Here is a 56,401-nt window from a genome sequence, read left to right on the forward strand (position 1 = left end):
TCAGCGCAGTTGCACCCGGGTGCGCGCGACCATCTTGGCGAGAGCGTCGATGGCCTGGTTCTTGGCCGACTCGAAGGTCTTGTCGCCCCGGTCGACGACGGCCGCGGTGAGCACCATCTGGCCCTGACGGGCCGTCACCCACACGTACTGGAACGGCGCGCCGCCACGTCCGCTAACCCACTGGGCGCGCGCGACGTGTACCTCGTCGATGCCCTCGACGGTCAGGTCGAAGACCTGGATGCCGGTCAGCTTCTCATCGCCGGCGAGCACCTGGTCCGGGCAGCGCCGCCCGTCGTCGATCCCGATCTTCATGTCGGTCCGAGCCGCCGCCGTGTCGGCGTACACCGTCGCGGAGGAGGTCGCGAGCGTCTTGCTGAGGTTGTCCACGCTCGGTTGGCCGTCCGGGATGTACACGTAGCGCGCCATCGTCGCGAGCGCGCCCGGGGTGGTGCCCTGGACCACCTGCTTGCAGTCGGTGCCGGTGACCACCCGGTCCAGCCCGGTGTACTCGTAGTCGCGTTCCTGCGGGACGTAGGTCGGGCCCCAGTCCTTGGGCACCAGTACCACCGCCGTGACCAGTGCCTGCGCCTGCGGGGTGGTGAGCGTGACGTCGGCACGCGTGGTCGCGGTCGGGCGCGGCGTGCCGGACACCGGCGGCGCGGAGGTGACCGGATCCGGCGAGGGCGGGGCCGGCGGCGGGGGCGGATCGGTGCGGTCCCCCTGGCTCGCGCTCACGCTGGGCGGGTCGCTCTTCAGGCCGAACGAACCCCCGTTGGACGAACCGCCCTGACACCCGACCACGAGCGCGCCGCTCACGATCAGGGCCGCCCCCACAGCCACCACGCGCATCATGGATCGCCCCCGCTTCCGAAACGTTCGCCTCGACAACCATTGAAGCCGGTGGCGACGCCTCGCGTGCGGGAACAGCGCTACTACGAGCGCTACTTCGACGCCACGGGCAGGCTCGCCACCGTCACCGCACGAACCCTGGCCGGGGTCTACGCGGGTTCCATGGGAATTCCATGTGAGTGCACGCACGAGGCGCCGCCCCACCCCGCGCACGCACTCCCTTCGACCGCTTCGTCCCACTGTGAACATCCACTACGAACACGGTCGGGTGAACGGCTCGGCCTTCGACGGGTGAACCGGATCCACGTTCATAGCATCAACGCTATGAGGCGAGGAGTAAGCGTATGACCGGCCGCAGTGACTGGCAGGAGATCCGCTCGCGGCGAATGGCGGAAGCCGGCGCCGAAGAGCCTTACGAGGCGACTCGGATCGCGTTCGAGCTCGGGCGCAGCGTTCGGGAGATGCGCGAGCGACACGGGCTCACGCAGGCTGTCCTCGCCGACGCCGCCGGGATGACCCAGTCGGCGGTGGCTCGCTTCGAGGCAGGTGGGACCGTGCCGACGATCCAGGTGTTGGAGCGGCTGGCGAGAGCGTTGGACGCCGAGCCGATCGTGCGCCTGGCGCCGCACACGGCGGCTTGAGCGAGCGGTGGGGGGACTGCTCCGGGTGAGTCCGTGCCGACTCGTGTCTTGTTCGCGGGCCGGGTGCTGTGCCATATATGTCTAGACCAATTTGCTCTCGGTGGAGAGAGGCGTCGTGGCGCGACGAATGGCATGGATCGGCTTGACCGGGTTGGCCGTTGCGCTCGTGGTGGCGGGGTGTTCCGAGGACGGGAAGGACACCTCGGCGCCGGCGGTGCCCGGCGAGGTCACCGCACTCGCGTCGAGTTCGGTGTCGGTGCACGTGATGTGGCGCGCGGATCCGGACGTCGCGGTGTTCGAGGTGTACCGCGGGGACGCGAAGGTGCTGGACGTGACCGGCGGGCGGCACATGGTCGACGTCGGCGGACTGACCCCCGGGACCGCGTACTCGTTCTCCGTGCGGGCGCGGGACCGGGCCGGGAACGTGTCGCCGGCGAGCGCGGTCGTGCCCGCCACGACCTTGTCCGTGGCCCAGGGCGAGCGCGTACCGCCGACCGCGCCGCGGAACGTGCGGGGACAGGCCCGGGGTGCCGGCGGTGCCACGCTGTCCTGGGAGGCGGCCACGGACGACGTGGGGGTGACCGCGTACGACGTGTGGCAGGCCGGTGTGCGGGTGCACAGCGTCGCGGGAGACCTGACCACGGCGGTGGTCAGCGGGCTCCGGCCGGGCACCGCGTACAGCTTCACGGTCACCGCGCGCGACGCCGCGGACAACAAGTCGCCGGAGAGCAACGCCGCGGCGGTACTCACCGAGCAGGGCACCGGCGACGGTCGCGACACCGCGCCGACCGGGCTGCGCGCGGTGCCTCGGGTCGCGGTGGACGGCACGTACGTCGACCTGAGCTGGACGCCACCGGACGTCGACGGGGCGGTCGCGAGCTACGAGGTGTACCTGGACGGGAAGTTCCTGACCACGGTGATGTGGGGAGTGGCGCCGCCGTCCGGGACGGCGCAGTACAGCCTCCCGCTGGGGGATCAGCCGGTGGCCGGGCGGGTGCTGAAGATCCGGGGCCAGTTGCCCGACGGCAAGTGGGGTGCCTTCTCCGCCGACCTGACCCTCACCGACGCGCCGGCCGGCGGCACGGGCACGGACCCGTCGGCGCCGTCGGCCGCGTCGACCGGCCCTTGAGCGCTTCGCCGCGGGTGGATACCCGGGAGCCGGTCCCCCGGCGGCCGGGATGCCGTCAGCGCGACCGCGACGCGCGGGTCGCGCGGGTGGACCTGGTGGAGCCCGTCGGGTTCTCCGGGATGGTCGGCATCGCCGAGCGCGGAGTGCGGGCCGCGCGACCGCTCGGCTTGGCGACCGGGCCGATCTCGCGGGTCAGCCACAGGCAGATCACGTTGACGACGTAGTTGAGCTCGGCCTTGTCGAGCTGCCGGCCCTGCGGGATGGCGTGCAGCTCCTCGAGGCAGCCTCGGCAGCACGTGCCCGTGGCGTGCTGGGCCACGAAGACCGGGTGACCCCGGTACGGCGTCTGGCGGCCCTCCTTGCTGGGCCGCGCGGGGCCCAGGCGGCGCGCGACCAGGTCGTACGCGTACCAGCGCACACCGGATTCGCCGAGCGTCTGGGCGACCGTACGCTCCCGGCCGGGCAGGTGGAACTTCGCGCGGGAGGGGAGCTTGCCGATCGCGTCCAGGCGGGCGTCGAGCGGCTCGGGCCTGGCGCCCTTGGAGGTCTTGGTTGTCATATCGCCTTCAACGGTAACCGGTCCCGGTCGGCCCGCGTACCTTCGGCCCGTCAGCCCAGTTGCTTGTGAAAGATCGTGGTGGAGCGCAGCACGCCCGAGGGGTCGGCGGCGTAGGCCGGGATGGCGCCCGACTCGATCCAGCCGGCGCGCTTGTACAGGCGCTCCGCGCCGCTGCCGGTCGGGGCGTCCAGGGTGAGCAGACTGCGTCCCGCGGCGGCGGCGAACCGTTCCGCGGTGGCCAGGAGTTCGCGGGCCAGCCCGTTGCCCCGGGCACGGCGGTGGACCAGCAGCCCGACGACCGCGGCGCGATGTCGGCTGTCGGGCATGCCGGCCAGGCGCAACCGGATGGTCCCGGTCACGCCCTCGTGGTCCGAGGTGATCCACACGATGGTGCGGTTGCTGCGTATCTCGGCCCCCTGGGCCGCCCACCACTCGGCGGCCGCGTCGATCGGCAGCGGAGCGAGGAAGCCGACCCCGGCCCCGTCCTCGACCGCGTCCACGAGCAGCGCGGCCAGACCGGGGGTGTACGTGACGAGATCGATCGCGGAAAGCCGGACGGGCGTTGTCATACAACCATTCTCCCGCGCCCGCTCCACCCCTCGAACCGCCCCGAAAAGCGATCGCCGCCGACTCCTTTGGGGGCAGACGGCGATCCGGTCCCGAGCGCGCGAGAGCCGAGGCCGGCGGGAACGGCGAACGGCGCGGGACCCGTGGTGGGTGTCCCGCGCCGCTCGGTGATGGGGCCTGGGGTCAGGCCAGGGCCGGCTCGCGTTCCGGGGTCGAGGACGGCGACGTCGGCTCCGCCGGTGTGAACTGGTTCTCCCGGGCTCGCTTGGGGAGGAGGAAGCCCAGGGCGAAGGCGACCGCGGTCAGGCCGAAGGCCAGCAGGGTCGTGCGCTTGACCGCGTCGATCGAGGAGCGGGTGTGCGTCTCGGCGCCCGCCTTCGCGACCGGCTCGGCGGAGGCCGGGGTGACCGGGACGGTGGTGCAGCTCGCCGGGAGCCGGTCCGGGTCGGTCGCGTTCTCCCGGGCGTCCACGCACGCCCGCAGCCCGGCCACGATCGCGTCCTGCGTACTCACCGGCACACCCGCCGCGGTCAGCTCCGTACGCAGCTTCGGTGCCGCGCTCTCGTCGAAGTTGTGCGTGGCCTGGGCGCCGATCACGCCGAAGAACACCGTGCCCAGGATCGCGATGCCCAGCGAGGCACCCAGCTGCTGGACGGACTCGAGCACGCCGGAGGCCGAACCGACCTCGTGGTCCTCGACCTCGCCCATGATGATGTCGAAGACCGGCACGAAGATCATCCCCATGCCGAGCCCGAACAGCCCGAGCGGCGCGAGCAGATCGCCGGTGCCGATGTCCGCCCCGGCGTCCGCGAAGACCAGGTACATCCAGGCGATGCCGGCCGCCATCACGGCCAGCCCGATGTGCAGGATGCGCCGGCCGAGCTTGCCCATCACCACGCCGCTGAAGCCGGAGCCGAGGAACGCGCCGAGCGCCCACACGCCCATCGTCAGGCTGGCCCGGGTCGGGCTGTAGCCCAGGCCCAGTTGGAGGAACAGGCCGATCGCCATCGAGATCCCGACGATCGCGCCGAAGAAGACCATCACGAACCCGACGCCCGAGGCGTACGAGCGACGCCGGAACACGCCCAGCCTGATCAGCGGCACCTTGCCGGCCGCCTCGCGGCGCAACTGGTACACCGCGAACGCGGCAAGCATCGGCAGCGACGCCGCGCACTCGACCAACGACCAGACCGGCCAACCCAGTTCGCGGCCCTGGACGAGCGGGTGCACGAGCATGAAGGTGCCGACACCGGCGAGCGCCATGCCCACCACGTCCAGCCGCCCGCCCGCCTCGCTCGGCGCCACGTCGGGCAACATCCGCCACCCCATCAGCAGCGCGAACGCGCCCAGCGGAACGTTGATCAGGAAGATCATCCGCCACCCGGTGCCGAACACGTCGCCGTCCACGAGCACACCCGCGACGATCGGCCCGAGCACCGTGGACAGTCCGATCGCCGGGCCGAACACCGCGAACGCCTTGCCGATCTCGGCCGGCGGGAACAGGTCCCGGATCAGGCCGAACGTCTGCGGGATCATCAGCGCGCCGAGCAGCCCCTGGAGCACCCGCGCGATGATCAACGTCTCCGGCGACCAGGCGATCGCGCAGGCCACCGAGAGCACCACGAAGCCGACCACGCCGACCATCAGCATGAACTTGCGGCCGTACATGTCGCCGAGCCGCGCGCCGGTGAGCAGGCCCACCGCGAGGGCGAGCGTGTAGCCGGCCGCGATCCACTGCAGGCTCGCGTAGCTCCCGCCCAGATCGCCGCGGATCGCGGGCGCCGCGACGCCCACCACGCTGGAGTCGAGCAGGTTCATCAAGGTGGCGGCCAGCACCGCCAGAAGACCGAGCCAGCGCTGCCGCGGGCCTACCGGGGACTGGGACGTCGGGGTCGCGAGGGTCTTCTCGCCGCTGTTTTCCACAACTCCGAGACTAGATTCGAAACAGGCAATGTTCGTTCCTGTTTGATCGACTGGGAGCCGGCAGACTTCGACGCATGCTGGAAACCTCCGCGCGACTCCTGCGCATGCTCTCGCTCATGCAGACGCGGCCCGACTGGACCGGCCCCGAACTCGCCGAACGGCTCGGCGTGAGCGGGCGGACGGTCCGCTACGACATCGAGCGGCTGCGTGGCCTGGGCTATCCGGTGCACGCGCGCCGCGGCGTGGTCGGCGGCTACCGCCTCGGCGCCGGCAAGGCGCTGCCGCCGCTCCTGCTGGACGACGAGGAGGCGGTGAGCATCGTGGTCGGACTGCGGATCGCCGCCGGCAGCGTGGTGGACGGCATGGACGAGGCGATGCTACGCGCCCTCGCCAAGCTCGACCAGGTGTTGCCGTCCCGGCTGCATCGCCGGGTCAAGGCGCTACAGAAGTACACCGTCCCGGTCCGCCAGACCGGTCCGGCCGTGGACATGGACGTGATGACCGTGTTGGCCGGCGCCTGCCGCGACCACGAGCAACTGCGCTTCCGGTACAGCTCGCACGACGGCAAGGAGACCTCGCGCGTGGTCGAGCCCTATCGGCTCGTGCACCGGATGGGCCGCTGGTACCTGGTCGCGTGGGACGTCAAGCGCGAGGACTGGCGCACCTTCCGGATGGACCGGATCACCCCGCGTCCGCCGCACGGCCCCCGCTTCACCCCGCGCGAACTGCCCGCCGACGGCGACGTGGCGGCCTTCGTGAACCAGGGCGTGCAGAGCGCGCGCGGGCAGTTCCGCGCCCGGGTGCTGGTGCGCGCCCCGATCGGCACGGTCGCCGAGAAGGTGCCGCCCGCCTTCGGCGCGTTCGCGGTGGTCGACGACGACACCTGCGTGTTCGAGACGAGCGCGTCCAGCATCGAGAACCTGGCCGTCTACATCAGCCTGCTCGACGCCGACTTCGAGATCGAGGACCCGCCGGAACTGGTCGCCTACATCCGCCGGTTGGCCCGACGCTACGGCGGCGCGACCCCGGTCGCCGACGCGGCGGCGGTCATCGCGGCGGAGACGACTGCGCAGGGGACGACCGCGGCGGAGCCGACAGGCCCCGCGGTCACCACCACCGCCGACATCCCCGGCCCCACACTTGCGCCCGCGCCCGCCGAGGACGCCCCCGCCGCTCCCCGCCAATGAACGACGGCGCCCCCGACCCCCTCGGCACGAGGGGGTCGGGGCGCCGGTCGAGCGGGAGCGTCAGACCGAGACCGGTTCGCGCTCCGCCGTCTTCTGGAGCGGAACGTGCGGCGTGGCCGGCTCGTCGGGCGCTTCCAGATCACGCGGGTTGTTGTACTTCTCCAGATCCAGCGTCTTCTCCCGAGCGGAGACCAGGATCGGCACCACGACCTGCCCGGCCACGTTGGTCGCGGTCCGGATCATGTCCAGGATCGGGTCGATCGCCAGCAGCAGCGCGACGCCCGCCAGCGGCAGGTTCACCGTGCTGAGCGTGAGGGTCAGCATGATGATCGCGCCGGTGAGACCGGCGGTGGCCGCCGAGCCGATCACCGAGACGAACGCGATCAGCAGGTATTCCTTGATGCCCAGGTTCACGCCGTAGACCTCGGCGACGAAGATCGCGGCGATCGCCGGGTAGATCGCGGCGCAACCGTCCATCTTCGTGGTGGCGCCGAACGGCACCGCGAACGAGGCGTAGTCCTTCGGGACACCGAGGCGCTCGGTGACCTTCTGGGTGACCGGCATGGTGCCGACCGACGAGCGCGAGACGAACGCGAGCTGGATGGCCGGCCACGCGCCCTTGAAGTAGTTCAGCGGGTTGACCTTGGCGACCAGCGCGAGCAGCAGCGGGTAGACCACGAACATCACCAGCGCGCAACCGATGTAGATGTCGGCGGTGAAGGTGCCCAGCGGCTTGATCAGGTCCCAGCCGTAGGTGGCGACCGAGGTGCCGATCAGACCGAGCGTGCCCAGCGGGGACAGCTTGATCACCCACCACAGCGCCTTCTGGATGATCTCCAGGACCAGTTCGGCGCCCTTGACCAGCGGTTCGGCCTTGGCGCCGACCGACAGGATCGCGGAGCCGAGCACGACCGCCAGGAAGACGATCTGCAGGACCTTGACCTCGGAGAAGGCGGTGACGATGTTGGTCGGCACGATGCCGGTGATGAAGTCGAGCCAGTCACCGTTGGTCTTCGGCGCCTTGCCCGGGTCGGCCGGCAGCTTGAAGCCGTCGCCGGGGTTGGTGACCAGGCCGATGGTGAGGCCGATCGCGACCGCGATCAGCGACGTGATCAGGAACCACAGCAGCGTGCGCGCGGCCAGCCGCGCGGCGTTGTTGACGTTCCGCAGGTTGACCACGCTGACCAGGATCGCGGTGAACACCAGCGGCGGTACGGCCAGCTTGAGCAACTGGACGAAGATCGTGCCGATCTGGTCGAGCGTCTGGGTCAGCCACGAGACGTTGTATTCCTTGGCGATGAAGCCGAAGGCCACACCGAGCACGAGGCCGGCGGCTATCTGGGCCCAGAAGGGAGTTCTCTTCAGGGTCTTGAGTGAATCGACAGCAGACAAGGCAGGGCTCCTGAACGGGCACCGTGGGGGACGGGGGTGGCGGTACGGAGCGGCCGTGAACCTGCGCATCAATAGGCACGCGTGTGCCCGCAGGAAGGACTACGAAGAAGCGATACTTCGCGCAGAACGGCCGCGGAGGGCCGGCGTGCGGGCGGTCGGGCCGACGAGCGTGGAGACGTCAGCCCGGCAGGGGCACGGCGGCAGTCAGCCGCGACACAGCGCGGTGGCGCAACGGCCCAGGTCGACGTGCCGACGGGACACGAGCGGGAAACCCACCGCCGCGTCCGTCAACTGCGTGTCGCCTGCACCAATCATGGAAGTGAGGATAGCGACACTAAACCGATAAACGCAAAGAATTACGGAACGGACACCGCCGGACACCCACGGACACGGCCGGCCACACCTCGCTTAAGAGGCTTCCTCGACCGGAAGGCGTCCCGTGCCGCACGGCTCCTGGACCAACAGGCCGACTAGGAGGCTTCCTTGGTCTTGGCGATCCGGGTGATCGGGGCCACCGCCTCGTCCTCGGCGCGGTTGTCGTCGGCGATGCGCTGCTTGGCCCGCTGCATGCGCTCGTACAGGGCCTCGGACATCGCGTCCCGCTCCGCGTTCAGGAACTTGTAGCTGATCACCGCCGACGCCGCGGCCGCGATGGCGATCGCGATGAACACGTTCCCCCGACCGTCCAGGTCGAAGAACCCGAACACGACCATGACCACGCCGAACAACGCGGCGAAGATGCCGAGCCGGTAGAGCGAGTAGCGCAGCGCGGGATTCGACATGGTCACCTTCGGTTCCCCTAGCCAGAGCGGTACGAGTGGCGGCGGGCGCGAGCCGGACCGTCCCCTCCAGTCAAGCATCCCGTATTCGAGACGCCGAGCCGGGCCCCGACTCGGAACCCGACCTGCCCTCTCACGGGCCGAGGCCGTTGACGCCGTCCAGGATCATGTACTCCCAGTAGCCTCCCGGCTCCGCCCACGCGAGCGGATCGACCGACGACAGCAGGTCGACGACGATCGGCTCCCACACGTCGTGGATGCCGATGCCGAACCGCTCGCCCTGCCGGCGCATCCGCCCGATCACCCACATGGTGAAGGCGAGCGTGGACAGATCGGTGTTGAGCGTGTCCATCGTCGGCTCGTCACCGCCGGTGTACCAGCGCCGGACCACGCCGGTACGGCCGTCCACGAGCAGGTCCCCGTCCTCGCTGACGTAGCCCAGGACGACCAGGTGCTCCGCGTCCGCAGGCGGCTCGGGCTCGTCGTCCCAGTCGGCCCGGCGCTCGGCGATCAACTCGGCCAGGGTCACCAGCGGCTTGTCGTCGCTGCGCATGTCCAGGTAGGCCCACGCGTCGATCAACCCGACGTCGAGCAGGAAGCGCCGGGTCGGCTCGTGCGTGATCGCGGCGGGCAACTGCCGCTCGTCGTAGCCGGAGAACTCGTTCTCGTACACCAGGTCCAACATCGCCGGCGTGATCCGCACGGCCAGGCCCTCACCCGGCACCGCCGCCCGGCGCAACTGCCACAGCGCGAAGGAGGTGTGCCAGAACGAGTGCCTCGGATCCAACTCGGGTTCGGTCTCGCCGAGCAGGTCGATCAGTTCCTCGCCGGTGCGCACCGGTCCGCGACCGGCCCGGATCGCCTCCACCAGGCCCGCGTTGCGCACCAGGGTGGACACGTCCATCGACATCGGCTTCGGATCGCCGAAGCACTGCTCGGCGAACACCCGACCGGTCGTGCCCTCGAGCAGCACCGCGTACGACGGCGTGTGCGGCGAGCCGTACGTGCCGAGCACGATCAGGTGGTCCCGGGTGCCGCCCGGTTCGAACCGGATCAGCGCGGCCTCGCGCGGCAGACCCACCTCGGCCAGGAAGCGCCGGGTGGGCGCGTGCGCGATCTCCGGCAGATCGCGCCGGACCACGTCGCCGAACCACTCCTCGACCTGCGCCCGGGTGAGCGGAATCCGCAGCGCGTCAGCCATCCGGCAGCCCTCCCGAGCCATCGTCGAACACGTTCGGGCACGACGGGCGGTCCGGGCCCGGGCCCGAGTCCGGGCGCACCGGCCGGCGCGACGTCAGAGCTTCATCGGCTGCGGCGTGTCGCGGCGGGCCGGGTCGGGGCCCTCGTACTCGCGCAGCGTCTCGTAACGGGTGTTGCGCTCGACCGGGCGGAAGCCCGCGTCCCGGATCAGGTCGAGCAGGTCGTCGCGGGTCATCTTGTTCGGCGTGCCGAAGTCGTCCGCGTCGTGGGTGATCTTGTACTCCACGACCGAGCCGTCCAGGTCGTCCGCGCCGTGGTTGAGCGCGAGTTGCGCGGTGGCCAGGCCGTGCATGACCCAGAAGCACTTCACGTGCGGGACGTTGTCGAACATCAGCCGGGAGACCGCGAACACCTTGAGCGCCTCGGCGCCGGTGGCCATGGTGGTCCGGGCCTGGAGCCGGTTGCGGACGATGCCGTCCTTGCTGTCGTGGAAGTCGTGCTGGTAGCGCAGCGGGATGAAGACCTGGAACCCGCCGGTCTCGTCCTGGAGTTCACGCAGTCGGATGACGTGGTCCACCCGGTGCCGCGGCTCCTCGATGTGGCCGTAGAGCATCGTGCTCGGGGTCTTCAGGCCCTTGGAGTGCGCGAGCCGGTGGATCCTCGACCAGTCCTCCCAGTGCGTGTCGTGGTCGACGATGTGCTGCCGGACCTCCCAGTCGAAGATCTCCGCGCCGCCGCCGGTGAGCGACTCCAGGCCCGCGTCCATCAGCTCGTCGAGGATGTCCGACGCGGACAGGCCGGAGATCTTCTCGAACCAGTGGATCTCGGTCGCGGTGAACGCCTTGAGCGCGACGTTCGGCAACACCTCCTTGAGCGCGCCGAGCGACCTCGGGTAGTAGCGCCACGGGAGGGTCGGGTGCAGGCCGTTGACGATGTGCAGTTCGGTGATGCCGTCCGGCTCCATCTCCTTCGCGAGCCGCACCGCCTCCTCGATCCGCATCGTGTACGCGTCCTTCTCGCCCGGCTTGCGCTGGAACGAGCAGTAGGCGCACGAGGCGTTGCACACGTTCGTCATGTTGAGGTGACGGTTGACGTTGAAGTGGACCTTGTCGCCGTTCTTCACCGTCCGCACGTGGTGCGCGAGCCCGCCGAGCCACGCCAGGTCGTCGCTCGCGTAGAGCGCGATGCCGTCCTCACGGCTCAAACGCTCCCCGGCGAAAACCTTGTCCTCGATCTCCTTGCGCAGGCCCGCGTCCATGTGTCGGCACTCCCTCTAGGTCTTCTCGTCCGCCGCTGCACGGCTGCTACGAGGTTACGCCCGGCGTGCCGGGCGCTCGCTCAGGCCATCACCTCGGCGTACAGCGCCGGGTCGACGTTGCCGCCGCTGACCACGGCGACGTGCTCGCGGCCGGCGGGCAGCGCGTCCTTGCGGAAGAGGTAGGCCGCGGTGGCCACCGCGCCCGAGGGCTCGGCGACCAGGCGCGCGCGCCGACCCAGGAAGCGCATCGCCTCGCGGATCTGCTCCTCGGTCACCGTGACGATGTCGTCCACGTACGCCTGGATGTGCGCGAACGGCAGGACGCCCACCGAGGTGGCGCGCAGGCCGTCGGCGATCGTGCGGTAGGTGTCGGTGGTGGACCACGTGGTGCGCACGCCGGTACGGAAGGACTCCGCCGCGTCGGCGGCCAGTTCGGGCTCGACGCCGATCACCTTGGTACGCGGGCTGGTCAGCTTGACCGCGGCGGCGATGCCGGAGATCAGCCCGCCGCCGCTGACCGGGACCAGCACGGTGTCCGCGGTGGGCAGGTCCTCGATGATCTCCAGGCCGGCGGTGCCCTGGCCGGCGATGATCCGCGCGTCGTCGTAGGGCGGCACGAACGCGTAGCCGTGCTCGGCGGACAGCTCGCCGGCCGCGGTGTCCCGCCGCTCGGGGGTGACGATGACCACCTCGGCGCCCAGCGCGCGGGTGGCCTCGATCTTGACGGTCGGTGTGGTGTCCGGCATCACGATCACCGCCCGGGCGCCGAACAGGCGGGCCGCGTAGGCCACCGCCTGCGCGTGGTTGCCGCTGGAGTGTGCGACGACCCCGCGCGAGCGCTCGGCCTCGGTCAGCCCCGCGATCGCGTTGTACGCGCCACGGATCTTGAAGGCGCCGATCGCCTGGAGACCCTCCGGCTTGAGCCAGAGGGGTCGGTCGGCGTCACCGTGCAGGGAGGGCAGCAACGGGGTGCGTACGGCCGTGCCCGCGATCCGCTTCCGTGCGGCCTCGAGGTCTTCGAGAGTCACCAGGTTCGTCATGTCCGCCACCCTACGAGCAGGCGTGGGCGCGCCCGCCGATCTTTTCCGGGCACGGCCGGCGCGGCCGCTCGGCGGGTCGGGCACGGCCGTGCGGGGTTCGGTACGGCTATTCCGTGGGTTCGGGAAGTTCGGCCGCGCGGTACTCCCACTTGGTCGAGAGCACCACGGTGGTGCGGGTGCGGGCCACCCCGCGGGTGCCGGAGAGGCGGCGGACCACGTTCTCCAGTCCCTCCATGTCCGAGACCCGGACCTTGAGCATGAACGAGTCGTCTCCGGCGATGAACCAACAGTCCTCGATCTCGTCGAGGTCGCGCAGCCGGCGGCTCACGTCGTCGTGATCGGCCGCGTCGGAGAGCTGGATCCCGATCAGCGCGGTCACGCCCAGGCCGAGCGAGACCGGGTCGACGGAGGCCCGGTAGCCGGTGATCACGCCGGCCTGTTCGAGCCGGTTGATGCGATCGGTGACGCTCGGCCCGGACAGGCCGACGAGTCGACCCAGCTCCGCGTACGACGCCCGCCCGTTGCCGCGCAGCGCCTGGATCAGCTTGCGGTCGACGGCATCCATGTCCGTTTCCTCCAGGTAATCGATGGTGTCCACCGGGGGGCCACCAGGGGTCTGCGACATGACAGAGGTGCAAACCCGCATGGGGCCTGTAATTCATTGGACGATTCTGATTCTAACCCTTAGAATCAAAGGCATCGGGAGCTACAAGCCTCCGATGACGACTCGTGGGGAGACAACACCGTGTACACCCTGGAGATGGCCCGCGCACACATGCAGGAACTGCATGCCATCGCGGAGCGCTCACGTGCCACCCAGCCGTCCAGCACGCTCAAGCGTGTGAAGCGTCTGGTCGGCCGCCGCAAGTCCGGGCGCTGATCGCCCGGCAGATCCGGCAAGACCGTCAAGGCTCCCGTCACCGCGGGGGCCTTTTTGGTTCTCCGGCCTCCTCGCGTCGGGCGCCGCCCAGTTCGCCGTCCCAGCGTCGGTAGAGGGTGTGTGCGACACCGAGCGAGTCCAGCGCCTTGCCCGCGACGAAGTCGACCAGGCGCCGCACGTCCTGGGCGCCGGCGTAGAAGGCCGGGGAGGCCGGCAGGATCACCGCGCCGGCGTCGTCGAGCCGGACCAGATGGCGCAGCGTGGTGCCGGTGAGCGGGGTCTCGCGCGGCACCAGCACGAGCGGGCGACGCTCCTTGAGCGTGACGTCCGCGGCACGTTGGAGCAGGTCCTTGGACAGGCCGATGGCGATGCCCGCGACCGAGGCCGTGCTGGCCGGCACCACGACCATGCCCTTGGCCGGGTACGACCCGCTCGCGGGTCCCGCGCCAAGGTCGCCGGGCGCCCAGTAGCGGACCCGCGCCAACGCGTCCGCGTCCAGTTCGGTCCACACGGCCAGGTCGTCGCGCCAGTGCGCGTCGCGAAACGCGATCCCGGTCTCGTCGATCAGGGTCAGCCGGGCGGCCCGGCTGACCACCAGGTCCACGTGCTCACCGGCGTCGAGCAGCCCGCGCAACACCGCCGCGGCGTACGGCGTGCCCGAGGCCCCCGAGACGCCGACGATCCACGGACGTCGTCCCGTACTGTCCCGCTCCTGGTCCATGGCTCCTATTGTGGCTTCGTAGCGGCGGCACCAGCCGCAGGGGAGGGGTGTGCATGTCCCGCATATCCGTGTCGGGGGTCCGCGACGCGGCCCTGATCACCGCAGTGCTGATCGGCGCCGTCTGGGTCGTCCAGCTCGTCAACTACACGACCGACGACTCACTGCTCACCCACGGGATCACCCCCCGGCGGGCGGACGAACTGCCGGACATCCTCAGCGCGCCGTTCCTGCACTTCGGCACCGGACACATCGTCTCCAACACCTTCCCGCTGATGCTGCTCGGCTTCCTGGCCGCGCTGCGCGGGGTCGCCCGGTTCCTCGCCGTACTGCTCACCATCACCCTGGTCGGCGGCCTCGGCGTGTGGCTGACCGCGCCGGACCGATCGAACACGGCGGGCGCGAGCATCCTGGTCTTCGGCCTGTTCGGCTATCTGATCGTGCGCGGGTTCGCCGACCGCCGGGTGCTGGACGTGCTGATCGGCTTCGCCGTATTGGGCCTGTACGGCAGCTCGTTCGCGATGGGGGTCACCCCGCTCGCGGAGGGAGTGTCGTGGCAGGGCCACCTGTTCGGGCTGATCGGCGGCGTGTTGGCGGCGCTGGCCTTTCGCCGCCGACGCGATGTGTCGCAGCTCTCGCCCGCGGACCTGCCCGTCGGGTAATGGGGTGGACATCGCTGCCTACCATTCGGGTAGGCACTCTTCGCCGTGCCATCGATCGTTTCTCGACCGGGAGTTCAACTGTGCGTTCGCTCCGGATATCCGCCGCGGCCCTGACCGTACCGCTGGTCCTGCTCGCCGCCGGCTGTGGCGAGTCGTCCTCGGGAGACCCCTTCAACAGCCTGGGCGGTGGCGGTGACGCCCTGGACCCCAAGGGCCCGTCGAACGAGGGACTGAGCGTCGAGGCGCTCTCCAAGCAGGCCGAGACCGGTTTCGACGACCTGACGAACCTGCGCATCCAGGGCACCGGGAAGATCTACGACACCCCGCTCGGCGTGGACGTCAAGATCGGCACTCCCGAGCAGGTCGAGGGCAAGATCACCCTCGGGGACAAGCCGGTGGACCTGATCGGGGTCGACAAGACCGTCTACGTGCGAATCGCGCCCGGCACCGTGCAGACCCTCGTGGACCTGGGCAAGCGGGCCGAGGCCGCGTCCGGTGAGGCCCCGTCCACCGACGACTCGGAGCTGGGCGACGAGTTCACCAAGATGTTCGTCGAGGGCGCCAAGCTGGTCGAGGGCAAGTACATCAAGCTCGGCGACGGGAGCGCGGGCAAGCTCGGCCAGGACCTGCTCAAGGGCGGCAAGAAGCCTTCGCTGGACGGGCTGTTCGGCGGGTCCGACGGCTCGCCGTTCGGTGGCTCGGGCAGCTCGCCGTTCGGCTCCGACTCCGACTCGGACTCGGACTCGGACTCGGGCGGCAAGCCGAAGCTGACCAAGGGTGAGACCACCGAGATCAACGGGACCAAGGTGATCCCGCTGATCTCCAAGGAGGACGGCGCGACCCTCACCATCTACATCGCGGCCAACGGCAAGCCGTTCCCGGTCCGCGTCACCGCCGACGACAAGAGCGACGGCACCAACGAGGTCACCCTCGACCTCAAGTACTCCAAGCTCTCCGGTGGCATCTCCCCCAAGGCCCCGCCGGCCGGCGACACGATCGACCTCAACGGCCTCCTGAAGTCCTTCGGCGGCAGCGGCGGTCTGTTCGGCGAGAACAAGACGGCCTGACCGGGCATGGCGGGCGGCACCCAACAACCGTCGACCGCCCGACCGACTCGCGATCGAGACGCGACACGTCGGCCCCGGCGCCCGTCACGGGTAACGGAGCCGACGTGTTCCGTGGGCACAGAGTCGGACGTCTCGCTGCTCGGCTCGATCACCACGCCGACCCTCGCACGCAGTGCTCGCACCTCTTCGGCAACGACCCGAACAAGACGGCCCGACCCGACAGAGTGCGGTCTGTACCGCCCCCTACGGCAGGGGTACGAGTTGTGCGGGAGAGCGGAACCACACCTCTTGTCGGGCCGGTCCCTTGTCGAGCGCGACCCGAAGTCCGAACTGCTCAGGGCGAGGGCGGTCCTGGTCGTGCCACCAGCGAACCGCAGCCATGTAGTCGTCAATGAGGCACCTGTTCCCGGCGACGGTGATCGGCCGCCCTTTGCCGTATCCGATCGACGCCGCCGCGTCGAGTCGTCGCAGCCACAGAACCCACCCGTCCGCGTCGTCGTGACCACCGGTGAGTCGGAACGTGATGCCAGGCACCAGCAGTCCGACAACGAACGCGTTCGTCTCGGTCAACGGCTGCCCGATATCGTGCCACTCCACCGGAGGATGGTCGATCTCCTCGGTCTCACCCGTGTCGGGCCAGTCGCTCCACGGATCGTCGCTCTGCGAACGCGCCTGCATGAAGGCGACTTCCCCGCCGATCGGCCCGCAGGCCACACCGTCCGCAACGGTGAGCGTGACCAGCCGGTCCCGGCCACCACTCGTTAGGCGCAGACCAAGGGCTTCGCGTGCTTGTTGCACGGCGGAGGCGGGTGATGTGGCCATTGACTCGTCGACGGTCTCAGGCGGGGCGGTAGGTCCGGTGGTCGATCCCGCGATGCCAGACGGCTTCGAAGGCTCTCTCGCAGAGTTGCACGACCGTCGGTTGGGTAATCGCTTCGCTTCCGTTCCAGGTGCCGTCGCCCAGGAAGTGATTGAACAGGACGGCGTCGTCCAGCAGCCAGAAGTCGTTGCCCGGCAGGGCGAGATCGGATGCCTGTCGGCGCGGCAGCCATCGAACCTCTTCGCCGGCCGCGAGGTTCGCCGCCGAGGTCGCCTCGTGCTCGTAGCGGATGTAGTCGCTGATCGGCTCGGACACGATCCGGGCTCTACGCACTTCCGCCCCATGCGCGATGGCCGAACGCACCAGGGCACGCCACGCCCGATCCGCCGGGCCGCGATCGTACGCGACTCCCGCTCGCCACGCCGCGAACGCCGGGGACGTACCGGCGTAGTCGTCCCGCATCTCCAGGTGCCAGGCCCGCTTTCGAACCGAGGTCAGCAACTCACCGAGCGTCGGAGTCGTCACCGGTGCCGTCCATCTCCGGAAAGAACCGCGGCATGCGCAGTGGAAGTTCGATCGCGTCCTCATGGCCCGGGATGGTCAGTTGGGCCACCTGCTCGGCCCGCGCCTTCCAGGACTGGATCACGAGCGTCCCACGCGCGGGACCCAAGTACACGGTCGGGGAATTGCCATGCTCGGATTCCGGGTCCTTGCCGAGGAGTTGCAAAGCCATCATCGTCTCCCGCGCCGAAGTGAACACCTTCACCGAGTGTGCGCGGCCGGATACACGATCTGCCACATGGTTGCGCGAAGTTGCGCACCCGCGCGATCGGATGAGCCGACCGAATCCAAGCTTGGGCAATCCTCGTTGCGGAGCCTCGCGGACAGCGGAGCCACCGGGACGCGAGGAGTCGACGATGGGCGGCCCCGGCGTGGTCGACGCGCACGAGCAGCGTGGTGCGGAGCACCCGCGCGAATTCGTCCGCCCGGCCTACGGCCGCAGGCCCCGCACGCCCAGGTCCAGCAGCGCGCACACGAACAGCGCGATGCCGATGAAACCGTTCGTGGTGAAGAAGGCCCGGTTCAGCTTGGACAGGTCGTCCGGCTTGAGCAGCGAGTGTTCGTACACGAACGCCGCGCCGACGATCAGCAGGCCCAGCCACCAGAAGAAGCCCGCGCCGGTGAGCGCGCCGAACCAGATGAACAGCAGCGTGGTCACCACGTGGGTGACCTTCGAGGCGTTCAGCGCGGCGGCGATGCCCCACTTGGCCGGCACGCTCTTGACGCCGTGCGCGCGGTCGGCCGCGACGTCCTGGCAGCCGAAGATCAGGTCGAAGCCGCCGATCCAGGTGCCCACCGCCAGGCCCAGTACGACCGCCTGCCACGACCACTCGCCGGTGATCGCCAGCCACGCGCCGACCGGCCCGATCGCCTGCGCGATGCCCAGGATCGCGTGCGGGACGTTGGTGAACCGCTTGCCGTACGGATAGATCACCATCGGGATCACCGCGACCGGCGCGAGCGCCAGGCACAGCGGGTTCAGCAGCGCGGCGGCGACCAGGTAGAAGAACAGCGCGACCAGCGCGCCGCTCCACGCGGTGCGCACCGACACCGCGCCGGTGACCAACTCGCGCGACGCGGTGCGCGGATTGCGCGCGTCGATCTCGCGGTCGATGATCCGGTTGCAGGCCATCGCGAAGGTGCGCAGGCCGACCATCGCCACGGTGACCAGGAACAGCTCCCGGTAGTGCAGCCGTTCGTTGCTCTCGTACATCGCGGTGAAGGCCGCGATATAGGCGAACGGCAACGCGAAGACCGAGTGCTCGATCAACACGAGGCGCAGGAACGCCTTGACCCGGCCCACCTCCGAGGGAGCCCCGGGTGCGGGTAGCGCGGCGGACGTCACAGGCCGTATTCCTTCCATCGGCGGGTCACCTTGGCGGCGGTCTCGGGATCCGACACGACCATCTCCGGCCAGCCGCCGTCGCGCGTGTAGCCCTCCTCGGGCAGCTTGCGGGTCGCGTCGATGCCCGCCTTGCCACCCCAGAACTGCTGGTACGACGCGTGATCGAGGTGGTCCACGGGCCCCTCGGTCAACAACAGGTCGCGCGCGTAGTCCGTGTTGCCGAACGCGCGCCACGCGACCTCGTGGTAGTCGTGCACGTCGCAGTCGGCGTCCACCACCACGATCAGCTTGGTCAGCGACATCATGTGCGCACCCCAGATCGCGCTCATCACCTTCTGCGCGTGCTTGGGGTACTTCTTGTCGATCGAGACGATCGCGCAGTTGTGGAAGCCGCCCGCCTCGGGCAGGTCGTAGTCGACGATGTCCGGCACGATGATCTTGAGCAGCGGCAGGAAGAACCGCTCGGTGGCCTTGCCCAGCGGCCCGTCCTCGGTGGGCGGCCGGCCGACCACGATCGACTGCAACAGCGGCTTCTCCCGCATCGTCACGCAGTCGATGGTCAGCGCCGGGAACGGCTCCTGCGGCGTGTAGAAGCCGGTGTGGTCGCCGAACGGCCCCTCCGGCAACATCTCGCCCGGGGTCAACCAGCCTTCGAGGACCACCTCGGCCTCGGCCGGGACCTGGAGCGGCACGCTCACGCAGTCGACCATCTCGATCCGCCGACCGCCGATGAAGCCGGCGAACAGGTACTCGTCGATGTCGCCGGGCAGCGGCGCGGTGGACGCGTACGTCACCGCCGGCGGGCAGCCGAACGCGATCGCCACCGGCAGCCGCTCACCGCGCTTGGCGGCCACCTGGTAGTGGTTGCGGCTGTCCTTGTGGATCTGCCAGTGCATCCCGATGGTGCGCCTGTCGTGCCGCTGGAGCCGGTACAGACCCAGGTTGCGCACGCCCGTGTCGGGGTCCTTGGTGTGGGTCAGGCCCAGGTTGTAGAACGAGCCGCCGTCCTCGGGCCAGGTGAACAGCGCCGGGATGCGGTCCAGGTCGACGTCGTCGCCCTTGAGCACGACCTGCTGACAGGGTGCGTCCTTGATCTTCTTCGGCGGGATGTGCGCGACCGAACCGAGCTTGCCGAACGCCTCGCGGATCCCGGTGAACCCCTGCGGCAGCTCCGGCTTGAGCAGGCCGCCGATCTTCTCCGACAACTCGTCGTAGCTCTTCAGCCCGAGCGCCATCAGCATGCGCTCGTCGGTGCCGTAGACGTTCATCGCCAGCGGCATCGAACTGCCCTTGACGTTCTCGAACAACAGCGCCGGACCCTTGGCCTTGTTCACCCGATCGGTGATCTCACCGACCTCCAGATGCGGGTCGACCTCCGCGCGCACGCGCTTGAGTTCACCGCGCTTCTCCAGTGCCTTCAGGAAAGCGCGCAAGGTCCCGTATGCCATGCGTGCCAGTATCCGGTACGGACTCGCCGGACCCGCACGCGCACCCGGCCGGTCGGGCTACCTTGGTCCCTCGTGCCGAGCAGGAGGGGTACATGCTCACGGTCGCTTCGGAATTGCGTTCGGTGGTCGTCCATGCCGTGGGGGCGGTGTGTGTGCGGAATTGCGACGTGGACCTGCCGGCCGGCCCACCGGGTCCGGTGCGGGTGCGGGTGACCGGATTCCCGCTCACCGCCTACGGCGACTGGCTGCGCGCGCGGGTGATCGGCGGCGACACGGGGGTGCGGGTCACCGACATCCGGCCCGTGGTCGACGTCGAGGTGGTCGAGGAGACGGACCTGCCCGCCGTACTGCTCGACCTGGAGGCGGCCGAGTCCCGGGTCCGGGCGCTGCGCGCGAAAAGCGCCCGGCTGGCCGACGAACTGGCCGAGATCGCCGGACTCCAGGCGGTACTGCCATCCGTGCGCCGCGGTGATCCGCCACGCCCCGCACCGGTGTCCGCGCTGCTGGAGCTGGCCGCGTTCACGGACGAGCGGGCCGAGGCGCTGTACGAGCGCATCGGCGTCTGCGACGCCGAACTGCGCGAGGCGGTCCGCGACACCGAGCTGTTCCGGGCCCGGCTCAACGCCGCGTCCGGCGCGCAGCGCACCGAACGGGCCCAGGCGTCCGGCACCGCGGTGGTCACCCTGGAGCACACCGGCGAAGCCGGCCCGGTCGAGCTGGCCGTGGAGTACCACGTGCCCGGCGCGCGCTGGGCGCCGATGTACCAGCTGCGCCTGGACGAGGCGATGACCGGCGGCACGCTGGTCATGCGGGCCTGCGTCGCGCAGCGCACCGGTGAGGACTGGACCGGCGTACGGCTCGGCCTGTCCACCGCCGACCTGGCCCGGAGCACCGACCTGCCCGAGCTCAAGTCGCTGCGCCTGGGCCGCCGGCAGAGCGCGCCCGCACACGCGGGTTGGCGCGAGCCACCGGCCGGGCTGGCCGAACTGTTCGCGGGCTACGACGTGGGCGTGGCCAGGCGCCCGGCGGCGCGGTCGGCGTATGCCGGGGCGGCTGCGGCCCCGGCCGAGGAGTTCGCCGCCGAGGACCGGGTCCTGTATCGGGCGGCGCCGATGCCCGCGCCGATCACCCCGGCGGCCCCGGGGGCGGCCATGCCGCCGCCGATGCAGGCCGCCGGCGGCTTCGGCGCGCCGCCGCCCGCCCCGCGCCCCGCCGCCGCGAGGGCGCGCCGGGCCCGAGGCGCCGCGTCCCAGGACTCGGCGCTCGAAGGCTCCGCGCCCGGCGGCGCCTTCGAACTCGCCCGTTTCGACGGCGCGGCCGACGAGGACCCGATCTCGCCGAAGGCCGAACCGGCCCCGCCGGCGCAGCCCGAGCCGGGCAGCGACCTCCTCGACTACGCGGCCCTGGAACTGCGCGGCGCGGACGACGCCGAGGCCCGCGGCCGGCTGCGCGCCGCGCCGTACGGTGCGGGTGGAACCGCGATGGAGTACCGCCGGCGCGCCGACGAGGTGACCCGGCTGACGCTGCCCGAGCACGCGCGCGCGCCGCGCGACGCGGCCGGGTCGTACGACTATCGCTTCGACACCACGGCGCCCGCCGAGGTGGCCGCCGACGGGGTGTGGCACACCATCCCGGTGTGCGAGATCGAGGTCTCGCTCGAGCCCGAGTTCGTCTGCGTACCGGCCCTGGACGACGCGGTGTTCGGCACGGTCGTGCTCGCCAACGCGTCGGCGCACGCGCTGCTCCACGGCCCGGCGGACGTCTCGGTGGCCGGCGAGTTCCTGATGACCGTGCCGCTGCCGACGCTCGCGCCCGGCGCGCGCGAACGGGTCGGCGTGGGCGTCGTGGAGAGCGTGCAGGTGTCGCGGAACGCGCACATGCGCGAGTCGACGGCGGGTCTGCGCGGCGGTACGGCCGTGCTCGACCACCGGATCGAGATCGAGGCGGTCAACCACCTCGCCCGGCCGATCCGGCTGGACATCCTGGAGCGTGTTCCGGTCACCGACGACAAGGACGTCAAGATCGAGGAGCACGCCGGCGCGCCGCGCTGGGTGGAGGACACCGAACTGCGCGACGGGCGGCACGTCCCGGGCGCGCGGGTGTGGCACGTCGAACTCGCCCCGGGCGAGCGGAAGAACCTGACCGGTGGCTACGAGATCCGGATCCCGGCAGCGAAGGCCGTGGTCGGCGGCAACAGGAGGGTCTGACCATGACTCAGCCGACGCTGGAAAAGAGCACGCCGGCCGAACGCAAGCCGGAACCGCTGCCGATCACGGCGGTGACCTGTCTGGAGGACCGGGCGCAGGTGACCCGATCCGGCCGGATCGAGGTGGCAGAGGGCGTACAGCGGGTGCTGGTCGGCCCGGTGACCCCGCTCGCCGTGGACCGGTCGCTGCGGGTCGAGGTGATCGCCGACGACGGCACCGCGACCGCGATCGACGCGCGGGTGGTGCGGGTGTACACGCCCAGGCCCGCGACCGGCCCCGGCCCGGACGCCTCCGAGCTGCGCCGGCTCGTGCACGACCTGGACGAGCGGCGCGTGGCGCTGTCCCGGCGCTCGAACCGGCTGCACACCCGGCTCACGCTGATCGCGCAGGCCCGGACCGAGCTGCGCCGCAACATCGCCGAGCAGACCGGCTTCGGTACGGCCGAGCCCGAGCGCTGGGCCGCCGAACTGGATCGGCTCTCGGCCGAGGCCGAGGACCGGCACGCCGAACTGCACGCCCTGGCCGACGAGCAGTCCTCGGTGGAACGCCGGCTGCGCGAGGCGCGGGCGGCGCTCGACGTGGCCGAGCAGGAACCCGCGGAGCTGACCGCCACCGTCGAGGTGGTGATCGAGGCCGAGCGCACCGGTTCGGCCGAGCTGCGGGTGGTGCACCTGGTGCCGTGCGCGTTGTGGCGGCCCGCCTACCGCGCGACGCTCGCGCCGGATCGCCGGTCGATCGAGCTCGAATGCGAGGCGGTGGTCTGGCAGCGCACCGGCGAGGACTGGTCCGGCGTCGCGCTGTCCCTGTCCACCGCGCGTCCGACCCTGGCCGCGCGGCCGCCGAGCCTGGTCGAGGACCGGCTGACCCTGCGCGAGCGCACCCAGGTGGAGAAGAAGCAGGTCGAGGTGGACCTGCGCGAGGAGGAGATCGCCACGGTCGGCCGGGTCGCGGGCGGCTCGGCCGAGTTGCCCGGCGTGGACGACGGCGGCGAGGTCCGGGTGCTGGCCGCGCCCGCGCCGGTGGAGGTGCCCTCCGACGGCCGGCCGCATCGGGTTCGGCTGACCACGTTCACCGCGGCGTGCGAGCCCGAGGCGGCCTGTGCGCCCGAGTTGTCGCAGTACGTGAGCCAGGTGGTGCGCTTCGCCAACGACGCCGGTCACGCGCTGCTCGCGGGCCCGGTGGAACTGGTCCGCGGCAGCGGGTACACCGGCCGCGGACAACTCGACTTCGCCGCGCCGGGCGAGGAGGTCCGGTTGCCGTTCGGCAGCGAGGACGACTTCCGGGTGGTACGCGACGTGACCGAGTCGCGCACGACGGCCTCGCTCACCGGGCGCACGGTGGTCACCCGTACGGTGACCGTCTTCCTCTCGCACATCGCCGCGCCGGAGGCCGCGTCGCCCGGGACGGTGGTGTTGCGCGAGCGGGTGCCGGTGTCCGAGGTGTCGGCGGTCGAGGTCAAGGTGCGCGGCGACCTGTCGGAACCGGCGCCGGACGCGGTCGACGAGCAGGGAATCGTCCGCTACGACGTGCGATTGACGGCGGGCGAGCGGCGCCGGATCACGCTCGTGTACGAGCTGCACGCATCGGGCAAGGTCACCGGGCTGTGAGGGATCCGGTGTTCATGGAGCCGACCGTCTACGCTGGATGGGCGAAGACCATGTACTGCCTGTCGAGGAGTCCGTCACATGCTCAGGGTCCTGATGATTCTGGTGCCCTTGGCGCTGGACATCTACGCGTTCATCGACTGCCTGACAACCGACGAACGCAAGGTTAGAGGGCTGCCCAAGCTGGCCTGGGTCTTCCTCATTCTGCTGTTCCCGATCTTCGGCGCGGTCGGCTGGTTGGTCGCGGGGCGGGAGAAGAGCGCGCAGGTCGCCGGTGGCGGCGGCGGTGCCTTCGGGTTCGGCGGTCGCGGTCAAGGTCGCCAACTCGCCCCGGACGACAACCCGGAGTTCCTGGCCTCCCTGTCCAAGGAAGACCGCAAGCCGGGCGACGTCCCCGCGTCGGGCAACGACGAGGACGAGATGCTCAAGCGCTGGGAAGAGGACCTCAAGCATCGCGAGGACGATCTGGATGGCCCCGACCGGGACAACCCGGATGGGCGCGCGAAGGACAAGGACGCGAAGGACAAGGACTGAGCCGGGCTCTCGGGCCGGGCTTCGACCGCACAGCCGGCCGGGACGCATTCGCGACCCGGCCGGCCTTCGTCGGTGCGGATCGGCTTCGGGTGCTCGGCGGCGTTCGGCCGCTCAGGTCGCCGCGGCCACCTCGGCCGCCGCGTCCGCGAGCAGCCGGCCGGTCTTCTCCAGCGTCCGTCCGTCGGTCCGGGGTGCGAAGCCGCGCAGGCTCAGGATCAGGACCAGGTCGCCGTCCCGGTCGTGCACCGGCGCGCTGATCGCGCCCACCCGGTAGTCCCGGTCCGGTTCCAGCTCGTCGATCTGTCCGCCGTCGGAGCCGCCGATCTCGGCCGCGATCTCCTCCAGGAGCGTGCGCAGCCGGGCCGCCGACGCGCCCGCGCCGAGCGTGTCCAGCCCCTCCAGGTGCTCGTCCAGTTCGCCGAGTGTCTCGCCCAACCGGGTCTCCACGTCGGTGACCAGTTCGATCGCGAACCCGCGGCGCCGCGCGTTGTCGATCGCCCGCGCCATCCGCCCGCGCGCGGCCGGGCCGTCCGCCTCGTCGAGCCAGCGCCGGATCGTCTGCTCGTCCGCCCAGGGCACGTAGCCGATGCCCAGCGGCGGGGTGATCGGCGCCTGGGCACCGACCCGCAGCCGGTGCGAATCGGGTCCCGGCGCGCGGACCACCTCGGCGATCGCCACGTGGTGTTCGCCGGGCGTCATCGCGAAGCAGGACAGGCCGGTCTCGTCGCGCAGCCGCGCCATGATCGGCCGCGCCACGTCGAGCACGCCCAGTCCGCGCGCGGCGGCCCGGCCCACCGCGACCAGCGCCGGGCCGAGCCGGTAGGTGCGCCGGGTCGGATGGCGGATCAACCAGCCCAGCGAGGTCAGGCTCGCGAGCATCGGATGGCAGGTCGCGGGCGTCACCGCGAGATGCCGCGCGATCTCGGACAGGGTCAGTCCCTCCGCCGGCCGTTCGGCGATCGCGTCGATCAGCGAGACGAGTCGGTCGGTCTGCGGGGACGGTCGTGGGGCCATGGCCGGCACCCTACTGGATCTTTTCGCATAGTGCGCATCTTGACTCGCACAATGCGCAGCCGTACGGTCTGCCCACGTTACCGGGGAGGCTCATATGTACGACCTCAGGATCATCAACGCCACGATCGTGGACGGCACCGGCGCGGACCGGTTCGTCGGTGACATCGGGGTCCGGGACGGCCTGATCGTCGCGGTCCGCCGGCACGACGGCCCGGATCCGGCCCTGGACGGCGACGCGGTCGAGACGATCGACGCGGCCGGTCACCTGGTCACGCCGGGTTTCGTGGACATCCACACCCACTACGACGGCCAGGCCACCTGGGACGAGGTGCTCGACCCGTCGACGTCGCACGGCGTGACCACGGTGGTCTCGGGGAACTGCGGGGTCGGCTTCGCGCCGGTTCGCCCGGGCCGCGAGGACTGGCTGATCCGGTTGATGGAGGGCGTCGAGGACATCCCCGGGACGGCCCTCGCCGAGGGCATGACGTGGGGCTGGGAGACCTTCCCGGAGTACTTGGACGTACTCGAACAGCGCACGTTCGCCGCCGACATCGGTGTCCAGGTCGCGCACGGCGCGGTGCGGGCGTACGCGATGGGCGACCGGGGCGCGCGCAACGAGCCGGCCACGGCCGAGGACATCGAGGCGATGGCGGTGATCGTCAAGGAGGCGATCGAGGCCGGCGCGCTGGGCTTCTCCACCTCGCGCACGGTCGCGCACAAGGCGATGGGCGGCGAGCCGGTACCCGGCACCTTCGCCACGGAGGACGAACTCTTCGGCCTGGGCCGGGCGATGGCCGCGGGCGGGCGGGCCGTCTTCGAGTTGGCCCCGACCGGCTCGTCCGGCGAGGACATCGTCAAGCCCGCCTCCGAGGTGGCCTGGATGCGTCGACTCGCCGCCGAGATCGGCATGCCGGTGTCGTTCGCGCTGCTCCAGGTCAACGCGGCGCCCGAGTTGTGGCGCGAGTTGATGGCCGAGTCGCAGGCCGCGAACGAGGCGGGCGCGCGGCTGCATCCGCAGATCGCGGGCCGCCCGTTCGGGATGCTGACCGGGTTCGGCACCCGCAACGCGTTCAGCAAACGACCGACGTTCCGGGCGATCGACGACCGGCGGGTGGCCGGCGAACTGGACGACGCGGCGTTCGCGGCCGAGTTGGCCCGGCCCGAGGTCAAGGCGGCGATCCTGGCCGAGAGCGACCTGCCCAGCGACCCGAACATCCCGGGCGACTCGGTCAATCTGGCGATGCAGTTCATGCTGGACCGGATGTACCCGATGGACACCGTCCCGGACTACGAGCCGCTCCCGGACCGTACGGTGACCGCCATCGCCCGGGCGCGCGGCGAGGACCCGCTGTCCACGCTGTACGACCTGCAACTGGAGGACGACGCGCGGACCACACTGATGGTCCCGATGTTCAACTACTCGGACGGCGACCACGAGGCGATCCGGGAGATGCTCACCCACCCGGCGAGCGTCTTCGGCCTGGCCGACGGCGGCGCGCACTGCTCGATGATCTGCGACGCCTCCCAGCCGACCTTCCTGCTCACCCACTGGGCCCGCGACCGCACCCGCGGCGAGCGCCTGCCGCTGGAATTCCTGATCCGCAAACAGACGATGGACACCGCCGCCCTGTACGGCCTGTCCGACCGGGGCGTGGTGGCCGAGGGCAAGCGCGCCGACCTGAACGTGATCGACCTGGACGCCCTCACCCTGCACCGCCCCCGCATGGTCCACGACCTCCCGGCCGGCGGCGGCCGCATGCTCCAGAACGCGACCGGCTACCTGGCCACGGTCGTCGCGGGCCAGGTCACCAGGCGAGCGGGCGTGGACACCGGCGCGAGGCCGGGCCGCCTGGTGCGTGGGGCACGGTAGCGCCGACGGGTCTGCCCCGTCGCCCTTGCGAGGGCGACGGGGCAGACCCGTTCGATGCGACGGAGCCGCGGCTCAGACGCCCGCGTACGAGTGCAGGCCGTTCACGAAGATGTTGACGCCGTAGTAGTTGAACAGGAAGCAGGCGAAGGCGACGAGGGAGACGACCGCGGCCTTGGTGCCCTTCCAGCCGGCCGTGGCGCGGGCGTGCAGGTAGGCCGCGTAGGCGACCCAGGTGATGAAGGACCAGACCTCCTTGGGGTCCCAACCCCAGTAGCGGCCCCACGCGTTCTCCGCCCAGATCGCGCCGCAGACGATGGCGAAGGTCCACAGCGGGAAGATGATCGCGTTGACGCGGTAGGCGGTCTTGTCCAGGGACGCCGCGCTCGGCAGCCGGGCCAGCTTCTCGTCGAAGCGGCCGAGCTTGTCGCCGCGGGCGATCCTGCCCTCGTACCTCTGCCGGAACAGGAACAGGATCGAGGCGAGCGCGCCGATGTGGAAGGCTCCGAACGAGACGATCGCGGACGCGACGTGGATCCACAGCCAGTACGAGTCGAGCGCCGGGACCAGTTGCTCGGAGTCGGTGTACAGGACCGTCACCGCGACGCCGAGCGTGGTGAGCACCGGCAGCGTGACGAACAGGCCCAGCCAGCGCACCGGGTACTTCCACAACAGCACCAGGAAGGCCGCGACCACCACCAGCGAGACCGAGGTGGAGAACTCGTACATGTTGCCCCACGGCGCCCGCTCGACCGAGATGCCGCGCGTGAGCACGGAACCGGCGTGCAGCAGGAAGCCGAGCACGGTCAGCGAGACCGCGACCCGGCCGATCCGGTCCGCGCGTTCGTCGCCGCCGGCCACGTTGCCCTGGTCGTCGGCGCCGGCACCGTCGTGCCCGCCCTCGCGCAGTACCACGACCGGCCGCTCGGCCAGCGCGACTCCGCCGGCCGCACCGGCGTTCGCCGCGGGCTCCAAGACCTCGACCGACAGGTCGGCCGAGCGTTTGGCCACCGCACCGCTGCTGCCGAAGGTCCATTCCATGCAATAGGCGAAGAACGCCATCAGGTAGACGGCGATCGCCGAATACATCAGCACATTGCTGAATTGGGCGAGGTTCTCGTTGACGCCCACGCTCACTCCTTGACCTTGGTGCCGGGTGAGTTCGCCGGCGCGGCCTCGCGCAACGCGTCCACGAACTCCTGTACCTCATCGCCGAGGCCCCCACCCTCGGTGCGGGCGAGCCCGCCGACCTCGACGACCGTGTGGCCGTCGGGGCCCTCCACCGCGCGCACCCACATCCGGCGGCGGCGAACGAACAGTGACAGCACGAGGCCGACGATCGCGGCCACCACGCTGAAGAGCGCGAGCCCCTTGCCGGGCTCGCTGGCGACCTGGAAGTTGGCCCAGGTCTTGACGCCGTCGAAGGTGATGGTGCCGGCGCCGTTGGGCAGTTCCCGGGTCTCCCCGACCTTGAGCGCCTGGCGCCACACGTCGGCGCCGTTCATGAACTTCGACATCTTGTCGGCCTTGAGCGCGTAGATGTTCTGCGGGACGCCCGAGTCCATGCCCAGGTCACCCTCGTAACCGCTGATCAGCAGCCGGGGGTTGAGCAGCGAGGGGAACACCGAGATCGGACCGCGCTTGGGGTCGACCAGCAGGTTGCCGTCCTGGTCCACCGGCGCGCTCGGCAGGAACTGCCCGTCGAAGCCCAGTTGTTTGAGCCCGGGGCTGACGTCGGGGACCTTGATCACGCCGGTCGAGGTGCGGTTGCCGTCCTGGGGCAGGAACACGGTGGGGCCCTTGTAGGCGATCTTGCCCTTGGCGTCGCGTACGGTCACCTCCGGCGCGTAGCCGGTGGCGATCATGAACACCTTGGTGTCGCCCACCTCCAACGGGTGGTTGACCTTGATCTTCCCGGCCTTGTCCTTGCCCTCGTGCCCGTACCAGGACTCGATGTTCGCGGTGAACGACCTGGGCTCGCCGCGCTTGGCGCCGGTCGGCTGGAACCTCTGCTCGACCGACTTGAGCCGGAATCCGAACGGCTCCAGGTTGTCCGCGTCCACGAGCGCGCCGAACTGGCGGTCGTCGTACTGGGTGAGCACGTTCGCGAAGCTGCCGCCCTCGACCACGATCTTGCCGCCCTTGACGCTGTACAGGCTGCCCAGGGCGAACGCGACCAGGATGCCGAACAGCGCGATGTGGAACAGCAGGTTGCCGCTCTCCCGGGCGTAGCCCTTCTCCGCCGCGATCGAGTCGGTGCTCGGGTTCAGCCGGAAACGGCGCTTTTTGAGCGCGACGCGCGCCGCGGCGAGCACCGCGTCCGGGTCCGCCGAGGTCTCCCAGCGCGCGTGCGCGGGCAGCCGGGTGAAGTTGCTCGGCGCCTGTGGCGGCTTGGCCCGCAACGTCTTGGCGTGCGCCCAGCAGCGCGGCACGATGCAGCCCGCGAGCGAGACGAACAGCAGGATGTAGATCGAGGCGAACCACCACGACGCGAACACGTCGAAGAGTTGGAACTTGTCCATGATCTTCGCCCGGTCGGGATGGTCCCGGAAGTACTGGCTGACCTTGATCGGGCTGACCGGCCGCTGCGGGATCAGCGTCGGCGGCGTGGCCGCGACCGACAACAGGAACAGCAGGATCAGCGCGACCCGCATCGAGGTCAGCTGCCGCCAGAGCCAGCGCAGCCAGCCGAGCACGCCCAACTGCGGTTGGCGGATCTCCTCGTCGCCGTCGTCCTGCGCGGGCGCGGTCGACATCCCGGCATCGGCCCTGGCCTCGGGCTTCGCGATCCCTTCGAGGTCGTCGTCGCGTGCGAGGTCGTCGTCGGTTCGAGTCTCCAGGCTCATCAGAATCCGATCGTGTATTGCCCGGCCCAGGACTGCATCTCACGCATCATCTGGTCCCACGCGCCGGTGAGCATCAGTACGCCGAGCAGCACGAGCATGCCGCCGCCCAGGCGCATCACCCAGACGTAGTGCTTCTTGACCCACCCGAACGCACCGAGCGCCTTGCGGAACGCGAGCGCGGTGACCAGGAAGGGCACGCCCAGACCCAGGCAGTAGGCCACGGTGAGCAGCGCGCCGCGATTGGCGCTCGCCTCGCTCACGGACAGGTTCAGCACCGCGGTCAGGGTCGGGCCGATGCACGGCGTCCAGCCGAGCCCGAACACCATGCCCAGCAGCGGCGCGCCGACCAGCCCTATGGCCGGCCGCTTGTGCACCCGGAACTCGCGCTGCATGCCCGGGAGCACGCCCATGAAGGACAGCCCGAGCACGATGGTGACCGCGCCGAAGACCTTGGTGATGGTCGCCTGGTGCGCCAGGAGTGTCTTGCCGAAGTAGCCGAACGCCGCGCCCATGGAGACGAACACGGCGGTGAAGCCGAGCACGAACAGCAGCGTGCCCAGGAAGAGCCGACCGCGCCGGGCGTCCTTCAGATCCGCCCCGGACACCCCGGTGACGTAGCTGACGTAGCCGGGGACCAACGGCAACACGCACGGCGAGAAGAACGAGATCAGCCCCGCGAGCAGGGCGATCGGCAGGGCCGCGAACAACGACCCCGTGTAGACCGTGTTGTTCATCCCCTCGGCTGCGACGAGCACCTCGATCAGGCCTTCTCGTTCGGCACGGGCTCGTTCAGCACCGGGTCGATCATCGAGCGCAGTTCCTCGATGGTGACCGCCCGCAACACCCGGGCCGCGATCCGACCCTCACGGTCGATGATCAGCGTGCTGGGGATCGCGTTGGGGTTCAGGTTGCCGGTGAACTTGAGGATCTCGCGCGCGTCCGGGTCCCACAGGCTCGGGTAGGTGATGCCCTTGCTGTTGGTGAACGCGATCGCGTTGTCCTGGGTGGCGTCGCGGGTGTTGATCCCCAGGAACTGCACACCCTTGTCCGCGGTCTCGGTGTGTGCCTGCTGGAAGTCGGCGGCCTCGGCCCGGCACGGCGGGCACCACGAGCCCCACACGTTCAGCACCACGACCTTGCCCCTGAACTCGGCGAGGCTGATGTCCTTGCCCTCCAGCGTCTTGCCGGAGACCTTCGGAGCCGCGGTACGGTCGCCCGCCTTGGCCCGCACGATGCCGCTGTTGTCGCTGTCGACATAGCCCTTGCCGTCGCCGCTGCTCTTGCCGCCGGCACTCATCCCGCCGCAGCCGGTGAGTGCGAGCAGGGCCGCGGCGGTGAGCAGCGCGGCACGACGAGGCAGGCGGCGTGTGAGCATGTGAAAAGTTTCGCATGCCTCCGCGACCGCTCCACGCGGGGTCCGTCGTGCCGCCGACACTGCTTCAGTTCATCCCGATTCGTCCTAAATAAATAGGGCACTATGCCCCGAATCTTCGGTTCTTCGTCACGCCCCGAAGCCGCGCCTTCGCGTCATCCCCCGAAGTCGCGGCTTCGCGTCACGCCCCGAAGCTCTTGTTCTGCGTCTTGCCCGCGAGCTTCGCCGGCAGCAGCTCCCGAGCCGGTTCGCTGTAGCCGACGGAGACGATCTTGTCCCCCTCGTAGGTGAACGTGGTGAGCGACGCGAGCGAGCACTGCCGGTTGCGCGGGTCGTGCCACAACCGCCGCCGCTCGACGAAGGAGCGGGTCACCCAGATCGGCAACTGGTGGCTCACGCACACCGCCTCGTGCCCGCGCGCGGCGTCCCGGGCCGCGCCGAGCGCGCCCATCATCCGCACCACCTGCTCGATGTACGGCTCGCCCCACGAGGGCTTGAAGGGGTTGGTGAGGTGCTTCCAGTGCGTCGGGTTCTTCAGGGAACCGTCGCCGACCCCGAAGGTCTTGCCCTGGAAGATGTTCTCCGCCTCGATCAGTCGATCGTCGGTGGCGATCTCCAGACCGTGTCGACCGGCGATCGGCGCGGCGGTCTCCTGGGCGCGCTCCAGCGGCGAGGACACCACGTGCGTGATGTCGCGCTCGGCGAGGTGGTCGGCGACCCGCTCGGCCATCTTGTTGCCCAACTCCGACAGGTGGTAGTCGGGCAGGCGGCCGTACAGGATGCCGTGCGGATTGTGCACCTCGCCGTGGCGCATGAGGTGGACGATCGTCACGTCGCGGTTGGTCTGCGGCTTCTGAGCCATCGTCAGTTCTCCTGGGCACTCGCTGCGGCGCGGGCTGCGGCCGGCAGCGCGTCGAGGATACGGTTCACGGCCGCGTCGTCGTGGGCCGCGGACAGGAACCACGCCTCGAACGCGCTCGGCGGCAGGTACACGCCGGCGTCCAGCATCGCGTGGAAGAACGCGGAGAAGCGGAACGCCTCCTGCGTGCGGGCCTGGTCGTAGTCGTGCACCGGGCGATCGGTGAAGAAGACCGAGAACATGTTCCCGGCCGTGGACACCGTGTGCGCGACGCCCTCCTTGGCCAGGGCGGCCGACACCTCGGTGCGCACCGCGAGGGAGACCGCGTCCAGGTGCTTGTACACCGCGTCGGTGCAGTACCGCAGGGTGGTGACGCCGGCCGCGGTGGCCACCGGGTTCCCGGACAGCGTGCCGGCCTGGTAGACCGGGCCGAGCGGGGCCAGGTGCGACATCACGTCCGAGCGCCCGCCGAACGCGGCGGCCGGGAAGCCACCGCCCATCACCTTGCCGAAGGTGAGCAGGTCGGGAACCACGCCCTCGATGCCGAACCAGCCCGCCTTGGACACCCGGAAGCCGGTCATCACCTCGTCCGAGACGAACAGCGCGCCGTGCCGCTCGCACAGGGCCTTGACGCCCGCGTTGAAGCCCGGACGCGGGGTGATCACGCCCATGTTGCCCGGCGCGGCCTCGGTGATCACACACGCGATGTCGTCGCCGTGGACGGCGAACGCCGACTCGACGGCGGACAGGTCGTTGTACGGCAGCACGATCGTGTCGGCGGCCGAAGCCCCGGTGACCCCGGGCGTGTCCGGCAGCGCGAAGGTGGCCAGGCCGGAGCCGGCGGCGGCCAGCAGCGCGTCCACGTGACCGTGGTAACACCCGGCGAACTTCACCACCTTGGCCCGGCCGGTGAAGCCGCGCGCGAGCCGGATCGCGGACATGGTGGCCTCGGTGCCGGAGCTGACCAGGCGGACCTGTTCGACCGGGGCGACCCGGGAGACGATCTCCTCGGCGAGTTCCACCTCGCCGGCGCCGGGTGTGCCGAAGGAGGTGCCGCGCGCGACCGCCTCGCGGACGGCCTCCTGCACGGCGGGGTGCGCGTGGCCGAGGATCATCGGGCCCCAGGAGCACACCAGGTCCACGTATTCACGGCCGTCCGCGTCGGTCAGGTAGGGGCCTCGGCCCGAGACCATGAAGCGCGGCGTGCCGCCGACCGCGCGGAAGGCGCGCACCGGCGAGTTGACCCCGCCGGGGGTGACGGCCCTCGCACGCGCGAACAGGGCGGCGGAGGCGGGTGCGGGGTTCTCGTTGACAGAGCTCACCCGGTCATGCTCTCAAACAAACCGGGCACACCCGTCGCCCGCGGCTCGCCCGACGGGTGGACCAACCGCATGGGCGCCGGGGAGGGTGTGCGCGGATTCGCGTTGGTTCCCGGGGATCCGCCAACCGAAACCGGGGGCGGGGAGCAGTATGATCGGGCGACCCGGACCCGTGCCCACGGGTGAGGCATGTCCGGCGGGGTGCAGCACGACGATCGGGGTGCGCGCGTGGCGGCGAGAACACGTCGGGGTGGGCGGTCCGGGCGACACCACCGGATAGCCGGCGGTCTCGGACCGGTGCTGGCGACGCTGTTGACGCTGGCCGGGACGGCCGCGTGCGGCGGCGGGGACTCGGACGACGACGGCAGGACCGGGCTGCGCGGCGCGCTGGATCGGGTGCGCGACGACGAATCCACCCGGGGCTGGTTCGAGTACGGCGACACGGCCGCGATCACCAAGGCCAACGGCGGTGGTGACTTCGCCGGACCCTACGGACCGCTGATCGGGACGGGCTACCCCGACCTGGCCGCGATGCGCGATCAGGTGGCGCCGGCGCTGGGCTTCGACCCGACCAAGGCGAACGAGGCCTGGTCCGCCGGCCGACCGCCTTACCAGGGTGGGGTGTTCGTCGGCGGCTTCGACAAGGGCACCGTGCTCGGCAAGCTCCGGGAACTGGGCGGCAAGCCGGAGCCGGCCGAGCCCAGTGTGCAGCGGCTGCGTCCCGACAACGAATTGAGCCTGGACGACACGCTGGCGCAGAAACTTCCGCTGGGCATCAACCACTTCAACGTGATTCGGGTCACCGACAAGCAGATCGGCTACGGCTCCACCGGGCGCGGCGCCGACCTCGGCCGGGGCGGCACGATGCTGGGCGCCGATCCCGTCGTGCGCGCGCTGGCGAACTGCCTGGACAAGCCGCTGGCCGCGGTGATCACCGATCGCGTCGCCGGTGGCGAGCGGGCGAACGGGCCCAGGATCGCGGTCGGGGTGACCGGCAAGGCGGGCGTCCCGGGCACCGACGTGATGTGTGTGGCCACCGGTTCCGAGCCGGCCGCCCGGGCCGAGGCCGATCGGCTGCGCACGGTGTTCACCGGCGGCGGCAAAACCGCGCAGGGGGTGCCGTGGAGCACGGTGCTGGCCGACGTGCGGGCCGAGGTGGTCGAGACGAACGTGGTGAAGATCACCGCGCGTTCGGCCGGTTCGGTACGAACGGCGGTATTCGTCAAGGCATTGAACGACCTGTCGCTCGGGCAGACTTTCTCGGGCGGGCCGCCTGGCCGGGAGTCCTGACGCATGCCGGGGCGGGACCGGTTCCGAGTGGTGCACACCTGTTACTCAACCGCGGTACGGAATGCCCGGATGACCTGCGACGATCTTCAACGAGTCCCCTCGATCACCGACCAGACCGAGACAAGCGAGCAGGGAGCGATGGCGTCGGGCGCCACGGGTGTGCGCACGTGTCACGGAGCCGACCTCGGTCGGGAGGTGCACACGTGGGCGTGACATATGAGTACTTCGGCGCACCCGATCGCGCGACCGCGGCGCGGGTGCCTCCGCTGATCGATCCGACCGACACGGTGGAACGTCCCAGCAATTCCTATGTGTCGTTCGTGAAGCCGGAGACGGTCAGCGCGATGGTGCTGTCGCTGCTGGGGGACACCCCGCAGGACGCGACGCCACCGCTGGAGCTGGTCGTGCTGCATCCCGCGCACGCGGTGATGCAGTTGCCGCCGATGCTGATGGACGTACTGCGCAACGCGACCGAGGAGGAACTGGGCGCGGCGGCCTTCATCTGGTCGACGTTCCCGGACCGGCGGGTGCCGCGCGACGCCTATCTGCTGTACCGGATGCTGCACGACTGGACCAAGTTCGCCCGCGAACTGCACCACGCCGGGCACCAGTTGTACTGCCTGATGCACTCGTGACGCGGCCGGACCCGGCACACCGGAGTCGACTCCTCCTCGATTAACCCACTTGAGTTATTAACCCAAGCGGTTTAACGTGCGATCCATGACAGGGACGCACGGCGCTGCGGCGTCGGACCGCGGTGCCGGCGCACGCCTTTTGATGATCGAGGCCGCGGAACGGCTGTTCGCCGAGCGCGGCATCAACGGGGTCTCGCTGCGCGAGATCGGCGCCCAGGCCGGGCAGCGCAACACCGCCGCCGCGCGCTACCACTTCGGGTCGAAGGAGACCCTGGTGGACGCGGTCTTCCGGCACCGGATGGAGCCGGTGAACGCGCGGCGCCTGGCGATGCTCGACGAACTCGACCGGGCCGGGCACGGGCACGACGCCCGGGGTCTGGTCGAGGCGTTCCTGTACCCGCTCGCCGACACCCTCGGCCAAGTGGGGAAACCCAGTTGGTACCTGCGATTCAGCATCCACGCCGCCTTCCTGGAGGGCACCGCGGTGCGCGACCTGGCCCGGGAGGAGTGGACGCGCGGCGTCTACACCGTGCGCGAGCGCATGCTCGGCCTGCTCACCGAGTTCCCCGCGCGCTTGCGGAACGAACGCTGGGTGCTGGTGTCGTCGTATCTCACCCACGCCCTCGCCGACCGCGAGATGGCGCTGCACCACCCCGGCGGACGCACCCTCACCGACCGGGAGGTCTTCCTGGCGGGCCTGACCGACACCGCCGTCGCCCTGTTCCTGGCTCCGGTCTCCGCCCGGACCGAGGCCGCGCTCGAACGATCCACACAGGTCCCGCCCAACCCGGGACCTCGCTCCGATCCGGAGGTTCGACCATGACGAGCACCATCGAACAGCCCACCTACGAGGACCCCACCCCCGCCGCGGCCGCCGCGCTCGGTCTGGAAGTCCGGCCGCTGGCCGGGAACATCGGCGCCGAGATCTTCGGCGTCGACCTGACCGAGCCGCTCACCGACGAGGCGGTCGCCGAGATCCGCGCGATCTGGTTGAAGTGGAAGGTGGTGTTCTTCCGCGACCAGCACATATCCCAGGAGCAGCACAAGGCATTCGGCCTGCGCTTCGGCGAACTCGCCCCGGGACACCCGACGTTGCCCGCCGCCTTCCCCGAACACCCGGAGATCCTGCTGCTCGACAACGAGCAACTGGGCAAGGACGCCGGGGGCGGCTTCGTGGAGAGCCGCTGGCACACGGACGTGACCTTCATCCCCAACCCGCCGACCGCCTCGATCCTGCGTGGGGTGATCGTGCCGCCGTACGGCGGCGACACCCAGTGGGCCAACCTGGCTTTGGCCTACGAGCAACTGTCCGACCCGCTCAAGGACTTGATCGACGGGCTGCACGCGGTGCACCACAACACGCTGCCGATCAAGCGCGGCGAACTGCCGGGCGCACTCGCCAAGCGATTCCTCGGCGACGGGCTGCGCGCCGTGCACCCGGTGGTGCGCGTGCACCCGGAGACCGGCGAGAAGGTGCTGTTCGTCAACCCGAACTTCACCAGCCACATCCTGGAACTGACCCGGCAGGAGGGCGCGCACATCCTGGAGATGCTCTACGCGCACATCGCCGACGCCGCGTTCAGCGTGCGATTCCGCTGGCAGCCGGGCAGCATCGCGTTCTGGGACAACCGGGCAACGGTGCATCTGGTGCCCACGGACGTGCCGCCGGGCATGCGCCGCTCGATGCAGCGGGTGACCCTCCAGGGCGCCAACTCGGTCGGCCCGGACGGCGCCGAATCCTATGCCCTGAACACCTGAGCACCCCGAGGGACACCGATCGACCCCGCGCGTCCCGATCCGACGCCCCGCCACCTGACGGGGCGTCGGATCTGCCGGTCGGACATCAGCGAGGGGGCTTGTCGGGTCGGCCGATTCGACGCGATGCTGTTCTCCGGGTGGCGTTTGTGCACCACCCGTTTTGCGCCCTCGCTAGATGCGAGATCGCTGCCGACAGCCTTGGGGGGCGGCCGATGCCGACACGGGACCCGATGTTCCAGGGGCGCAGGCTCCGAGCGTTTCTTCGCCAGACACGCGAGGCGTGCGGGTACATCCAGCGGGACGTGGCGCTGGAAATGGATTGGTCGCTCTCGAAGCTGATCCGGATCGAGACCGGCCAGGTGAACATCTCGACCACCGACCTGAAGGCGCTGCTCCAGCACTACGGCGTGGTCGAGCCCGCCCGGGTCGCCGAGTACATCGACATGGCCAGGGCCTCGAAGCAGCGCAGTTGGTGGTACCAGTACCGCAACCACATCACCAACGAGTTCAAGGTGCTGCTCGGCTACGAGTCCTCGGCCACCGTCATCCGCAACTTCGAACCGCTCCTGGTCCCCGGCCTGTTACAGACCGAGGAGTACGCGCGCGAGGTGCTGCGGATCATGTCCCCGCCGGACACCCCCGGCCTGGACGACCTGGTCGCGCTGCGGATGGAGCGGCAGGAGCGGCTGATCCGACCGGACGGCCCGGCCATGCACTTCATCGTGGACGAGAGCGTGATGCACCGCACCGTGGGCAACGCGGCGGTGATGCGCAACCAGATCCGGCGGATGCGCGACTTCGGCGAGTGGCCGAACATCACCCTGCGGGTGATCCCGTTCTCCGCCGGCCTGTACTCGCGGGCCCGGATCGCCTACCAGCTCCTGGAGTTCCCGGACATCGAGGACGAGGCGGTGCTGTTCATCGAGAACCCCTCGGGCGACATGATCATCCGCGAGGGCAACCAGGAGGATCCGCCGGCCGTCTCGCCGCTGTCCTATCTGGAAACGTTCTGGGGCATCGAGCAACTGGCCTCGCGCGACCTGGCGCCGGCCCTGCTGGACAGCGCCCTCGAACGCTTCGCCCCCGCCGCGGGACACCCGCCCACCGGCGGCGAGTAGACCATGTGCGGACGGCGTAGTGGCAGCAGGCCGGCTGCCTGCACGCGCGCTGCCAGGATGCGAGTTGAATACATCCCAAGAGCCACTTGGCTGATTGCGCGTTCCTGCGCATAATGACAAGAGGTATCCGTTGCTCGATGTCGATGAGCAGCACGGTTTCGCGGCGGCCACCGCGGAGCTTCGAACGAGTTGTTCCGAAGTCGGATTTCATGACTTTTCGGGGCAACTCGTTCTTTTTTGCATCGTCCCTCGCATAGCAGGATCGCCTCACTCTGGCGGAAGCGGACATCCCCATGCACAATCACAGATGAGGGCATAATCGCCGTCCACCCCGCCCCTGCACGGTACACACCGTCGCCACGAAAGGACGCCTGATTAGGGAAAGGGGGTGAACTCGTGCAGGACGACTTCGAGAGGATGCTTCGCGTGATCTTTCTGCTGGTAGCCGTGGCCGCGGTGACAGCAGGAGCGCTCTATTACACGCTCCGGGCCGCCGGTCTGCTCACTCTCATCGGGTAACGGATACCAACCCACCGGGCCCTGTGCCCATGTCATTCGCGGCCTGCCGTAAGGCAGGCCGCCTCGCATGTCCGGGCCCGACGTACCGAATGCGATGGGCCGAACCCGGCCGGCCGGCGGCGTTCGGAGTTCAGACCGACGAGCGGCCGGCCTCGGCGAGGAAGGTCCCCCAGGACCGGGCCCCGAAGGCCAGGCGAGGCGCGGGCGACTTCGAGTCCCTGACCTGGACCTCGTCGGCCAACCTTGCCTCGACGCAGTTGCTCGTTGCGCTCGCGCTGCTCTTGCGCCACGCACGTCCCAGCGGATCGAACTCCGCCATGACTTGCCTCCGAATAGGGCCGATGGAAATAGGAAAGCCGCCGGTCGGATGATTCCGTGCAGGGTCGACACCTCTGCGGGTTGACCGACTTCGAGGGCGCGCGCATAGCTTAGCGCCCGACCTCGGCCGTACGTGAAATCCGGCCACACCCATCCGTATGAAATCCGCCGTCGTCGCCTGGCGAATTGCCAGGTGGCGGATTGCACCGTCGCTCACCCGTTCGCAGCATTCCCGACCCGCCCGGATATGACCGGTGAACGGGAGAGAGCGAAAGCCGCGAATTCGGAACATCAGGGTCCGGATCCGTTCTTTCCCAGTCGATCCCGGAGGCTGTCGACCAATCGGAGGAACGCGTCCGAGGGCGGGACCCGGTCCGGGCCGATGACGGTCACGTGAACCACCGCCACCACCGAACCGCTGCGCACGATGCCCCAGTCCACGTACTGGTCCTGGCTGCTCACCAGGCCCTGGGTACGCCACACGCTGCCGTCCCGGCCCAGCGCCTTGATACTGGGCGCGCCGTCCGCCATCGGGTTGGGCTGGTTGGTCGGACACGCGCCGGCCAGGCCGCCGGTGAGGTCGCTCGCCGCCACCTCGGCGGTGCGCTCGTCGGGGTAGCGGACCAGGAGGACCAGGCCGCCGCCCTGCCCGTCGTGCAGGTACAGCCGCTCCTGGGTCTGCACCGCGCCCAGTCCGGAGATGGTCTTGGTGGTGCACGGGCCCAGTTCGTCGGCCATCGCCTGCCGGGTCTCCACCACGCGCCAGTTCTCGTACGCCCCGGCCACCACCGGGAACTCCTGCGCGGTCGGATAAAAGGCGTCGTTCAGCTCCGTCTGCGTCGTGGTCACCGGGCTCGCCACCGGCCGCGACGCGGCGGCCTGCCGATTGCGGGGCCGGGTGTCGTCCGACCCGGTGCTCACCAGCGTCACCCCGCCCGCCAGCACCGCGAGCGAGGCGGCGCCGATCAGGACCCGGTTGCGCAGGCGCCGACGGCGGACCGCCTTGCGGATGCCCGCGACCGGCGGCAGCGGGACCTGCGGGGCGATCCGGACGACGAGTTCACGAAAACGCTCGTCGAGCCGCTCGACGTCGTGGTCGTCGTCGTCCGCGTGCTCAGGGCTGTGCCGCATGTCCGAACTCGCCATTCCCCACTCGATCGGGCCTTACCGACCCGACAGGCCGTTCCGCATTCGACAGGTGTTCAGTTTGACGTATGGGCCGAGCGCGATGGTTCCCGGCCGCTCGGGCGCTCATCCCGCCTTGCGGGTCAGCGTGCCCCGCGACTCGCTGGTCCCCACACTGGCCGGCGCGACATAGGAGAGCGTGGTCGGGCTCTGCTCCTTGAGGATCACCCGGCCGTCCGCGCAGCCCTGGTTGCGGGTCAGGTGACTGGTCAGTTCGACTCCGGTGTCCGCGCCGACCGAGAGCAGCTCCAGGTCGGACTCGCAGTCGGCCTGCTCGCCCAACAGGCCGGTCGCGGTGAGCTTGCTGACGCCCACCTTCCTGTCGCCCACCTTCCCGCCCGTCAGCGTGACGGTGACCGTGGACACACTGCCGAGCTGCGATGTCATCGTCCCGGACCAGGTGCCCTTGTAGACGCTCGGCAACGTGCCCGAGCCGGTCGGCGGCGAGGTCGAGGTGCCGGACCCGCCGGCACCTTCCCGGGCGGTGGACGGGTCGTCCTCATCCCCGGTCCACAGCCGCGGCAGCGCCAGCACCACGGCGCCCGCGATCAGCACGGCCACGAGCGTGATCAGCCACGGCCGACGCCACCACGGAGGCGGTGCGGCGGGCTGCGAAGCCGCTCGCAGCACGTACGTCTCGGGTGCCGGCCCCGAAGGCGGCGGCGCCGCGGCCGCCGAGCCCGGGAACACGAGGTCCGAGGGCGGCGCATGCGCGGGCGAGGTCTGCGCGGGCTTCGCGAACGCGGCGTCCGACCCGGCGTACGTCCCGGCGTATGTCGCCGAGGCCGCCGTCTCCGGTGGGCGGTCGTCCCCCGTGGGCGCCCCGCTCCCGGTGGCCACGAACGTGCCCGCGTCCGGCGCGCCGTCCTCGTCGAGTTCGAGCAGTTCGATCGCGCGCCGGGACAGCGCGGTGGTCAGGTCCGGCGGCAGCCAGTTGCCGGCCACCAGGTCGCGCGTACCGTCCGGCGCGAGCGCCGCGAGCAGTTCCGCCGGGGTCGGTCGGGACGCGGCGTGCTTGGTCATGCACGCGGCGACGATCTCCCGCAGCGCGGCCGGCATCTCGTCCAGGCGCGGCTCCTGCGCGACGATCCGGTACATCAGGGCCTGACCGCTGCCCTCGCCGAACGGTCCCGCGCCGGTCGCGGCGAACACCAGCACCGAACCGAGCGAGAACACGTCGCTGGGCGGCCCGATGTCGCGCCCGTCGACCTGCTCGGGCGACATGAAGCCCGGCGACCCGACGGTGTGCCCGGTGCGGGTGAGCACCGACGCGTCCATCGCGCGCGAGATGCCGAAGTCGATCACGCGCGGCCCGTCCAGGGACAACAACACGTTCGACGGCTTGATGTCCCGGTGCACCAGGCCCGCCCCGTGCACCGCGACGAGCGCCTCGGCCAGGCCCGAGCCGAGAGTGCGCACGGTCTCCTCGGGCAGCGGCCCGCGCCCGGCAACCGCCTCGTACACGCTGGGTCCGGCCACATAGCCGGTGACCACCCACGGCGTGCCGGCCTCGGTGTCGGCGTCCAGCACCGGCGCGGTCCACGCGCCGCCGACCCGCCGCGCCGCGTCCACCTCGCGGCGGAACCGCTCGCGGAATCCGGGGTCGTCGGCCCACTCGGCACGAACCACCTTGATCGCGACGATCCGCCCGCCCCGATTGCGGCCGAGATAGACCCGACCCATGCCGCCCGCCCCCAGCACGCGGAGCACCCGGTAGCCGCCGATCCGCCGCGGATCCTCGGGCTCCAGCGGTTTCACAGGACATCCCCCTCGTCGGCCGGCAGTTGGCCAGAGAATACGCGGCTGTCCGCATTTGGGGGGTCCCGGACGGCCGGTCCGGGCCGGATCCGAGGTGCTTCCCTCGGGCCCGGGCCCGGACCGGCGGTCGGCTCAGAACTCGACGGGCAGCGCGATCAGACCGCGGATGAAGGAGGACGGGCCGTGCGCGAGGTCGGCGTTCGGCGCCAACCGCAGGTCGGGCAGCCGGCGCAGCAGCTCCTCGAAGGCGACCCGGATCTCCAGGCGAGCCAGCGAGGAGCCGAGGCAGAAGTGCGGGCCGGTGCCGAACGCGATGTGCTGGTTCGGCGTGCGGAAGGCGTCGAAGCGCTCGGGATCGGTGAACACCTCGGCGTCCCGGTTGGCGGCCCCGTACAGCATCATCACGATCGAATCGGCCGGGATCACCGTGCCGTGCAGTTCCACGTCACGTGTCGTGTGCCGGGCCATGTTGACCACGGGAGACACCCAGCGCAGCGATTCCTCGACCGCGGACGGGATCAGCGTGGGGTCCTCGCGCAGCCGGGCGAGCTGGTCGGGGTTGGCCAGCAGCGCGGCGATCCCGCCGGAGATCACGTTGCGGGTGGTCTCGTTGCCGCCCACGAGCAGCAGCAGGGACTCGCCGATCAGCTCGTCGAAGGACAACTTCTCGCCGTCGATCTCGGCGCCGACCAGGATCCCGATCAGGTCGTCGGAGGGGGTCTTGCGGCGGTCCTCGATCACCTGCGTGGTGTAGGCGACGTACTCGGTGAACGCCTCGCCCGCCTTGTGACTGAGCTCGCCGCCGTCGGAGAGCATCACCATCACGTCGGCCCAGTGCTGGAGCTGGTCGCGGTGCTCGGCGCCGACCCCGAGCAGTTCGCCGATCAGTGTCATCGGCAGCGGCGCGGAAAACTGCCGGACCAGGTCGGCGCCGGGGCCGGCCGCGATCATCGCGTCGATCAGCGAGGTCACGATGTCCCGGACGTGCTCCTCCATCGCGGCGATCTGCCGGGGGGTGAAGCCCTTGGAGACCAGCTTGCGGCGGCGGTAGTGGGTCGGGTCGTCGGAGTCGATCATCGACGGCTGCGGGTAGCCGATCGGGCGCGAGCCCTTGGCCGAGGAGAACAGTTCGGGGTTGCGCTCGGCCCAGGCCAGGTCGGCGTGCCGGCTCAGGCCCCAGACGCCGGCGCGCTCGCTGTGGTACACCGGCGCGTGTTCGCGCAGCCACGCGTAGTCGGCGAACGGGTCACCGGCGTACCAGTCCCGGTCGAGCAGGTGGATGTCGCGGATCGTGGGAGCCGTCATGGCAAGCCTCCGTGGTGATCACGTGTCGAGCGGAACGAAGAGTCGGACGGCGGTACGCATCAGGTCCTGCACCTCGTCGAGCGCGCGGCCGCGGGCGGTGAGGCTGACCAGACCGGAGAGCAGCACGTGGCCGAGCACCACCTCGATGTCGCGCCGCCGGTCCCCCGCGGCGCCGTCCTCGGGGTCGGCCGGCTCACCGAACGCCAGGCCGGTGATCCGGTGGATGCTCTGGTGGAAGGTCTCCTGTGATTGACCGGCGGACGGGTCCGGGGCGGTCGCGGCCTGCACCACGGCCTCGGTCAGCAGCCGGTTCTCCGCGCTCACCTCGACGATCCGGCACAGCAGCGCGGCCAGCCGGCCGGCCGGGTCCGCGGGCAGCGGTCGGTCGGCGAGTTCGTCGGCGAGTTCGCCGATCCACAACGCGGACACCTCGCTCAGCAGGTGGTTCTTCGAGGTGAAGTAGCGGTACACGGTGGCCCTGGCCACCCCCGCGCGATCCGCGACGTCGTGCATCGTCACGGCCGCGTATCCCCCCTCCAGCGCGAGGTCGCACGCGGCGCGCACCAACCGCTCGCGCCGGGCCTGTTGGTCGCGGGTGAGCGACCTGGTGAGAGTGATCGTCGAGCTGGTGCGGGGTTCGGCCACGGGAGAGCCTGTCCTCTGGGGTCGTGCTTCGGGGGTTGGTACCGCGGGCTTGGTACGGGGCCGGGTGCTCGGGGCGACGCGACCGCGGGCGGTGCGCCGACTCGTTCCGCGGTGATCTTGCCTACGGATGAGACGGAAGTCTAGTCTGACGTCTCGTCAGATCTAGTGAGAACGTGTTTCAGTATTTGCCTCGACCGCACGCCATTGGCCCCGACGAACGCTGGAGCTGCCGTGACCGCCAGACAAGGACCGCTCGCGGGCATCCGGGTGGTGGAGTTCGTCGGCCTGGGGCCGGGGCCGTTCTGCGGGATGCTGCTCGCCGACCTGGGCGCCGAGGTGCTGCGCGTGGATCGCGCGGACGAGGCCCGCAAGGGCTACGCGAAGCCGCCGCGCAATCCGATGAACCGGGGCAAGCACTCGATCGCGATCGACCTCAAAAACCCGGACGGGGTCGGGTTCGCGCTGCGGCTGCTCGCCGACGCCGACGCGCTGATCGAGCCGTTTCGGCCCGGCGTGATGGAACGCCTGGGCCTGGGCCCGGACGTGGTCGCCGAGCGCAACCCTCGGCTGGTGTACGGCCGGCTCACCGGCTGGGGACAGACCGGGCCGCTGGCCCCGGCCGCCGGACACGACATCGACTACATCGCGCTGGCCGGGATGCTGGAGCCGATCGGCCGGGCCGGGCAGCCGCCGAGCATTCCGCTGAACCTGATCGGCGACTTCGGCGGCGGCGGCCTGCTGCTCGCCTTCGGCCTGGTCGCCGCGCTGCTGGAGGCGGGCCGCTCGGGGCGGGGCCAGGTGGTGGACGCCGCGATGATCGACGGCGCCGCGACGCTGGGCGCGACCTGGTTCACCATGGGCGCCGCCGGGATGCTCGGCCCGCGCGGGACCAACATGCTCGACGGCGGCGCACCGTTCTATGACGTGTACGAGACGCGGGACGGCCGGTACGTCGCGGTCGGCGCGATCGAACCCAGGTTCTGGGCCGAGCTGATCCACCGACTCGGCCTGGCCGAGGACCCGGTGTTCGCCGACTTCGCCACACAGCACGACCCGGCGCACTGGCCGGCGATGAAGGCCCGCCTCGCCGAGGTGTTCGCGGGCCGCACCCGGGACGCGTGGTGCACGCTGCTGGAGGGCACCGAGACCTGCTTCGCCCCGGTGCTCTCCCCCGCCGAGGCGCCCGCGCACCGCCACCACGTCGAGCGCGGCACCTTCCTGCACGCCGACGGCCTGCCCGAGCCGGCGCCCGCGCCGCGCTTCTCCCGCACCCCCGCCGCCGAGCCGGCCCGGCCGGTGCACCCGGGCCCGGCCGCGACGGGCGGCGACACCGACGCCGCGCTGGCCGCGTGGGGTGTCGCCGCGGCCGACGTCGAGCGCCTGCGCGAGGTCGGCGCGGTCGTCTGACGCCGCATCACCACCAGTACGGCACAGGTATCAGCTCAGGTATCAGGCAGGGGACCGCATGGAACTTCACGAAGCGCTGTACACCACGCGCGCGATGCGCAGGGTCGCACCGGATCCGATCCCGCACGAGGTGCAGGCCCGCCTGTTGGACGCGGCGGTACGCGCGCCCAGCGGTGGCAACGCCCAGAACTGGCGTTTCCTGCTGGTGGACGACCCGGGCGTCAAGGGCCGGATCGGGCCGCTGTACCGGGAGGCGATGGACTCCCTGTGGAAGACCGTCTACGCACCGCGCGTGGCCGCCGCCGAGGCGGATCCGGACAGCGCGGAGAGCCGGTCCTTCGTCCGCACGCGGCGTTCGTCGCAGTGGCTCGCGGACAACTTCGAGCGCGTCCCGCTGTTCATGTTCGGCTTCGTCCGACAGGACCCCACCGGCGGCTCGATCTTCCCGGCGGTGTGGAGCGCGATGCTGGCCGCGCGCGCCGAGGGCGTGGGCAGCGCGCTGACCGCGGTGCTCGGGATCGCGCACCGGGACGCGGTGCGGGATGTGCTCGGGGTGCCGGCCGACCAGGGCTGGCACATGGCCTGCTGCGTGTCGTTCGGCTATCCCACCGGCAAGTGGGGTGTCGCGCCCAGGACTTCCCCCGACGAGGTGGCCTATCGCAACGGCTGGGGCGAGCCGATCGGTTTCGAGGTACCGGCACCGCTGTGGCCGGCCGACGGTGCGGCGTACGTGCCCACCACGTTCGAAGGAGATGCCCGGTGACACGTGCCGACCTGCCACTGCGGGACACGGTGGCGCTGGTGACCGGAGGCGGGAGCGGGATCGGGCTGGGCTGCGCGCGGCGGTTCGCCGCCGACGGCGCGCACGTACTGATCGCGGGCCGCAGCGAGGATCGCCTGCGGGCCGCGGTGGCCGAGGTGGACAAGGTCGCGGCGGCCGGCGTGCGGGTCGCGTACGCGGTGACCGATGTGACCGACGAGCATCAGGTCGAGGCGGCGGTGGCGAGCGCGGCCGAACTCGGTTCGCTGCGCGCCGTGGTCGCCTCGGCGGGCGGCAACTCCACCATGGGTCCGCTGACTTCGATCGACACCGACAAGTGGCGCGAGACGGTCGAGCTGAACCTGACCGGCACGATGCTCGTGCTCAAGCACACCGCCCGGTTGATGGCGGCGGCCGGCGGCGGTTCGTTCGTGGCGATCTCCTCGATCGCCTCCTCGACCACGCACCGCTGGTTCGGCGCGTACGGCGTGAGCAAGGCCGGCATCGACCACCTGGTCCGGCTCGCGGCCGACGAACTGGGCGCGAGCGGAGTCCGGGTGAACAGCATCCTGCCCGGCCTGGTGGCCACCGAGATGGTCGACGCGGTCACCCGGGGCGGCCCGGTGCTGGACGACTACCTGGCCTGCACCCCGCTGGGTCGGGTCGGACAGGCGGACGACATCGCCTCGCTCGCGGCCTTCCTGGTCGGCCCCGAGTCGACCTGGATCACCGGCCAGAACATCAACGTGGACGGCGGCCACCATCTGCGTCGGGGCCCGGACTTCCGGGCCTTCCTGGAGCCGGTCTTCGGCGCGGACGGTCTGCGCGGCATCGTTGCGAAAGGGAACTGACAATGACCCAGCGGGTGTTCAACCTGGCGGACCTGTTCGAGGTCGTGGTGGACGCGTGTCCGGACCGGCTCGCGCTGGTCGCGGGCGAGGTCCGGCTGACCTACCGCGAGTTGGACGAGCGGGCCAACCGTGTCGCGCACGCGTTCGCCTCGGCGGGGCTGGCGGTCGGCGACCACATCGGCGTCTACTCGCGCAACCGGGCCGAGTGGTTGGAGGCGATGATCGGCGCGTTCAAGGCGCGGATGGTGCCGATCAACATCAACTACCGCTATGTGGAAGAGGAACTGCGCTACATCGTCGACAACGCGGACCTGGCCGCACTGGTCGTCGAGCGCGGCTATCTGCCCAAGGTCGCGGCGGTGCGCGCGGACGCGCCGGCGCTCGCGCACGTGTTCGTGCTCGCGGACGAGTTCGACGAGAAGCTCGACGACACCGTGGACTACGAAGCGGCGCTCGCCGCCGAGAGCGGTGCTCGCGACTTCGAGCAGCGCTCTCCCGACGACCGGTACATGGTCTACACCGGCGGCACCACCGGCTTCCCCAAGGGTGTCGAGTGGCGCTCGCACGACATCTTCTGCTCGGCGATGGGCGGCGGCAACTTCGGTGGCGAGCCGATCACCGACCCCGAACTGCTCGCCGACAAGGCCCAGGGCGCTCCGCTCGTGCAGATGTTGACCACACCGCTGATGCACGGCAATGGCCAGTGGGTCACCTGGATCACCCTGCTCAGCGCGGGCACCGCGGTGCTGTGGACCGGCCTGCGCTACGACCCGGCCGAGATCCTGCGCGCCGTCGAACGCGAGGGCTGCGTCACGATGATGCTGGTCGGCGACGCGATGGCGCGCCCGATCGCGGACGCGCTGGAGAGCGGCGACCACCAGGTCGAGACGCTCAAGGTGATCGGCTCCGGCGGCGCGTTGCTGTCCCCGTCGGTCAAGGCCCAGCTCACCCGGCTGGTCCCCGGCCTGTACATCGCCGACAGCTTCGGCGCCTCGGAGTTCGGCGCGGGCAGTTCGCAGACCCCGGGCGGCCGATTCCCGCTCAAGCCCAAGACCGCGGTGCTCGGCGAGGACCTGCGCCCGGTCGGCGTGGGCGAGAGCGGCCGGATCGCCCGGACCGGGTACATCCCGATCGGCTACTACAAGGACCCGGTCAAGACCGCGGACACCTTCCACGTCGACCCCGACGGCGTGCGCTGGGTCATCCCCGGCGACTTCGCCCGGGTCGAGGACGACGGCGACGTGACGCTGCTCGGACGCGGCTCGGTGTGCATCAACACCGGCGGCGAGAAGGTCTTCCCCGAGGAGGTCGAGGGCGTGCTCAAGGCACATCCGGCGGTCTACGACACCGTCGTGGTCGGCGTCCCGGACGCCCGCTTCGGCGAACGGGTGGCCGCGGTCGTGTCCCTGCGCCCGGGTCACACGCTGACCACGGAGGACCTGGCCGAGCACGCCCGCGGCCGGCTGGCCGGGTACAAGATCCCGCGCGACCTGGTCACGGTCGCCGAGGTGCCGCGCACGCCGGCCGGGAAACCGGACTATCGGTGGGCGAAGGCGACGGCCGTGGCGGCGCTGTCGGGCTGAGGTGGTCGGGCGGCGGGGCGCCCGGGGGTGGGGCGGCTCGGCGGCGGGCGGCCGGGGGCGCGACCGGTTCCGGGCGCGGCGGCGGAGTCGCGGGTGCGGCCGGGGCGCACGCGTGGGCGCCGGCCAGGGGCGCGGGCGCGGCGAGTCGGTTGTGCCGCGGGCGGCATCCCGCGGCCCGGCCCGCTTCACCTATCGTGGCCCCATGACCGTCCCCCACCAGCGCCCCGGACTGCTCGCGACCGGAATCCGCTGGAACGACGGTCGACCACACCTGGTGCTGACCGACCCGGCCGACGAGCAGACGCTGCACCCGCTCGCCCCCGGGACCACCGCCGGTTGGCGACTCTCCGGTCCGCGCACGTGTGTCGGCATCCGGCGCAAGACCGGTCGGCGCGTCGTGTGTCCCACCCTCGCGCCGCTGCCGCCCACCGCCGCCCGATCGCAGTGCGACGCGTGCGCGCTCGCCGATCCGGGTCGAAAGCTCGCGCGCGACCAGGCGATGGACGACCCGCGCCCGTTCTCGCTCTACCTCGCGTGGTTCGGCCCCGGCCTGGTCAAGGTCGGCCTCACCGCCACCGAACGCCGCGCGGCCCGGCTCGCCGACCAGGGCGCGCCGATGTTCACCTGGCTCGCGCACGGCCCGCTGGTGCCGATCCGCAGCACCGAGCGCAAGTGCTCGGCCACCGGCACGGTCCGCGAACGTATACCGCACCGGGCCAAGGCGGCGGCCTGGTGGCGCACCCGCACCCCCGGTCCGCCGGCCGAACTCGCGCAGGCGCACGCGCGGTTGACCCCGCTGCTGCCGGACACCCTGACCCCGGCCGGGTGCGACATCCAGGACCTGACCCGGTTCTACGGCCTGACCGACCCGCCGCCGCCGACCCGGGACCAGGTCGCCGCGCTCACCCAGGACGCGGTGCTGCACGGCGAGTTCACCTGCGTCGCGGGTCACGACGCGCTGGTCACCACGGACACCGGCCCACTGTTCGTGGACCTGCGCCTGCTCACCGGCTGGCGGCTCACCCCCGATCGCGGCCGCACCTCCGGCGTCACGGTCAAGCCGCTGGACACCGGGATGGCGCCGGACGGGTCGGTACAGGAAGGGCTGTTCTAGGGCACTGCCGAGCGACGTTCGCCCGGCCACGGTCCCGGAGTCCGGGCGAGTCGACGCCTCAGACCCGCGACACCGCCGGGCACGCGCCCGGTTCGGTATTGGCGTCGATCGGCTTGCTGCGGTCGTACGGGTCGATCGTCGCCGGGGCGTGGCTCGGGCCCTGGGGGTCGTCCTCGAACTCCGGGCGCACGAAGCTGTCCAGGCGGGTGCACGAGCTGTTCGCGATGTCGGCGTCGACGTTCCCCAAGGCGACCCGGCCGCGTACGGTGGCCTGGTACGGAGCCCGGTAGACCTTCGTCTCCATCATCCGGCGGACCACCGAGCGGGTGACACTCGCGCCCGAGCCGCTGCCCGTCTTGGCCACCGGGTAGACGAACGAGAAGTCGGCGTGCACCGTCAGGGTGCCCTCGCGATCGGTGTCGTAGGTCATGACGCCGTTCACCTTGACCACCCGGCCGACCAGCTCGACATCCTTGGGATCGAATCTGGTCAACCACGACCGCGCGTTGTCGCCGTCCCATCGATTCGTGCTCACCGCGTTCTCGATCCGCGCGGCGACCCCGTCGGCCGGATCCAGCAGGCCGAGAAAGGTGGTCGGTCGGCCGCCCGCGAGCACGTCGCGGTCCAGATTGCCCGCGATCAGCAGCCGACGGGTCACCTCCAGCGCCTCGGTGACCTCGGCCGCCGAGTACCCCGGTACGGACTTGACCTCCGGCAGGGTCAACCCCGCCTCGTTGTCGGCGTAATTCACCGCCGGCGAGCCCGCGAACGGGTTCGTCCTGGTCGGCCGATTCGGGTCCGCGTTCCGCCGATCCGCCGCCGTCGACGGCACGGAGGTGGCGATGCCGGTGACCGGCGGCTGCACCATCGGGTCGTCCGCGGTGGCCGTGTTCGATCCACTGAACCAGCCGTACACCCGGTCCGGGGCGGCGGCGAAGCCCACCGCGGCGAGCACCGCGGCGAGCACCAGGATCGTGCGGAGCGGGCGCCGTCCACCGCGCCGTTTCGGCCCGTCCGCCCGCCAGGGCACATGCTCCGGCGGCTCCTCCGCCCACTTGCGAGCGAGCATCCGCGCTCGCGCGGACCCCTCGACCCGGGTCGCGCCCTTGACGAAATTCTCGTCGAAGACATACCCCTCGAACGGGTCGTTCGCGGCGGCCCCACCCGACGCGTCACCCGACTGACCATCCGTCCGGTCGCGGCCATCGCCTGCGTCCCGGTCCCCCCTGTGTTCCGACACGCGAGCAAGATATCGACACCAACCGACACGTCCGATCAAGGGTGGCGCGGATCACGTTTGCCTTCGAAAGCAACGGTTCACTGGCACGGACCGTTTCCGTGCCACACACGCCTCGTCGACCGCCGGATTCGCTGCGGCGCGGGCGCGTCTTGACTTCGAGTTCACTCCAACTCGTAAGGTCCGGATCATGAACGACAACACACCCGAGACCACCGACCCGACTTCGGACACCCGCTACGAACGCGGTCTCGCCGTACTGCGACAGGTGGCCGGCACCGATCGGCCCGCCGTCCTCGACAGCCTCGCCGACATCGCCCCGGACCTGGCCCGGTACACCGTCGAGTTCGGCTACGGCGACATCTACTCGCGGCCCGGACTCACGCTCCGGCAACGGCAGTTGGCCAACATCGCGGCGTTGGCCGCACTCGGCCGCGCGGAACCGCAGCTGCGCTTTCACCTGGCCGGCGCGCTCAACGTCGGGTGCACGCGGCGCGAGATCGTGGAGACGCTGATCCACGTCTGCCTCTACGCCGGCTTCCCGGCCGCGCTCAACGGACTCGGCGCGGCCCGCGAGGTCTTCGAGACCCACCCGGCGGCGGGGGAACCCGCACCGGCCGAGGCTCCCGCGCCCGGCGAGACCACCGACGACCGCTACCGCCGGGGCCTGGCCGCGCTCGCCGAGATCGACGGCCACGCCGGCGAACAGGTGATCGCCTCGCTCCGCGACATCGCCCCCGATCTGGGCCGGTACCTGCTGGAGTTCGCGTTCGGCGACGTGTACTCGCGCACCGGCCTGGACCTGCGATCGCGCGAACTCGCCACGGTCGCGATGTGCACCGCGCTCGGTACCGCCGCGCCGCAGCTCGCGGTGCACATCCACGCTCTGCTCAACGTCGGCGGCACCGAGGAGGAGGTGGTCGAGACGATCACCCAGATGGCCGGCTACGCCGGCTTCCCGGCCGCGCTCAACGGCATCGCCGTCGCCCGCACGGTCTTCGCCGAGCGAGCCGCGCACCCGGACCGAAACTAGGGCGTCTCCGTGGGGGTGACCGCGGGCGTGGCCGAGGACGCCTCCGCCGCGTCGTCCTGCGGCAGCAGGTACAGGTCGCGCCCCTCCTTGTCCACGAACGCGTCGCTCGGCAGGAAGCCCACCCGGCCGGCCAGGGTCCGGGACGGCACGTTGGCGCGGTCGATCACCGCGACGATCGGCATCGTCGGCAGCGTCCGGCGGGCCAGTGCGAGCGTGACGTCGACCGCCTCGCGGGCCAGACCCCGACCCCACGCGATCGGCGCGAAGCGGTAGTAGAGGTTGAACACCGGCATGCCGTCCGGCCGCAGCCGCCGGGTCACCTGGGTCCCGGCGAAGCCGAACACGTGGGACGGGTCCTCGCGCGACGCGACGGAGCAGTAGCCGATCCCGTCCCGCTCCCAGTCCTCGATCATCGTGCGCAGGAACTCGACACCCTCCTCGGCCGATCGCATCGGCCCGTGCGGGTTGTACCGGTTGGTCTCCGGATCCCCGTGCACGGCGAACACCGCCGCCGCGTCGTCCGGGTGGGGCCGGGTCGGAAGCAGTCGCCGGGTCTCGGCGACCGTGATGCGAGGTGTCACGCGCTTGCCGTTCGGTTCGGTGCGGTCGGTCAGGCCCGGCGGGGGTCCACCCGGCGGAAGACGTCCAACAGTGCGCGGGACACCGTGGACTCGGCATCGGCGAGGTCCAGGATCACGTCGAAGTGGTTGCGGTCGGGGATCACCACGGGCTCGGCGCCGGGCGTGATCCGCTCCCGGAAGTCGCGGGTCTGCGTGTGGAAGCCGGCCGCCTCGCCCTCGGCCGCGATCACCGTGACCGGCAGATCGGTACGCAGCGGGAGCAGCGCGGGGCTGAGCGCCTCGGCGCGCGACTCGTCCAGGTGCAGCCAACCGTTGGCCGCCGTGGCCAACAGCGGGCGCAGGTCGTACAGGCCGCTGAAGAGCACGGCGCCCCTGATCGCGTCGGCGGGCAGGTCGTACCCGGCCTGCCACCCCTCGACCAGCGTGGTCGCGGCCAGGTGCCCACCCGCCGAGCTGCCCGCCACGACCAGCCGGGCCGGGTCCAGGCCGTACTCGCCACCGTGGTGGTGGATCCAGGCGACGGCGGCGCGTACCTGGCGGACGATCTCCTCCAGCGTCGCCCCCGGGGCGAGCGTGTAGTCGACGACGACGGTCGCGATCCCGTGCGTGTCCAGCATCCGCGCCATGAACGCCGAGTCCAGACGGGACAGTGCCCGCCAGTAGCCGCCGTGCACGAACAGCAGAACCGGTCGCGGCGCACCGCCCGCGGCGGCGCCCCACACGTCCAACACCTCGGCGCTCTCCGGGTCGTAGCGCACCCCGGCGGTGCCGGTGAGTCCGTCCACCGCCAGATCCGACTCGGCCCGGTACCGCGCCATCAAGCGCGTAAACCCCTCGACCCCGACCGTCCCTCGGGCATCGTAGGCATGATCGAGATCCGGATCGATGCCCCGGACCCCATCACCGGAGGTGGACTGCTCGCTCGGGTCGTACACCACGTCTCCTTCGCCGCCGACACTCCCGTCCGACCCTAGAACGTCCCCGCTTCGGCCCGCCGCGGCCCCCTCCCACCTGCCACCGAGCACCCGGCCGCCGCCGATGGATCAGACCTGGTAGCGGTTCGGGGCGAAGGCCCGGGGGTTGTCGCGGATCCAGGCGGAGGTGCGGCGCAGGCCCTCGGCCAGGTCGACGCGGGGCTTCCAGCCGGCGAGTTCGCGGGCCTTGGTGTTGTCCGAGAGCAGGCGTTCGACCTCGCTGCCGGTCGGACGCAGGCGCGTGGGGTCGACCACGACCTCGGCGTCCCGGCCGGAGGCGAGGATCAGCGCCCGGGCGAGTTCACCGATCGAGACCTCCGTGCCGGTGCCCAGGTTGATCACCTCGCCCAGGGTGGCGTCGGCCAGCGCCACCGCCAGGAACCCCTCGGCGGTGTCGCTCGCGTAGGTGAAGTCCCGGGTCGGGGTGAGCGAGCCGAGCCGCACCTCGCGACTGCCCGCGTGCAGTTGGGCCAGGATCGTCGGGATCACCGCGCGGGCCGACTGACGCGGACCGTAGGTGTTGAACGGCCGCACCACCGACACCGGCAGCTCGAACGCGTGCCGGTAGGACAGCGCCATCATGTCCGCGCCGATCTTCGACGCGGAGTACGGCGACTGCGGCTGGAGCGGGTGGGTCTCGGCGATCGGCGCGACCAGCGCGGTGCCGTACACCTCGCTCGTGGAGGTGTGCACGAGCCGGGCGTCGTGCCGCACACACGCCGCGGCGACGTTCTGCGTGCCGACCACGTTGGTCTGCACATACGCCTCGGGTGCCTGGTAGCTGTACGGAATCCCGATCAGCGCGGCCAGGTGGAACACCGTGTCGCAGCCCGCGACGGCGTCCAGGACGCGGTGCGCGTCGCGGACGTCGCCCGCGAGCATCTCCACCCGCCCGTCGGCCAGGTGACCGGCGAGGTGGCCGCGTTCGGCGTACGGCTTGTAGTGCACGAACGCGCGCACCCGGGCCCCGCGTTCGACCAGCAGGTCGACGAGCGTGCTGCCGATGAAGCCCTCGGCGCCGGTGACCAGCACGGTGCGGCCGGTCCAGTCGGTGGGGGTCGGGGTCGGGGCGTTCGGGTCGAGACTGGTGGTCATGCGATCCTCCGGGATTCGTCGGTGCGGTGCGGGGCCGGTGCCGCGGACCGGCCGATCGTGCGCAGCACCGCGGCGGCCAGTCGGTCGGCGGCGTGCGCGTGGGTGTCCGGCCCGCACGCGCGGGCCATCGCGGCCAACCGCAACGGGTCGGCGAGCAGCGGTTCGAGTACGGCGGCCAGGTGCTCGCCGGTGCACGCGGCGTCCGGCACCAGCAACCCGGCGCCGGCGTCGCACAACACGCGAGCGTTGTGCGTCTGGTGGTCGTGCGGCGCGTACGGATAGGGCACCAGCACGGCGGGCACGCCGATCGTGGCCAGTTCGGCGACGGTGGCCGAGCCCGCTCGGCAGACCACCAGGTCGGCGGCGGCGTACGCGAGGTCCATCCGGTCCAGGTAGGCGACCGCCTCGGCCACCGGGCTGCCCGCCACCGCGGCCCGGACCGCCTCGAACGCGGCCGGGCCGGTCTTGATCAGCAGTCGCACGTCGGCGCGCTCGCGCCAGTGCTCGGCCAGCGCGACCGCGGCCTCGGTCAGTCGTGCGGCGCCCAGGCTGCCACCGTTGACCAGGACCAGACGGGCACCGCGCGGCACCCCGAGCCGAGCCCGCGCCTCGGGGCGCAGCGCGGGCCGGTCCAGCCCGGCCAACTCGCCGACCAGCGGCATGCCGACCGTCTCGGCGGCCAGGCCCGCGGGCAGGTGCTCGCGGGTGCGGTCGAAGGCGAGCGCGACGTTCGGGGTCAGCCGGGCCGCGAACCGGTTGGCCCGACCCGGTACCGCGTTGGACTCGTGCACCACGCTCGGCAGACCCGCGAGCCGCGCGCCGACGATCGCCGGCGCGCTGGGATAGCCGCCCATCCCCACCGCGACCTGCGCGCCCTGGGCACGCAGGATCTCCCGGCAGCGCAGCCCCGAGCGCAGCAGCGCCGCGGGCAACAGGTAGCGGCGCAGCCCCAGCGCCGCGTCGAAGGGAATCATGTCCACGGTGTGCAGCCGGTAGCCCGCCGCCGGGATCAATCGGGTCTCCAGACCGCGATCGGTGCCCACGAACGAGATCACCGCTCTCGGATCGGCGCGCCGCAACGCGTCCGCGAGAGCCAGCCCGGGGTAGATGTGGCCGCCGGTGCCACCGGCCCCGATCAGCACCGAGAGCGGCCGGTGGCCGGGGCCTTCGTCAAGGTGTTCCGCATGTCCTGAGTGCATGACACCGAAGCCTCACGGCCCGGGATAAGAGAGTTCTAAGCGTCCCTTTTGAGAGCCTTGACCCCATGGGCAACGGACCGAAGGTGCTGGTCGTGGACGACGACCCGGAAGTACGCGCCGCCGTCGAGGACGGCCTCGCGGTCGAGGGATACCTCGTACGCGGCGCCGCCGACGGCCCGGCGGCGCTGAGCGAGGTGGCCGGGTGGCAACCGGACGCGATCGTGCTCGACATCCTGATGCCGGTCCTGGACGGCCTCGCGGTGTGCCGCCGCCTGCGCGCCCTCGGCGACCGCACCCCGATCCTGGTGCTGACCGCGCGCGACTCGGTCAGCGATCGGGTGGACGGGCTGGACGCGGGCGCGGACGACTACCTGGTCAAGCCGTTCGCG

The 56,401-nt window shown here is 71.0% G+C and carries 55 protein-coding genes (1 of these 55 only partly in view); 22 read left to right on the forward strand and 33 right to left on the reverse strand.

The window, feature by feature from the left end:
* Complete coding sequence (locus OG948_RS15400) at positions 1-840, reverse strand: hypothetical protein (protein WP_406297053.1); 840 nt, start codon at positions 838-840, stop codon at positions 1-3.
* A 353-nt stretch (positions 841-1,193) separates the two neighbouring features.
* Here OG948_RS15400 and OG948_RS15405 point away from each other — a divergent pair, with 353 nt between their 5' ends.
* Together OG948_RS15405 and OG948_RS15410 are read left to right on the forward strand one after the other, a co-directional pair.
* Positions 1,194-1,490 carry a helix-turn-helix domain-containing protein gene (locus OG948_RS15405; protein WP_406297055.1) on the forward strand — a complete coding sequence of 99 codons (297 nt, stop codon included), beginning with the start codon at positions 1,194-1,196 and terminating at the stop codon, positions 1,488-1,490.
* Positions 1,491-1,617: 127 nt separating this feature from the next.
* A complete protein-coding gene (locus tag OG948_RS15410) occupies positions 1,618-2,619 on the forward strand; it encodes a fibronectin type III domain-containing protein (RefSeq protein WP_406297056.1) in 1,002 nt (333 codons plus the stop codon).
* A gap of 55 nt (positions 2,620-2,674) precedes the next feature.
* Here the strand turns inward: OG948_RS15410 and OG948_RS15415 are convergent, their stop codons facing one another.
* From OG948_RS15415 to OG948_RS15425, 3 genes are all read right to left on the reverse strand, one after another.
* Positions 2,675-3,178, reverse strand: coding sequence for a DUF4186 domain-containing protein (locus OG948_RS15415; protein WP_395873311.1), 504 nt, complete (start codon positions 3,176-3,178; stop codon positions 2,675-2,677).
* A gap of 50 nt (positions 3,179-3,228) precedes the next feature.
* Positions 3,229-3,747 carry a GNAT family N-acetyltransferase gene (locus tag OG948_RS15420; protein WP_406297058.1) on the reverse strand — a complete coding sequence of 173 codons (519 nt, stop codon included), beginning with the start codon at positions 3,745-3,747 and terminating at the stop codon, positions 3,229-3,231.
* 181 nt (positions 3,748-3,928) lie between these two features.
* Positions 3,929-5,668: an MFS transporter gene (locus OG948_RS15425; protein ID WP_406297060.1), complete on the reverse strand. Its 1,740-nt coding sequence runs from the start codon at positions 5,666-5,668 to the stop codon at positions 3,929-3,931.
* A 74-nt stretch (positions 5,669-5,742) separates the two neighbouring features.
* On the opposite strand from OG948_RS15425, the gene OG948_RS15430 reads away from it, so the two are divergent.
* Positions 5,743-6,855 carry a helix-turn-helix transcriptional regulator gene (locus OG948_RS15430; protein ID WP_406297062.1) on the forward strand — a complete coding sequence of 371 codons (1,113 nt, stop codon included), beginning with the start codon at positions 5,743-5,745 and terminating at the stop codon, positions 6,853-6,855.
* Between the two features lie 60 nt (positions 6,856-6,915).
* Here the strand turns inward: OG948_RS15430 and OG948_RS15435 are convergent, their stop codons facing one another.
* The 6 genes from OG948_RS15435 to OG948_RS15460 all read right to left on the reverse strand — a co-directional run bounded on the left by OG948_RS15435 (position 6,916) and on the right by OG948_RS15460 (position 13,089).
* Positions 6,916-8,316, reverse strand: a complete 1,401-nt coding sequence (locus OG948_RS15435; RefSeq protein ID WP_406297064.1) for a dicarboxylate/amino acid:cation symporter — start codon at positions 8,314-8,316, stop codon at positions 6,916-6,918.
* A 401-nt stretch (positions 8,317-8,717) separates the two neighbouring features.
* The gene (locus tag OG948_RS15440) at positions 8,718-9,029 is read right to left on the reverse strand and encodes a DUF4229 domain-containing protein (protein WP_406300264.1); all 312 of its coding nucleotides are present in this window, start codon (positions 9,027-9,029) and stop codon (positions 8,718-8,720) included.
* 130 nt (positions 9,030-9,159) lie between these two features.
* Complete coding sequence (locus tag OG948_RS15445) at positions 9,160-10,227, reverse strand: SUKH-4 family immunity protein (protein ID WP_406297065.1); 1,068 nt, start codon at positions 10,225-10,227, stop codon at positions 9,160-9,162.
* A 93-nt stretch (positions 10,228-10,320) separates the two neighbouring features.
* Positions 10,321-11,484: an aminofutalosine synthase MqnE gene (gene mqnE, locus OG948_RS15450; RefSeq protein WP_406297067.1), complete on the reverse strand. Its 1,164-nt coding sequence runs from the start codon at positions 11,482-11,484 to the stop codon at positions 10,321-10,323.
* Between the two features lie 80 nt (positions 11,485-11,564).
* Positions 11,565-12,524 (reverse strand): threonine/serine dehydratase, encoded by a 960-nt coding sequence (locus tag OG948_RS15455; protein ID WP_406297069.1) that lies wholly within the window; start codon positions 12,522-12,524, stop codon positions 11,565-11,567.
* A gap of 106 nt (positions 12,525-12,630) precedes the next feature.
* Positions 12,631-13,089 (reverse strand): Lrp/AsnC family transcriptional regulator, encoded by a 459-nt coding sequence (locus OG948_RS15460; RefSeq protein ID WP_026219445.1) that lies wholly within the window; start codon positions 13,087-13,089, stop codon positions 12,631-12,633.
* 180 nt (positions 13,090-13,269) lie between these two features.
* On the opposite strand from OG948_RS15460, the gene OG948_RS15465 reads away from it, so the two are divergent.
* Positions 13,270-13,404: a hypothetical protein gene (locus tag OG948_RS15465; protein WP_395873319.1), complete on the forward strand. Its 135-nt coding sequence runs from the start codon at positions 13,270-13,272 to the stop codon at positions 13,402-13,404.
* Between the two features lie 37 nt (positions 13,405-13,441).
* Here OG948_RS15465 and OG948_RS15470 read toward each other — a convergent pair whose 3' ends face one another.
* Complete coding sequence (locus tag OG948_RS15470) at positions 13,442-14,125, reverse strand: UbiX family flavin prenyltransferase (protein WP_406297070.1); 684 nt, start codon at positions 14,123-14,125, stop codon at positions 13,442-13,444.
* A 53-nt stretch (positions 14,126-14,178) separates the two neighbouring features.
* On the opposite strand from OG948_RS15470, the gene OG948_RS15475 reads away from it, so the two are divergent.
* The gene (locus OG948_RS15475) at positions 14,179-14,784 is read left to right on the forward strand and encodes a rhomboid family intramembrane serine protease (protein WP_406297072.1); all 606 of its coding nucleotides are present in this window, start codon (positions 14,179-14,181) and stop codon (positions 14,782-14,784) included.
* Positions 14,785-14,864: 80 nt separating this feature from the next.
* Complete coding sequence (locus tag OG948_RS15480; protein WP_406297074.1) at positions 14,865-15,851, forward strand: hypothetical protein; 987 nt, start codon at positions 14,865-14,867, stop codon at positions 15,849-15,851.
* A 243-nt stretch (positions 15,852-16,094) separates the two neighbouring features.
* On the opposite strand, the gene OG948_RS15485 is transcribed toward OG948_RS15480, so the two are convergent.
* From OG948_RS15485 to OG948_RS15505, 5 genes are all read right to left on the reverse strand, one after another.
* Complete coding sequence (locus tag OG948_RS15485) at positions 16,095-16,673, reverse strand: hypothetical protein (RefSeq protein WP_406297076.1); 579 nt, start codon at positions 16,671-16,673, stop codon at positions 16,095-16,097.
* A 16-nt stretch (positions 16,674-16,689) separates the two neighbouring features.
* A complete protein-coding gene (locus OG948_RS15490; RefSeq protein WP_406297078.1) occupies positions 16,690-17,196 on the reverse strand; it encodes a DUF6879 family protein in 507 nt (168 codons plus the stop codon).
* Positions 17,174-17,431: a hypothetical protein gene (locus OG948_RS15495; RefSeq protein WP_406297080.1), complete on the reverse strand. Its 258-nt coding sequence runs from the start codon at positions 17,429-17,431 to the stop codon at positions 17,174-17,176. Before OG948_RS15495 ends, OG948_RS15490 begins: the two co-directional genes overlap by 23 nt.
* Before the next feature lie 231 nt (positions 17,432-17,662).
* Positions 17,663-18,577: a menaquinone biosynthesis prenyltransferase MqnP gene (gene mqnP, locus OG948_RS15500; RefSeq protein WP_406297082.1), complete on the reverse strand. Its 915-nt coding sequence runs from the start codon at positions 18,575-18,577 to the stop codon at positions 17,663-17,665.
* Positions 18,574-20,025 (reverse strand): menaquinone biosynthesis decarboxylase, encoded by a 1,452-nt coding sequence (locus tag OG948_RS15505; protein ID WP_406297084.1) that lies wholly within the window; start codon positions 20,023-20,025, stop codon positions 18,574-18,576. Before OG948_RS15505 ends, mqnP begins: the two co-directional genes overlap by 4 nt.
* A gap of 92 nt (positions 20,026-20,117) precedes the next feature.
* Here OG948_RS15505 and OG948_RS15510 point away from each other — a divergent pair, with 92 nt between their 5' ends.
* From OG948_RS15510 to OG948_RS15520, 3 genes are all read left to right on the forward strand, one after another.
* Complete coding sequence (locus OG948_RS15510) at positions 20,118-22,232, forward strand: DUF4139 domain-containing protein (RefSeq protein ID WP_406297086.1); 2,115 nt, start codon at positions 20,118-20,120, stop codon at positions 22,230-22,232.
* Positions 22,233-22,234: 2 nt separating this feature from the next.
* Positions 22,235-23,839 (forward strand): mucoidy inhibitor MuiA family protein, encoded by a 1,605-nt coding sequence (locus OG948_RS15515; protein ID WP_406297087.1) that lies wholly within the window; start codon positions 22,235-22,237, stop codon positions 23,837-23,839.
* A gap of 78 nt (positions 23,840-23,917) precedes the next feature.
* Complete coding sequence (locus OG948_RS15520; protein ID WP_406297089.1) at positions 23,918-24,370, forward strand: PLD nuclease N-terminal domain-containing protein; 453 nt, start codon at positions 23,918-23,920, stop codon at positions 24,368-24,370.
* Between the two features lie 111 nt (positions 24,371-24,481).
* On the opposite strand, the gene OG948_RS15525 is transcribed toward OG948_RS15520, so the two are convergent.
* Positions 24,482-25,384 (reverse strand): IclR family transcriptional regulator, encoded by a 903-nt coding sequence (locus tag OG948_RS15525; RefSeq protein WP_406297091.1) that lies wholly within the window; start codon positions 25,382-25,384, stop codon positions 24,482-24,484.
* Positions 25,385-25,478: 94 nt separating this feature from the next.
* On the opposite strand from OG948_RS15525, the gene OG948_RS15530 reads away from it, so the two are divergent.
* Positions 25,479-27,254: an amidohydrolase family protein gene (locus OG948_RS15530; RefSeq protein ID WP_406297093.1), complete on the forward strand. Its 1,776-nt coding sequence runs from the start codon at positions 25,479-25,481 to the stop codon at positions 27,252-27,254.
* Between the two features lie 72 nt (positions 27,255-27,326).
* Here the strand turns inward: OG948_RS15530 and ccsB are convergent, their stop codons facing one another.
* The 6 genes from ccsB to hemL all read right to left on the reverse strand — a co-directional run bounded on the left by ccsB (position 27,327) and on the right by hemL (position 33,650).
* Entirely contained in the window at positions 27,327-28,340 is a 1,014-nt protein-coding gene (gene ccsB / locus OG948_RS15535; protein ID WP_406300265.1) for a c-type cytochrome biogenesis protein CcsB, read from the reverse strand.
* Between the two features lie 44 nt (positions 28,341-28,384).
* Positions 28,385-30,097, reverse strand: a complete 1,713-nt coding sequence (locus tag OG948_RS15540) for a cytochrome c biogenesis protein ResB (RefSeq protein ID WP_406297095.1) — start codon at positions 30,095-30,097, stop codon at positions 28,385-28,387.
* Complete coding sequence (locus tag OG948_RS15545; protein ID WP_395873385.1) at positions 30,097-30,831, reverse strand: cytochrome c biogenesis CcdA family protein; 735 nt, start codon at positions 30,829-30,831, stop codon at positions 30,097-30,099. The genes OG948_RS15540 and OG948_RS15545 overlap by 1 nt, the downstream gene beginning before the upstream one ends.
* A gap of 26 nt (positions 30,832-30,857) precedes the next feature.
* A complete protein-coding gene (locus OG948_RS15550) occupies positions 30,858-31,472 on the reverse strand; it encodes a TlpA family protein disulfide reductase (protein WP_406297097.1) in 615 nt (204 codons plus the stop codon).
* 178 nt (positions 31,473-31,650) lie between these two features.
* Positions 31,651-32,331, reverse strand: a complete 681-nt coding sequence (locus tag OG948_RS15555; RefSeq protein ID WP_406297099.1) for a histidine phosphatase family protein — start codon at positions 32,329-32,331, stop codon at positions 31,651-31,653.
* 2 nt (positions 32,332-32,333) lie between these two features.
* On the reverse strand, positions 32,334-33,650 hold the full coding sequence (gene hemL, locus OG948_RS15560) for a glutamate-1-semialdehyde 2,1-aminomutase (RefSeq protein ID WP_406297101.1): 1,317 nt from the start codon (positions 33,648-33,650) through the stop codon (positions 32,334-32,336).
* A 294-nt stretch (positions 33,651-33,944) separates the two neighbouring features.
* On the opposite strand from hemL, the gene OG948_RS15565 reads away from it, so the two are divergent.
* The 5 genes from OG948_RS15565 (at position 33,945) to OG948_RS15585 (ending at position 38,448) form a co-directional block, all read left to right on the forward strand.
* The gene (locus OG948_RS15565; RefSeq protein ID WP_406297103.1) at positions 33,945-34,937 is read left to right on the forward strand and encodes a hypothetical protein; all 993 of its coding nucleotides are present in this window, start codon (positions 33,945-33,947) and stop codon (positions 34,935-34,937) included.
* A gap of 203 nt (positions 34,938-35,140) precedes the next feature.
* A complete protein-coding gene (locus tag OG948_RS15570) occupies positions 35,141-35,572 on the forward strand; it encodes a hypothetical protein (RefSeq protein ID WP_020556484.1) in 432 nt (143 codons plus the stop codon).
* Positions 35,573-35,657: 85 nt separating this feature from the next.
* On the forward strand, positions 35,658-36,395 hold the full coding sequence (locus OG948_RS15575; protein WP_406297105.1) for a TetR family transcriptional regulator: 738 nt from the start codon (positions 35,658-35,660) through the stop codon (positions 36,393-36,395).
* Positions 36,392-37,330, forward strand: coding sequence for a TauD/TfdA dioxygenase family protein (locus tag OG948_RS15580; RefSeq protein ID WP_406297107.1), 939 nt, complete (start codon positions 36,392-36,394; stop codon positions 37,328-37,330). Before OG948_RS15575 ends, OG948_RS15580 begins: the two co-directional genes overlap by 4 nt.
* Before the next feature lie 230 nt (positions 37,331-37,560).
* Positions 37,561-38,448, forward strand: coding sequence for a helix-turn-helix domain-containing protein (locus OG948_RS15585; protein WP_406300266.1), 888 nt, complete (start codon positions 37,561-37,563; stop codon positions 38,446-38,448).
* Between the two features lie 649 nt (positions 38,449-39,097).
* Here the strand turns inward: OG948_RS15585 and OG948_RS15590 are convergent.
* The 5 genes from OG948_RS15590 to OG948_RS15610 all read right to left on the reverse strand — a co-directional run bounded on the left by OG948_RS15590 (position 39,098) and on the right by OG948_RS15610 (position 44,178).
* A complete protein-coding gene (locus tag OG948_RS15590) occupies positions 39,098-39,286 on the reverse strand; it encodes a DUF397 domain-containing protein (protein ID WP_406297108.1) in 189 nt (62 codons plus the stop codon).
* A 290-nt stretch (positions 39,287-39,576) separates the two neighbouring features.
* Positions 39,577-40,416, reverse strand: a complete 840-nt coding sequence (locus tag OG948_RS15595) for a hypothetical protein (RefSeq protein WP_406297110.1) — start codon at positions 40,414-40,416, stop codon at positions 39,577-39,579.
* A gap of 120 nt (positions 40,417-40,536) precedes the next feature.
* A complete protein-coding gene (locus tag OG948_RS15600) occupies positions 40,537-42,228 on the reverse strand; it encodes a serine/threonine-protein kinase (RefSeq protein ID WP_406297112.1) in 1,692 nt (563 codons plus the stop codon).
* 132 nt (positions 42,229-42,360) lie between these two features.
* Positions 42,361-43,533, reverse strand: a complete 1,173-nt coding sequence (locus OG948_RS15605; RefSeq protein ID WP_406297113.1) for a cytochrome P450 — start codon at positions 43,531-43,533, stop codon at positions 42,361-42,363.
* Positions 43,534-43,551: 18 nt separating this feature from the next.
* Positions 43,552-44,178, reverse strand: coding sequence for a TetR/AcrR family transcriptional regulator (locus OG948_RS15610; protein ID WP_406297114.1), 627 nt, complete (start codon positions 44,176-44,178; stop codon positions 43,552-43,554).
* Positions 44,179-44,409: 231 nt separating this feature from the next.
* On the opposite strand from OG948_RS15610, the gene OG948_RS15615 reads away from it, so the two are divergent.
* The 5 genes from OG948_RS15615 (at position 44,410) to OG948_RS15635 (ending at position 49,893) form a co-directional block, all read left to right on the forward strand.
* Positions 44,410-45,585, forward strand: coding sequence for a CaiB/BaiF CoA transferase family protein (locus OG948_RS15615; protein WP_406297116.1), 1,176 nt, complete (start codon positions 44,410-44,412; stop codon positions 45,583-45,585).
* Between the two features lie 58 nt (positions 45,586-45,643).
* Positions 45,644-46,348: a nitroreductase family protein gene (locus tag OG948_RS15620; protein WP_406297118.1), complete on the forward strand. Its 705-nt coding sequence runs from the start codon at positions 45,644-45,646 to the stop codon at positions 46,346-46,348.
* On the forward strand, positions 46,345-47,196 hold the full coding sequence (locus tag OG948_RS15625; RefSeq protein ID WP_406297120.1) for an SDR family oxidoreductase: 852 nt from the start codon (positions 46,345-46,347) through the stop codon (positions 47,194-47,196). Before OG948_RS15620 ends, OG948_RS15625 begins: the two co-directional genes overlap by 4 nt.
* A gap of 2 nt (positions 47,197-47,198) precedes the next feature.
* Entirely contained in the window at positions 47,199-48,779 is a 1,581-nt protein-coding gene (locus tag OG948_RS15630) for an acyl-CoA synthetase (RefSeq protein WP_406297121.1), read from the forward strand.
* A gap of 202 nt (positions 48,780-48,981) precedes the next feature.
* On the forward strand, positions 48,982-49,893 hold the full coding sequence (locus OG948_RS15635) for a DUF2797 domain-containing protein (RefSeq protein WP_406297123.1): 912 nt from the start codon (positions 48,982-48,984) through the stop codon (positions 49,891-49,893).
* 58 nt (positions 49,894-49,951) lie between these two features.
* On the opposite strand, the gene OG948_RS15640 is transcribed toward OG948_RS15635, so the two are convergent.
* On the reverse strand, positions 49,952-51,133 hold the full coding sequence (locus tag OG948_RS15640) for a hypothetical protein (protein ID WP_406297125.1): 1,182 nt from the start codon (positions 51,131-51,133) through the stop codon (positions 49,952-49,954).
* A 187-nt stretch (positions 51,134-51,320) separates the two neighbouring features.
* On the opposite strand from OG948_RS15640, the gene OG948_RS15645 reads away from it, so the two are divergent.
* Positions 51,321-52,163 carry a carboxymuconolactone decarboxylase family protein gene (locus OG948_RS15645; RefSeq protein WP_406297127.1) on the forward strand — a complete coding sequence of 281 codons (843 nt, stop codon included), beginning with the start codon at positions 51,321-51,323 and terminating at the stop codon, positions 52,161-52,163.
* Here OG948_RS15645 and OG948_RS15650 read toward each other — a convergent pair.
* From OG948_RS15650 to OG948_RS15665, 4 genes are all read right to left on the reverse strand, one after another.
* On the reverse strand, positions 52,160-52,744 hold the full coding sequence (locus OG948_RS15650; protein ID WP_406297129.1) for a GNAT family N-acetyltransferase: 585 nt from the start codon (positions 52,742-52,744) through the stop codon (positions 52,160-52,162). The two genes, OG948_RS15645 and OG948_RS15650, sit on opposite strands and share 4 nt — an antisense overlap.
* Positions 52,745-52,773: 29 nt before the next feature.
* Positions 52,774-53,679 carry an alpha/beta hydrolase gene (locus tag OG948_RS15655; RefSeq protein WP_406297131.1) on the reverse strand — a complete coding sequence of 302 codons (906 nt, stop codon included), beginning with the start codon at positions 53,677-53,679 and terminating at the stop codon, positions 52,774-52,776.
* Between the two features lie 108 nt (positions 53,680-53,787).
* Positions 53,788-54,813, reverse strand: coding sequence for an SDR family NAD(P)-dependent oxidoreductase (locus OG948_RS15660; RefSeq protein ID WP_406297133.1), 1,026 nt, complete (start codon positions 54,811-54,813; stop codon positions 53,788-53,790).
* Positions 54,810-56,012 (reverse strand): UDP-N-acetylglucosamine--N-acetylmuramyl-(pentapeptide) pyrophosphoryl-undecaprenol N-acetylglucosamine transferase, encoded by a 1,203-nt coding sequence (locus tag OG948_RS15665; RefSeq protein WP_406297135.1) that lies wholly within the window; start codon positions 56,010-56,012, stop codon positions 54,810-54,812. The genes OG948_RS15660 and OG948_RS15665 overlap by 4 nt, the downstream gene beginning before the upstream one ends.
* 65 nt (positions 56,013-56,077) lie before the next feature.
* Between OG948_RS15665 and OG948_RS15670 the strand changes: the two genes are divergently transcribed.
* On the forward strand, positions 56,078-56,401 hold the 5' end (the start) of the coding sequence (locus OG948_RS15670) for a response regulator transcription factor (RefSeq protein ID WP_406297137.1). Its footprint extends 378 nt past the window's final position; 324 of the gene's 702 nt are visible here — the first part of the coding sequence; it begins with the start codon at positions 56,078-56,080; its stop codon lies beyond the right edge, outside the window.

The organism is Embleya sp. NBC_00888 (genome assembly GCF_045207655.1).
Taxonomy (GTDB): Bacteria; Actinomycetota; Actinomycetes; order Streptomycetales; family Streptomycetaceae; genus Embleya.

Excerpts from the sequence above, each read along its gene's own strand:
- OG948_RS15525 (WP_406297091.1), bottom strand. The coding sequence starts at position 25,384 with ATGGCCCCACGACCGTCCCCGCAGACCGACCGACTCGTCTCGCTGATC.
- OG948_RS15580 (WP_406297107.1), top strand. The coding sequence starts at position 36,392 with ATGACGAGCACCATCGAACAGCCCACCTACGAGGACCCCACCCCCGCC.
- OG948_RS15645 (WP_406297127.1), top strand. The coding sequence starts at position 51,321 with ATGAACGACAACACACCCGAGACCACCGACCCGACTTCGGACACCCGC.
- OG948_RS15455 (WP_406297069.1), bottom strand. The coding sequence starts at position 12,524 with ATGACGAACCTGGTGACTCTCGAAGACCTCGAGGCCGCACGGAAGCGG.
- OG948_RS15430 (WP_406297062.1), top strand. The coding sequence starts at position 5,743 with ATGCTGGAAACCTCCGCGCGACTCCTGCGCATGCTCTCGCTCATGCAG.
- OG948_RS15545 (WP_395873385.1), bottom strand. The coding sequence starts at position 30,831 with ATGAACAACACGGTCTACACGGGGTCGTTGTTCGCGGCCCTGCCGATC.
- OG948_RS15665 (WP_406297135.1), bottom strand. The coding sequence starts at position 56,012 with ATGCACTCAGGACATGCGGAACACCTTGACGAAGGCCCCGGCCACCGG.
- OG948_RS15420 (WP_406297058.1), bottom strand. The coding sequence starts at position 3,747 with ATGACAACGCCCGTCCGGCTTTCCGCGATCGATCTCGTCACGTACACC.
- OG948_RS15515 (WP_406297087.1), top strand. The coding sequence starts at position 22,235 with ATGACTCAGCCGACGCTGGAAAAGAGCACGCCGGCCGAACGCAAGCCG.
- OG948_RS15635 (WP_406297123.1), top strand. The coding sequence starts at position 48,982 with ATGACCGTCCCCCACCAGCGCCCCGGACTGCTCGCGACCGGAATCCGC.
- OG948_RS15405 (WP_406297055.1), top strand. The coding sequence starts at position 1,194 with ATGACCGGCCGCAGTGACTGGCAGGAGATCCGCTCGCGGCGAATGGCG.
- OG948_RS15505 (WP_406297084.1), bottom strand. The coding sequence starts at position 20,025 with ATGGCATACGGGACCTTGCGCGCTTTCCTGAAGGCACTGGAGAAGCGC.
- OG948_RS15575 (WP_406297105.1), top strand. The coding sequence starts at position 35,658 with ATGACAGGGACGCACGGCGCTGCGGCGTCGGACCGCGGTGCCGGCGCA.
- OG948_RS15620 (WP_406297118.1), top strand. The coding sequence starts at position 45,644 with ATGGAACTTCACGAAGCGCTGTACACCACGCGCGCGATGCGCAGGGTC.
- OG948_RS15530 (WP_406297093.1), top strand. The coding sequence starts at position 25,479 with ATGTACGACCTCAGGATCATCAACGCCACGATCGTGGACGGCACCGGC.
- OG948_RS15475 (WP_406297072.1), top strand. The coding sequence starts at position 14,179 with ATGTCCCGCATATCCGTGTCGGGGGTCCGCGACGCGGCCCTGATCACC.
- OG948_RS15410 (WP_406297056.1), top strand. The coding sequence starts at position 1,618 with ATGGCATGGATCGGCTTGACCGGGTTGGCCGTTGCGCTCGTGGTGGCG.
- OG948_RS15595 (WP_406297110.1), bottom strand. The coding sequence starts at position 40,416 with ATGCGGCACAGCCCTGAGCACGCGGACGACGACGACCACGACGTCGAG.
- OG948_RS15470 (WP_406297070.1), bottom strand. The coding sequence starts at position 14,125 with ATGGACCAGGAGCGGGACAGTACGGGACGACGTCCGTGGATCGTCGGC.
- OG948_RS15445 (WP_406297065.1), bottom strand. The coding sequence starts at position 10,227 with ATGGCTGACGCGCTGCGGATTCCGCTCACCCGGGCGCAGGTCGAGGAG.
- OG948_RS15590 (WP_406297108.1), bottom strand. The coding sequence starts at position 39,286 with ATGGCGGAGTTCGATCCGCTGGGACGTGCGTGGCGCAAGAGCAGCGCG.
- OG948_RS15440 (WP_406300264.1), bottom strand. The coding sequence starts at position 9,029 with ATGTCGAATCCCGCGCTGCGCTACTCGCTCTACCGGCTCGGCATCTTC.
- OG948_RS15435 (WP_406297064.1), bottom strand. The coding sequence starts at position 8,316 with ATGCGCAGGTTCACGGCCGCTCCGTACCGCCACCCCCGTCCCCCACGG.
- OG948_RS15585 (WP_406300266.1), top strand. The coding sequence starts at position 37,561 with ATGTTCCAGGGGCGCAGGCTCCGAGCGTTTCTTCGCCAGACACGCGAG.
- OG948_RS15660 (WP_406297133.1), bottom strand. The coding sequence starts at position 54,813 with ATGACCACCAGTCTCGACCCGAACGCCCCGACCCCGACCCCCACCGAC.
- OG948_RS15550 (WP_406297097.1), bottom strand. The coding sequence starts at position 31,472 with ATGCTCACACGCCGCCTGCCTCGTCGTGCCGCGCTGCTCACCGCCGCG.
- OG948_RS15415 (WP_395873311.1), bottom strand. The coding sequence starts at position 3,178 with ATGACAACCAAGACCTCCAAGGGCGCCAGGCCCGAGCCGCTCGACGCC.
- OG948_RS15520 (WP_406297089.1), top strand. The coding sequence starts at position 23,918 with ATGCTCAGGGTCCTGATGATTCTGGTGCCCTTGGCGCTGGACATCTAC.
- OG948_RS15510 (WP_406297086.1), top strand. The coding sequence starts at position 20,118 with ATGCTCACGGTCGCTTCGGAATTGCGTTCGGTGGTCGTCCATGCCGTG.
- OG948_RS15460 (WP_026219445.1), bottom strand. The coding sequence starts at position 13,089 with ATGGATGCCGTCGACCGCAAGCTGATCCAGGCGCTGCGCGGCAACGGG.
- OG948_RS15630 (WP_406297121.1), top strand. The coding sequence starts at position 47,199 with ATGACCCAGCGGGTGTTCAACCTGGCGGACCTGTTCGAGGTCGTGGTG.
- OG948_RS15485 (WP_406297076.1), bottom strand. The coding sequence starts at position 16,673 with ATGGCCACATCACCCGCCTCCGCCGTGCAACAAGCACGCGAAGCCCTT.
- OG948_RS15555 (WP_406297099.1), bottom strand. The coding sequence starts at position 32,331 with ATGGCTCAGAAGCCGCAGACCAACCGCGACGTGACGATCGTCCACCTC.
- mqnE (WP_406297067.1), bottom strand. The coding sequence starts at position 11,484 with ATGGACGCGGGCCTGCGCAAGGAGATCGAGGACAAGGTTTTCGCCGGG.
- ccsB (WP_406300265.1), bottom strand. The coding sequence starts at position 28,340 with ATGTATTCGGCGATCGCCGTCTACCTGATGGCGTTCTTCGCCTATTGC.
- OG948_RS15540 (WP_406297095.1), bottom strand. The coding sequence starts at position 30,097 with ATGAGCCTGGAGACTCGAACCGACGACGACCTCGCACGCGACGACGAC.
- OG948_RS15605 (WP_406297113.1), bottom strand. The coding sequence starts at position 43,533 with ATGACGGCTCCCACGATCCGCGACATCCACCTGCTCGACCGGGACTGG.